This window comes from Halodesulfovibrio sp. MK-HDV (assembly GCF_009914765.1).
GTDB lineage: Bacteria > Desulfobacterota > Desulfovibrionia > Desulfovibrionales > Desulfovibrionaceae > Halodesulfovibrio.
Window position 1 is genome coordinate 57,672 of sequence record NZ_WYDS01000006.1, and the last position, 54,210, is coordinate 111,881.

65 protein-coding genes (2 of these 65 running past the window's edge) are annotated in these 54,210 nt (G+C 44.6%); 41 read left to right on the forward strand and 24 right to left on the reverse strand.

Annotated features, from left to right (window positions below):
* From MKHDV_RS06110 to MKHDV_RS06135, 6 genes are all read right to left on the reverse strand, one after another.
* Positions 1 to 799 carry the 5' portion of an outer membrane homotrimeric porin gene (locus tag MKHDV_RS06110; protein WP_160713334.1) on the reverse strand. It extends 458 nt beyond the left edge of the window, so 799 of the gene's 1,257 nt are visible here — the first part of the coding sequence; its start codon is at positions 797 to 799; the stop codon falls past the left edge of the window.
* An 893-nt stretch (positions 800 to 1,692) separates the two neighbouring features.
* Positions 1,693 to 2,250: a MarR family winged helix-turn-helix transcriptional regulator gene (locus MKHDV_RS06115; RefSeq protein ID WP_160713336.1), complete on the reverse strand. Its 558-nt coding sequence runs from the start codon at positions 2,248 to 2,250 to the stop codon at positions 1,693 to 1,695.
* Between the two features lie 3 nt (positions 2,251 to 2,253).
* Positions 2,254 to 2,745, reverse strand: coding sequence for an isoprenylcysteine carboxylmethyltransferase family protein (locus tag MKHDV_RS06120; protein WP_160713338.1), 492 nt, complete (start codon positions 2,743 to 2,745; stop codon positions 2,254 to 2,256).
* Between the two features lie 780 nt (positions 2,746 to 3,525).
* A complete protein-coding gene (locus MKHDV_RS06125) occupies positions 3,526 to 4,104 on the reverse strand; it encodes a bifunctional 2-polyprenyl-6-hydroxyphenol methylase/3-demethylubiquinol 3-O-methyltransferase UbiG (protein WP_216846866.1) in 579 nt (192 codons plus the stop codon).
* Positions 4,105 to 4,218: 114 nt separating this feature from the next.
* On the reverse strand, positions 4,219 to 4,659 hold the full coding sequence (locus tag MKHDV_RS06130; RefSeq protein ID WP_160713342.1) for a hypothetical protein: 441 nt from the start codon (positions 4,657 to 4,659) through the stop codon (positions 4,219 to 4,221).
* Positions 4,660 to 4,943: 284 nt separating this feature from the next.
* Positions 4,944 to 5,486, reverse strand: coding sequence for a helix-turn-helix domain-containing protein (locus tag MKHDV_RS06135; protein ID WP_160713344.1), 543 nt, complete (start codon positions 5,484 to 5,486; stop codon positions 4,944 to 4,946).
* An 893-nt stretch (positions 5,487 to 6,379) separates the two neighbouring features.
* Here MKHDV_RS06135 and MKHDV_RS06140 point away from each other — a divergent pair.
* From MKHDV_RS06140 to MKHDV_RS06170, 7 genes are all read left to right on the forward strand, one after another.
* Positions 6,380 to 6,607 (forward strand): hypothetical protein, encoded by a 228-nt coding sequence (locus MKHDV_RS06140; protein WP_160713346.1) that lies wholly within the window; start codon positions 6,380 to 6,382, stop codon positions 6,605 to 6,607.
* Between the two features lie 356 nt (positions 6,608 to 6,963).
* Positions 6,964 to 8,196: a hypothetical protein gene (locus tag MKHDV_RS06145; protein WP_216846867.1), complete on the forward strand. Its 1,233-nt coding sequence runs from the start codon at positions 6,964 to 6,966 to the stop codon at positions 8,194 to 8,196.
* A 396-nt stretch (positions 8,197 to 8,592) separates the two neighbouring features.
* On the forward strand, positions 8,593 to 9,483 hold the full coding sequence (locus tag MKHDV_RS06150; protein ID WP_216846868.1) for a DMT family transporter: 891 nt from the start codon (positions 8,593 to 8,595) through the stop codon (positions 9,481 to 9,483).
* A 998-nt stretch (positions 9,484 to 10,481) separates the two neighbouring features.
* Positions 10,482 to 10,949 (forward strand): hypothetical protein, encoded by a 468-nt coding sequence (locus MKHDV_RS06155; RefSeq protein ID WP_160713350.1) that lies wholly within the window; start codon positions 10,482 to 10,484, stop codon positions 10,947 to 10,949.
* Positions 10,950 to 11,508: 559 nt separating this feature from the next.
* Complete coding sequence (locus MKHDV_RS06160; protein WP_160713352.1) at positions 11,509 to 12,891, forward strand: hypothetical protein; 1,383 nt, start codon at positions 11,509 to 11,511, stop codon at positions 12,889 to 12,891.
* Positions 12,892 to 12,894: 3 nt separating this feature from the next.
* Complete coding sequence (locus tag MKHDV_RS06165) at positions 12,895 to 13,542, forward strand: DUF6475 domain-containing protein (protein ID WP_160713354.1); 648 nt, start codon at positions 12,895 to 12,897, stop codon at positions 13,540 to 13,542.
* Positions 13,535 to 14,077, forward strand: coding sequence for a hypothetical protein (locus MKHDV_RS06170; RefSeq protein WP_160713356.1), 543 nt, complete (start codon positions 13,535 to 13,537; stop codon positions 14,075 to 14,077). Before MKHDV_RS06165 ends, MKHDV_RS06170 begins: the two co-directional genes overlap by 8 nt.
* Before the next feature lie 92 nt (positions 14,078 to 14,169).
* On the opposite strand, the gene MKHDV_RS06175 is transcribed toward MKHDV_RS06170, so the two are convergent.
* On the reverse strand, positions 14,170 to 14,367 hold the full coding sequence (locus MKHDV_RS06175) for a hypothetical protein (RefSeq protein ID WP_160713358.1): 198 nt from the start codon (positions 14,365 to 14,367) through the stop codon (positions 14,170 to 14,172).
* Positions 14,368 to 15,241: 874 nt separating this feature from the next.
* Here MKHDV_RS06175 and MKHDV_RS06180 point away from each other — a divergent pair.
* Both MKHDV_RS06180 and MKHDV_RS06185 read left to right on the forward strand, forming a co-directional pair.
* Entirely contained in the window at positions 15,242 to 16,594 is a 1,353-nt protein-coding gene (locus tag MKHDV_RS06180; protein ID WP_160713360.1) for an AAA family ATPase, read from the forward strand.
* Between the two features lie 149 nt (positions 16,595 to 16,743).
* Complete coding sequence (locus MKHDV_RS06185) at positions 16,744 to 17,238, forward strand: hypothetical protein (RefSeq protein ID WP_160713362.1); 495 nt, start codon at positions 16,744 to 16,746, stop codon at positions 17,236 to 17,238.
* A 313-nt stretch (positions 17,239 to 17,551) separates the two neighbouring features.
* Here the strand turns inward: MKHDV_RS06185 and MKHDV_RS06190 are convergent, their stop codons facing one another.
* Both MKHDV_RS06190 and MKHDV_RS06195 read right to left on the reverse strand, forming a co-directional pair.
* On the reverse strand, positions 17,552 to 17,929 hold the full coding sequence (locus tag MKHDV_RS06190) for a PH domain-containing protein (RefSeq protein WP_160713364.1): 378 nt from the start codon (positions 17,927 to 17,929) through the stop codon (positions 17,552 to 17,554).
* Positions 17,930 to 18,104: 175 nt separating this feature from the next.
* Entirely contained in the window at positions 18,105 to 18,344 is a 240-nt protein-coding gene (locus MKHDV_RS06195) for a hypothetical protein (protein ID WP_160713366.1), read from the reverse strand.
* Between the two features lie 545 nt (positions 18,345 to 18,889).
* On the opposite strand from MKHDV_RS06195, the gene MKHDV_RS06200 reads away from it, so the two are divergent.
* Entirely contained in the window at positions 18,890 to 19,300 is a 411-nt protein-coding gene (locus tag MKHDV_RS06200; protein WP_216846869.1) for a hypothetical protein, read from the forward strand.
* A gap of 117 nt (positions 19,301 to 19,417) precedes the next feature.
* Here MKHDV_RS06200 and MKHDV_RS06205 read toward each other — a convergent pair whose 3' ends face one another.
* Positions 19,418 to 19,735 carry a pentapeptide repeat-containing protein gene (locus MKHDV_RS06205; RefSeq protein WP_160713370.1) on the reverse strand — a complete coding sequence of 106 codons (318 nt, stop codon included), beginning with the start codon at positions 19,733 to 19,735 and terminating at the stop codon, positions 19,418 to 19,420.
* 544 nt (positions 19,736 to 20,279) lie between these two features.
* Positions 20,280 to 20,924: a trimeric intracellular cation channel family protein gene (locus MKHDV_RS06210; RefSeq protein ID WP_160713372.1), complete on the reverse strand. Its 645-nt coding sequence runs from the start codon at positions 20,922 to 20,924 to the stop codon at positions 20,280 to 20,282.
* A 732-nt stretch (positions 20,925 to 21,656) separates the two neighbouring features.
* Here MKHDV_RS06210 and MKHDV_RS06215 point away from each other — a divergent pair.
* Entirely contained in the window at positions 21,657 to 21,911 is a 255-nt protein-coding gene (locus tag MKHDV_RS06215) for a hypothetical protein (protein WP_160713374.1), read from the forward strand.
* A 744-nt stretch (positions 21,912 to 22,655) separates the two neighbouring features.
* Positions 22,656 to 23,054: a hypothetical protein gene (locus tag MKHDV_RS06220; protein WP_160713376.1), complete on the forward strand. Its 399-nt coding sequence runs from the start codon at positions 22,656 to 22,658 to the stop codon at positions 23,052 to 23,054.
* A gap of 531 nt (positions 23,055 to 23,585) precedes the next feature.
* On the opposite strand, the gene MKHDV_RS06225 is transcribed toward MKHDV_RS06220, so the two are convergent.
* The 10 genes from MKHDV_RS06225 to MKHDV_RS06275 all read right to left on the reverse strand — a co-directional run bounded on the left by MKHDV_RS06225 (position 23,586) and on the right by MKHDV_RS06275 (position 30,758).
* Positions 23,586 to 24,782, reverse strand: coding sequence for a hypothetical protein (locus MKHDV_RS06225; protein ID WP_160713378.1), 1,197 nt, complete (start codon positions 24,780 to 24,782; stop codon positions 23,586 to 23,588).
* Positions 24,772 to 25,314, reverse strand: a complete 543-nt coding sequence (locus MKHDV_RS06230; protein WP_160713380.1) for a hypothetical protein — start codon at positions 25,312 to 25,314, stop codon at positions 24,772 to 24,774. The genes MKHDV_RS06225 and MKHDV_RS06230 overlap by 11 nt, the downstream gene beginning before the upstream one ends.
* A 211-nt stretch (positions 25,315 to 25,525) precedes the next feature.
* On the reverse strand, positions 25,526 to 26,416 hold the full coding sequence (locus MKHDV_RS06235) for a site-specific integrase (RefSeq protein ID WP_160713382.1): 891 nt from the start codon (positions 26,414 to 26,416) through the stop codon (positions 25,526 to 25,528).
* Positions 26,376 to 26,768 carry a hypothetical protein gene (locus MKHDV_RS06240; protein ID WP_160713384.1) on the reverse strand — a complete coding sequence of 131 codons (393 nt, stop codon included), beginning with the start codon at positions 26,766 to 26,768 and terminating at the stop codon, positions 26,376 to 26,378. Before MKHDV_RS06240 ends, MKHDV_RS06235 begins: the two co-directional genes overlap by 41 nt.
* 27 nt (positions 26,769 to 26,795) lie before the next feature.
* Entirely contained in the window at positions 26,796 to 26,993 is a 198-nt protein-coding gene (locus MKHDV_RS06245; protein ID WP_160713386.1) for a hypothetical protein, read from the reverse strand.
* Positions 26,994 to 26,995: 2 nt separating this feature from the next.
* Complete coding sequence (locus MKHDV_RS06250) at positions 26,996 to 27,226, reverse strand: hypothetical protein (RefSeq protein WP_160713388.1); 231 nt, start codon at positions 27,224 to 27,226, stop codon at positions 26,996 to 26,998.
* 68 nt (positions 27,227 to 27,294) lie between these two features.
* A complete protein-coding gene (locus MKHDV_RS06255) occupies positions 27,295 to 28,071 on the reverse strand; it encodes a hypothetical protein (protein ID WP_160713390.1) in 777 nt (258 codons plus the stop codon).
* Positions 28,072 to 28,102: 31 nt separating this feature from the next.
* Positions 28,103 to 28,498 (reverse strand): hypothetical protein, encoded by a 396-nt coding sequence (locus MKHDV_RS06260; protein ID WP_160713392.1) that lies wholly within the window; start codon positions 28,496 to 28,498, stop codon positions 28,103 to 28,105.
* A 571-nt stretch (positions 28,499 to 29,069) separates the two neighbouring features.
* Complete coding sequence (locus MKHDV_RS06270; protein WP_160713396.1) at positions 29,070 to 30,179, reverse strand: type I restriction endonuclease; 1,110 nt, start codon at positions 30,177 to 30,179, stop codon at positions 29,070 to 29,072.
* 24 nt (positions 30,180 to 30,203) lie between these two features.
* Positions 30,204 to 30,758, reverse strand: a complete 555-nt coding sequence (locus tag MKHDV_RS06275; RefSeq protein WP_160713398.1) for a helix-turn-helix domain-containing protein — start codon at positions 30,756 to 30,758, stop codon at positions 30,204 to 30,206.
* A gap of 28 nt (positions 30,759 to 30,786) precedes the next feature.
* Here MKHDV_RS06275 and MKHDV_RS06280 point away from each other — a divergent pair, with 28 nt between their 5' ends.
* The 5 genes from MKHDV_RS06280 to MKHDV_RS06300 all read left to right on the forward strand — a co-directional run bounded on the left by MKHDV_RS06280 (position 30,787) and on the right by MKHDV_RS06300 (position 33,775).
* The gene (locus tag MKHDV_RS06280; RefSeq protein ID WP_160713400.1) at positions 30,787 to 30,981 is read left to right on the forward strand and encodes a helix-turn-helix transcriptional regulator; all 195 of its coding nucleotides are present in this window, start codon (positions 30,787 to 30,789) and stop codon (positions 30,979 to 30,981) included.
* 104 nt (positions 30,982 to 31,085) lie between these two features.
* Positions 31,086 to 31,535, forward strand: coding sequence for a hypothetical protein (locus tag MKHDV_RS06285; protein ID WP_160713402.1), 450 nt, complete (start codon positions 31,086 to 31,088; stop codon positions 31,533 to 31,535).
* A gap of 140 nt (positions 31,536 to 31,675) precedes the next feature.
* A complete protein-coding gene (locus MKHDV_RS06290; RefSeq protein ID WP_160713404.1) occupies positions 31,676 to 32,671 on the forward strand; it encodes a hypothetical protein in 996 nt (331 codons plus the stop codon).
* A 2-nt stretch (positions 32,672 to 32,673) separates the two neighbouring features.
* Positions 32,674 to 33,282, forward strand: a complete 609-nt coding sequence (locus tag MKHDV_RS06295) for a DUF6475 domain-containing protein (protein WP_160713406.1) — start codon at positions 32,674 to 32,676, stop codon at positions 33,280 to 33,282.
* 1 nt (position 33,283) lies between these two features.
* The gene (locus MKHDV_RS06300) at positions 33,284 to 33,775 is read left to right on the forward strand and encodes a hypothetical protein (protein WP_160713408.1); all 492 of its coding nucleotides are present in this window, start codon (positions 33,284 to 33,286) and stop codon (positions 33,773 to 33,775) included.
* A 1,076-nt stretch (positions 33,776 to 34,851) separates the two neighbouring features.
* Here MKHDV_RS06300 and MKHDV_RS06310 read toward each other — a convergent pair.
* The gene (locus tag MKHDV_RS06310) at positions 34,852 to 35,568 is read right to left on the reverse strand and encodes a hypothetical protein (RefSeq protein WP_160713412.1); all 717 of its coding nucleotides are present in this window, start codon (positions 35,566 to 35,568) and stop codon (positions 34,852 to 34,854) included.
* A gap of 38 nt (positions 35,569 to 35,606) precedes the next feature.
* On the opposite strand from MKHDV_RS06310, the gene MKHDV_RS06315 reads away from it, so the two are divergent.
* The 16 genes from MKHDV_RS06315 to MKHDV_RS06390 all read left to right on the forward strand — a co-directional run bounded on the left by MKHDV_RS06315 (position 35,607) and on the right by MKHDV_RS06390 (position 47,108).
* Complete coding sequence (locus tag MKHDV_RS06315) at positions 35,607 to 36,224, forward strand: tyrosine-type recombinase/integrase (RefSeq protein WP_160713414.1); 618 nt, start codon at positions 35,607 to 35,609, stop codon at positions 36,222 to 36,224.
* Complete coding sequence (locus tag MKHDV_RS06320) at positions 36,217 to 36,414, forward strand: helix-turn-helix domain-containing protein (RefSeq protein ID WP_160713416.1); 198 nt, start codon at positions 36,217 to 36,219, stop codon at positions 36,412 to 36,414. Before MKHDV_RS06315 ends, MKHDV_RS06320 begins: the two co-directional genes overlap by 8 nt.
* A 320-nt stretch (positions 36,415 to 36,734) precedes the next feature.
* On the forward strand, positions 36,735 to 37,346 hold the full coding sequence (locus MKHDV_RS06325; RefSeq protein WP_160713418.1) for a hypothetical protein: 612 nt from the start codon (positions 36,735 to 36,737) through the stop codon (positions 37,344 to 37,346).
* A 1-nt stretch (position 37,347) separates the two neighbouring features.
* Entirely contained in the window at positions 37,348 to 37,554 is a 207-nt protein-coding gene (locus MKHDV_RS06330; protein WP_160713420.1) for a hypothetical protein, read from the forward strand.
* Entirely contained in the window at positions 37,554 to 37,856 is a 303-nt protein-coding gene (locus MKHDV_RS06335; RefSeq protein ID WP_160713422.1) for a phage holin family protein, read from the forward strand. The genes MKHDV_RS06330 and MKHDV_RS06335 overlap by 1 nt, the downstream gene beginning before the upstream one ends.
* Entirely contained in the window at positions 37,856 to 38,248 is a 393-nt protein-coding gene (locus MKHDV_RS06340) for a Mor transcription activator family protein (protein WP_216846870.1), read from the forward strand. The genes MKHDV_RS06335 and MKHDV_RS06340 overlap by 1 nt, the downstream gene beginning before the upstream one ends.
* A gap of 329 nt (positions 38,249 to 38,577) precedes the next feature.
* On the forward strand, positions 38,578 to 39,027 hold the full coding sequence (locus tag MKHDV_RS06345) for a terminase small subunit (protein ID WP_160713426.1): 450 nt from the start codon (positions 38,578 to 38,580) through the stop codon (positions 39,025 to 39,027).
* Complete coding sequence (locus tag MKHDV_RS06350) at positions 39,020 to 40,954, forward strand: phage terminase large subunit family protein (protein ID WP_160713428.1); 1,935 nt, start codon at positions 39,020 to 39,022, stop codon at positions 40,952 to 40,954. Before MKHDV_RS06345 ends, MKHDV_RS06350 begins: the two co-directional genes overlap by 8 nt.
* Positions 40,955 to 40,957: 3 nt before the next feature.
* The gene (locus tag MKHDV_RS06355; RefSeq protein ID WP_160713430.1) at positions 40,958 to 41,464 is read left to right on the forward strand and encodes a hypothetical protein; all 507 of its coding nucleotides are present in this window, start codon (positions 40,958 to 40,960) and stop codon (positions 41,462 to 41,464) included.
* Positions 41,461 to 43,035: a phage portal protein gene (locus tag MKHDV_RS06360; RefSeq protein WP_160713432.1), complete on the forward strand. Its 1,575-nt coding sequence runs from the start codon at positions 41,461 to 41,463 to the stop codon at positions 43,033 to 43,035. Before MKHDV_RS06355 ends, MKHDV_RS06360 begins: the two co-directional genes overlap by 4 nt.
* Positions 43,004 to 44,878 (forward strand): phage major capsid protein, encoded by a 1,875-nt coding sequence (locus MKHDV_RS06365; RefSeq protein WP_160713434.1) that lies wholly within the window; start codon positions 43,004 to 43,006, stop codon positions 44,876 to 44,878. Before MKHDV_RS06360 ends, MKHDV_RS06365 begins: the two co-directional genes overlap by 32 nt.
* Before the next feature lie 8 nt (positions 44,879 to 44,886).
* The gene (locus tag MKHDV_RS06370; protein ID WP_160713436.1) at positions 44,887 to 45,075 is read left to right on the forward strand and encodes a hypothetical protein; all 189 of its coding nucleotides are present in this window, start codon (positions 44,887 to 44,889) and stop codon (positions 45,073 to 45,075) included.
* 4 nt (positions 45,076 to 45,079) lie between these two features.
* The gene (locus MKHDV_RS06375) at positions 45,080 to 45,373 is read left to right on the forward strand and encodes a hypothetical protein (protein WP_160713438.1); all 294 of its coding nucleotides are present in this window, start codon (positions 45,080 to 45,082) and stop codon (positions 45,371 to 45,373) included.
* A complete protein-coding gene (locus tag MKHDV_RS06380) occupies positions 45,363 to 45,896 on the forward strand; it encodes a hypothetical protein (protein ID WP_160713440.1) in 534 nt (177 codons plus the stop codon). Before MKHDV_RS06375 ends, MKHDV_RS06380 begins: the two co-directional genes overlap by 11 nt.
* The gene (locus MKHDV_RS06385) at positions 45,866 to 46,447 is read left to right on the forward strand and encodes a hypothetical protein (protein ID WP_160713442.1); all 582 of its coding nucleotides are present in this window, start codon (positions 45,866 to 45,868) and stop codon (positions 46,445 to 46,447) included. The genes MKHDV_RS06380 and MKHDV_RS06385 overlap by 31 nt, the downstream gene beginning before the upstream one ends.
* Positions 46,428 to 47,108: a phage baseplate assembly protein V gene (locus tag MKHDV_RS06390; RefSeq protein WP_160713444.1), complete on the forward strand. Its 681-nt coding sequence runs from the start codon at positions 46,428 to 46,430 to the stop codon at positions 47,106 to 47,108. Before MKHDV_RS06385 ends, MKHDV_RS06390 begins: the two co-directional genes overlap by 20 nt.
* Before the next feature lie 30 nt (positions 47,109 to 47,138).
* On the opposite strand, the gene MKHDV_RS06395 is transcribed toward MKHDV_RS06390, so the two are convergent.
* Complete coding sequence (locus MKHDV_RS06395; protein WP_160713446.1) at positions 47,139 to 47,309, reverse strand: hypothetical protein; 171 nt, start codon at positions 47,307 to 47,309, stop codon at positions 47,139 to 47,141.
* Between the two features lie 41 nt (positions 47,310 to 47,350).
* On the opposite strand from MKHDV_RS06395, the gene MKHDV_RS06400 reads away from it, so the two are divergent.
* The 3 genes from MKHDV_RS06400 (at position 47,351) to MKHDV_RS06410 (ending at position 50,078) form a co-directional block, all read left to right on the forward strand.
* A complete protein-coding gene (locus MKHDV_RS06400; RefSeq protein WP_160713448.1) occupies positions 47,351 to 47,554 on the forward strand; it encodes a hypothetical protein in 204 nt (67 codons plus the stop codon).
* A gap of 931 nt (positions 47,555 to 48,485) precedes the next feature.
* Entirely contained in the window at positions 48,486 to 48,995 is a 510-nt protein-coding gene (locus tag MKHDV_RS06405) for a hypothetical protein (RefSeq protein WP_160713450.1), read from the forward strand.
* A gap of 219 nt (positions 48,996 to 49,214) precedes the next feature.
* On the forward strand, positions 49,215 to 50,078 hold the full coding sequence (locus MKHDV_RS06410) for a hypothetical protein (protein WP_160713452.1): 864 nt from the start codon (positions 49,215 to 49,217) through the stop codon (positions 50,076 to 50,078).
* Here MKHDV_RS06410 and MKHDV_RS06415 read toward each other — a convergent pair.
* A complete protein-coding gene (locus MKHDV_RS06415) occupies positions 50,075 to 50,410 on the reverse strand; it encodes a hypothetical protein (protein ID WP_160713454.1) in 336 nt (111 codons plus the stop codon). The genes MKHDV_RS06410 and MKHDV_RS06415 overlap by 4 nt on opposite strands.
* A gap of 122 nt (positions 50,411 to 50,532) precedes the next feature.
* Here MKHDV_RS06415 and MKHDV_RS06420 point away from each other — a divergent pair, with 122 nt between their 5' ends.
* The 5 genes in view from MKHDV_RS06420 to MKHDV_RS18680 are tightly spaced (at most 9 nt apart) and all read left to right on the forward strand, a layout consistent with a single transcriptional unit that may run on beyond the window.
* Entirely contained in the window at positions 50,533 to 50,871 is a 339-nt protein-coding gene (locus MKHDV_RS06420; protein WP_160713456.1) for a GPW/gp25 family protein, read from the forward strand.
* A complete protein-coding gene (locus MKHDV_RS06425; protein ID WP_160713458.1) occupies positions 50,868 to 51,764 on the forward strand; it encodes a baseplate J/gp47 family protein in 897 nt (298 codons plus the stop codon). The genes MKHDV_RS06420 and MKHDV_RS06425 overlap by 4 nt, the downstream gene beginning before the upstream one ends.
* Positions 51,764 to 52,318, forward strand: coding sequence for a phage tail protein I (locus MKHDV_RS06430; RefSeq protein ID WP_160713460.1), 555 nt, complete (start codon positions 51,764 to 51,766; stop codon positions 52,316 to 52,318). Before MKHDV_RS06425 ends, MKHDV_RS06430 begins: the two co-directional genes overlap by 1 nt.
* 8 nt (positions 52,319 to 52,326) lie before the next feature.
* Complete coding sequence (locus MKHDV_RS06435; protein ID WP_160713462.1) at positions 52,327 to 53,742, forward strand: phage tail protein; 1,416 nt, start codon at positions 52,327 to 52,329, stop codon at positions 53,740 to 53,742.
* Positions 53,743 to 53,751: 9 nt separating this feature from the next.
* Positions 53,752 to 54,210, forward strand: partial view of a hypothetical protein gene (locus MKHDV_RS18680; RefSeq protein WP_216846871.1) — the 5' portion only. Its footprint extends 15 nt past the window's final position; the window shows 459 of its 474 coding nt (coding positions 1–459); its start codon is at positions 53,752 to 53,754; its stop codon lies beyond the right edge, outside the window.

A 54,210-nucleotide genomic window follows, 5' to 3' on the forward strand; every position in this document is an offset into this window, starting at 1 on the left:
TGCAGTAATTTGTTGTGTAAGCAGCTTTACCAGCTACGAGGAAACCAGCGTCTTTGTCAGCTGCTTTACCGTATACACCGTCGAAGGAAAGAACGAGGTTCTGGATAGGGGTTGCTTCGAGAGCTACACCGTACCACTGAGTGTCGTTGTTGTAAGCTGTGCCGTCTGTACGCTGAGCGTTTTTGCCTGCAGCAGCAAACATAGCGTAAGGGGAAACAGTGATTGTGTCGAAGTTGATGCCAGCTACGAGGCCGTAGATGTCAACAGAAGAATCGGACATGTCGTTACCATCAGCGTCTTTACGGTCGTAAGGACGGCCGTAGAAAGCGGTGAAGTCAACGTTGGAGTAGCTAGTAGAAGCTACGATTGCGCCGAGGTCGTCGTTAAGAACAACGTTGCCAGCTACTGCACCTGGAAGAGCGAAGCCCTGGATACCAGCGCGTACTTTAACAGCGGAGTTAGGAATGAGGAAATCGAGGTAAGCACGACGTGTCTGGATGTTAACGCCGTCAGCGCCAATAGCACCACCAGAACCGCCGCCAACGTTGCCTGCTTTGGTCTGACCCCATTTGTTGTTAATTTCGAAGAATACGGTACCGGAAAGAGATTCAGAAGCAACGATGTCGATCTGAGTACGGAAACGCTGAACAAAGTCGTTTGTTTTACCGTCGTTGTCTTTGTTGAGGTAGTCGTAACCAACCCACATGTTACCAGTAGCTTTGATTTCAGCTGCAGAAGCGTTGAGCGCTGCGCCGAATACCATGCACATTGCGAGTGCAAGAGTAATAATACGTTTCATGATAATTCCTTCTTAAATTCAAAAAAGACTCAAAAACAAAAGCCGTTCAAAATTTTATACCGAGATGCCCAAAAAATACTCACTGTACTAAAACAATCTGGTGGCTATCCAAATTGTGCTCTTTAGAACGTGAGCAATAGGACGTTTAACATTCATACATGTAAAAAATAGATACCTTTCTGATGTTGCATACAGTTGTACACAAAATAGAGGACTATTTTATACAGTGTTTATATAGTGATGTATGTCTCACTGCATGGACAGAATGTTGTCTCGTTGTTGAAGATGTTTTATAAAACAAGAGAAAAATGCACATCGTCTGAATTATGGAATTATCATCTGTTTAAAATCATGCAGGGGCAGCAAGCATAAAGTCGTATGTTTCTACCTAGAATTATGTATAGGCGTTTAGATGCATTTTATGGGCGTATCCGTGTCGTGTGTCGTTAAGCTGCTGAATTATAAAGCGCAGTGAATACCGAAAAACATGTACTTCTCATACGCGTTTCTTTGAGAATTGCGAAATTGTGAAAGATATTAATGTTGAATAACTACGAATTGAGAACGTAATTTGCTAAATATAAAAAAGCCCCTGCATATCGGTTTGATAAGGGGCTTTTTCGTGTTTCTTCGCTCGAATCGTTCTTTGTTCTAACAATCCCCAGTGTTGAGCTGTCAGTTTGTCGTACCGTGCAAGCGGTCTGTTTATCGGTTAACTTCGCCTTTTTCATGGCGAACTTCTTGATTCACAATAGGTAACTTTGCCAAGTTTCTCTATTTTTAACTGATTCAGTTTATTAGGAAGACGTTAGAAAAGGAAAGGCGGTCCAAACCGGACCGCCTTACACTGTTGATACATAAATTTGCGCGGAGTGAAGCGTAAAATAAATTACCTAAGAATTTTCTCTACCTTCAAAACGGGTCTCTTCCATTCTCTCACGAAGCTCCCTAAGCAAAGCAGAGGCTTCGGTTACCTGCCGACTGCAAATGTCAGGAAGACTCTGCTGAATGAACGCCGCTTCATTTTCACGGGTTTGGGCAAGCGCCTTTTGCCCCTTTTCTGTCAACGCCACCAACTTGGAACGCTTATGTCTGGGGTTTTCGACAAACTCCATCAAGCCTTGCTCCTGCAACTCATTGCAAACGGTCTGTACGTACTGTCGTGACACGGCGAGGTCTGTCGCAACATGAGGAACCGTTGCCGGACCGTCCGAAAGCCTGTTGGCTACCCGCACTTGGGGAGTGCGTAAGCCAGCGTGCTCGTGGACACTGTCCATAGCTGCGGACAGGCTTACATGCAGCGCAAACACATCTTGAAAAAGATCATGCAGGTCGTGACCGGTGGCATGTCCATTGGGGCGCGAAGGTGTGTCGGATTGCTCTTTAATCTTCATGTCAACGGAGCTTTCAGGTGCACCACTGGTACGCTTGCGTTGGTCGGATATGGGCATTGGTTACAGCCACCTTCGTACTGTTAAACGGTATTGGCGATAGTCTTCCCCAAAGGCTTTCTCAAGGTATGCCTCTTCTTGTGGAATAACGTGAAGCCCTAGATACAACGCCATAGGCAGGGAAGTCAAAAGTATCCATATACTACCAACTGCAAGTCCAATTCCGATGAGAATAGAGACAAACCCTACATACATTGGATTACGGCTGATTGTATACGCACCACCGGTAACCAGCATGGAGGAAGGCAAGTTCGTTGGGACCTTAACACCAAGGGCGGTAAAAAGATTATGACCCCACATCATAAACATAAAACCCCCAAGGGCGATGCCTCCCCCTAGTATCATCCGCAAAATGGTAGGAATAAAAGGCAGCGTGCTAGTCCAGCAGAATTCCATTACAATTCCGGAAATGAGGCAAATATTGAACATTTTCGGTGGCATAATATTTACATTTGGGGAATCAGGCTGCGGACTGAAGTTGGTGTCGACTCTCATAATGTCCTCCTTTTTTTATTGATATGACTAAAATAAGTATGACAACTAGATTGTCACTATAGCAACTTAGTTGTCATCCAAAAAGCTATTTGTCAACTATTCCCTCTTTCCGCCTTAATTTCCGCTCAGTCTCTTTCTTCAAACCAAACTGAGTGCCCGAGTGGACTGAATGGACCGCTTTTTTATTCTATGGTGGCGGTAGGTGAACCGGCAAATGGTATAGCGACAATCTTTGATGGAAGATTGAAATTATGGGGATTTTAGCAACTCAAGGGCTTCTCGCGGTGTAGATAGATACGACTTATGAACTGACGGAAGACAACGGGCTGTGTTGGGGTGGCTGACGAGCTTGAATTGCCTGCCTGGGTGATGGGGATGTCGAGAGCATTGCCGACGAGAGGGCGGATGCTCAGGTGACTCCCGACCAGCTGGAGCGGGGATTGTTGGTGAGCAAGTCGTATGATGAGCATGCAGAGGTTTTTTAAGGGTGTTCCTGTGTGGTCTTTCTTAACTTGCTGGTTTATAAAGCAAGACAGACACCAAAAAACATGTATCCCCACATACCTCTTTCTTTGATATTTGCGAAATTGGGAAAGATGTTAATGTTGAGTACCACAGGTTATTATTCAAAATTACGGTCTAATCTTCATGATTATGAACGGATAAGAAAAGTTGCTTCAACATAAAAAAGCCCCTGCAAGGAAATGCAGGGGCTTTTTTATGTTTTTAGTACCGGAGATCACATAGAAAAATAGTACGTTAGTTCGATGTGGAAAATAATTACGGAGCTATGGCAAGCCCAATAACCCATTCTTGCGAAGCACCTTCTGGTGTGATGCTTTGTTGTAACGTGATGGTTCGTCGTGCCGTGAATCCGGCGAGGGTTAAGTCTTTATTCAAAGCTTCACAGGTTCTATTTGTAAAGCTTCTGCCTACCGCGTCTATGGAATCCTGTTTCCCATATTTAAAGGAACAGTAGAGCGATCCGCCCGGCTTGAGGGAGTTTCTGAACGAAGTCAGCACGTCGTGTAGTTCTTCGTGCGGAACATGTAGCAGAGAGGCGTTTGCCCAGATGCCATCATAAATAGGCTTGGGCTCGAACTCTTGAAAGCGAAGGCATTTGATGTCCAGTCCGGTAAGGTCTTCTGCCAGTTTTCCCAGTTCAACAGAGGCATCAAACGCATCAACCTTGTACCCGTTCTTGAGGAAGTGAAGAGCATCACGGCCGGAGCCGCAGCCTGCATCCAGAATAAATCCGTTTTCTGGAAGTACACGCAAAAACTTTTCGTACTGTTCAGTCATACTGATGGGCAAGGTCTTTTTTGAATACTCGAACGCATGGTCATTATAGTACTGCATGGCAACACTCACTTGACGTATGTTACAAAAAAAAATCCTACTCTTATTATCTGAGTACCTTATACGAAAAGTTAAGTATATTGCTTTTTTAGGTTCTAATCAAGCAGCTAAAGGCTACGTCTGCGGCATGAGTTTTCCGTCAGTATTAATGACGATAAAGCTGTTGCACGTGGACGCACCTTTGGCGTCAATAGAGGCGTTACTGTTGCGGGTGGCGCATTTGGCGCAGGCGACTGTGTGCTCTATGCGGCTCTGAATTTTTGTGGGGCTGAATTGCACCTCAGCATTACATTCAGAGCACGCAAAGTTGTGCGCCATGGCATTGTTCACGTCTTCCACGGGTTCGTTGCGGATGAGAATGTGTATGTTCTCGTCTTCTGTGGACTTGCGTCGAAACCTGTTCCCCACCTGATTGGCGAGGTTGTCTATGTTTTCATTGCTGTTGGCTGCGTTGCAATGCGGACAGGTAACGCTGTGTACAGCATAGTTTTCAATATTCTTAACGGTGAATGAAACGGTAGAGTCACAGTTGGAGCAGGGAAATGTCGTCAGCATATGTATTATCTCCGTGTGGTGATTACGTTCACTTGGGATTGCCTGAACAATAGGGCTTAGTTTGATAGTACGTAAATAGGGTGGGAGTTGTACAGATGAAAGTGGGCTGATGCTGCTTTGAATTCTTTTTCGGTAGAAAAGTAAGGATTTTGTTGTGCTGGCACATCAAAATGCTGTAAGTAAGGACATGCGCTGCATAACAGGGGATGGTTGTGCGTGTGGGTTGGTGTAAATAGGTAGAGATAGGTGTAGAGCACTCCGTTACCGGAGCACTCAATGGATTTTTACTCTATACTTAGGGGGGTGTTGTTTGCTTCTTTCGCAGCTCTTTTCAGTACGATAGAAGCGTTGATTTCTATGGCTGTACATATGCCGTACAGCTGCTCAGGGGTCGCAGCAGTTTGACCGGAAAAGACAGCGTTGATCTCGTTGGCTGAGAGGTTGGCTGTGGTTGCGATGTCTGTAGCGGACATGTCGCTGTCCTGTGCGAATTCTTGCAAGATATCGCCAACAGTGCGGTTGTACGCAGACACGCAGGCCGAGTTACAGGGGGTTCCAAGAAGCTCTTCAAAAGGTACTTCCAGTGCCTTTGCATATCGGAGCATATCTCCAAAAGTAGTTTTTTCACCGCCGAATTCTTTGCTTATCCAGCGGGAGACGGTATCGCGTCCAACGCCGAACAAGTTGCCTATTTGCTGCATCGTCTTGCCTTGCGCTCGTAGAGCCAAAATCTTTGCCATAATAACAGCCCATGCCTGAGCATTTTCAGGGTCATGTTTGGCGACGGTTTTGGAGGCTGTGCGCGTTTTGTCTTGTTGTCTTGGCATAGGGCTTGACTTTTTTTGTTGTGTTGACGCATCATTAATGCATGAACGATGTAGTTGATCGGTTATCCGAAGGACTTAGAGTAATAAACGTCAGAAAAAAATTGATACCACACTGCAAAGAGCAGTGTCAAAATGGCTTATGAAAATATATAAATGTATATGCTCAGTTAAGAATCAAAATAATAAAAAAAAGCACAGCAATAAATTATTAAATAGATAAAATGTTGAATAAAAAAGCATATCTTCACTATATCAAAATTGTGAATAAGTGTTATATATCAGTGAAAATATTTTATTAAATAAAATGTTGTAGTTCTAATGCATCGACAGTGCATAAAAAGAACTCATAGCAGCCGTATCAGCATTCGTTCTGTTTATGTGTTGCATTTGGAATGAGTATTTTCTTAATGAAAAAATATATGTAAGAGGTGAATCCTGCATCTTTTTTGGAAACAACTCAGGATGTTGATACAAATATCTATGTAAGATGCGGATAGTGACGTGCTATAAGCACAGGCAGTACACTTTATAACATAGGAGATTTGGGATGTTGTTATGTCCTGTCTGCGGAGCAAAAACACATGTTCCGCGCTCAAACGTGTCAGACGACAATTGTATCGTGCGTCAACGTGTTTGCAAGCAATGTGGACACAAGGAAATATCGGTTGAGGTATATTTATCTTCAATGCGAAAAGGGCTTAATTTTCTGGTGCAGAAAAAAGAAGAATCTTTACAACAGTGAGATAATTTTACGTTTATGCGGATACATATGTATGCACATAGCGCTCCCTACTGTGTTGTGATATTTGTATGTCCATAAAATAATAGTGCTGCTCGTATTAATAACAATGCCATTAATATCGGCTAGTCTATAACATAGTAAAGGGATTATAATGAGTGCTCAGGAAACGATTAATGTCATTGCTGCGGGGTTGGGATTAGGTATCAAAGCATATGAAAGTGCACGTCGTATTGAAGCGGCGGGTTATACTGTCCCTAATTTACTTGAGTTTGAAAACCGTATTGTAAAATTGCACAGATTGCCCCGTAAGACGGCATCGCCATCTGGCAGTGGAGGTTCACCAGCTCAATTGCCGACGGATTATGCAGGCCATGCATAAATAATGTGAAAAGGAGCTGTCTTAGACAGCTCTTTTTTTTGTCCAAAGTTTAAGCGCATCTTTACCATGATTACGAATATAGTATTCGGCAGTTATTAAATAATTTGTAGTTTCCGTGTGTTTATATTCAATGTGCGCGTCTATATGTACTTTTTGCTTGACTTGCCGCAGGTATTTCTGTTGGTGAGTGTGTACTATTTTTTGTTGGGGGATGAAAGATAGTAGCACTATGCATAGTTATTTTGCGAAATATAGTCGTTGCCATGCAGTGCGCTCAGGGGGATGCTTTTACGTCGTTATAGAATGATAACAAAAGGTGTTCAATAGTGTTTTTTACTTTGCCTACTGTATCGAGAATGACTCCACTGCATATGTTGCTGCTACTCATTGTGGTTCCATGTGCATATGCAAGTAACACTCTACAGAGTAATTGTAACATTGCTACAGGGTTTGTTTCTTCTTTACAAAAACAACACGCAGGAGACACCGTACGTCTCAAGCGATTGCGCAACAAGGTCGCAAGTCTCGGTATACAACGTTTTTCGGGAACTGTGCATTCTGTTAGAGATTTCAGCATTAAGCTGCCGCTTGGTAATACATTGATTCCGTTTGCCAACAAGGCTCTCGGGCTGCGATTCGACGGGCTTTGCGCCACAAATACAACAGCCGGAGCATCGTTCTACGATGTAGATTACGGCGCTGCCATTGTGGCAGTCATTCCGGATTCAAAGGATGCCGTTCAATGGGAACGTTTTCTTACCTCTACCGTGCGTTCGCCAGACGATATTCTTTTTCGTGAACCGGATGGAGCCATCTATTATGATTACAAAAGTAACGCGCTCGTTGCAGTATACCATCAGTATACTGCAATCTCCGGCCTTCATATAGTCGGCAGGTCCGTTATTTCCGGCGTTTCATGTGCCGCTGAAACAAACGAGTCTGCAAAGGATATCTCCACCGTTAGTAATGGAGAAATTCCACTGAATGTGGATTGTTGCAACAAAGATGTGCAGCCGTGCAGTGTGGCACTCACAGATGCAGCAGTCGTAGGTTCCGGCTTATCCGCTGAAGCAGATATGCCGCGTGAGTCTGCGACCATGATAGCAACAGCCGGAATTGCATCTGCAAACGCCCATAGCAGATGCTCGCATAGGCAGCCTCGAACTGGTGGTATTAAAGAAATTGTTCGCCTCTATTCTCAGTTGCGAACCTTGAATCCGCAGAATCGTAACGGGGCAGACACCTATTCCAAGGCATACAGCATCAACAATTTTGGTGTGAAGAATGCCTACATTGTCTGGAATAACAAAAAAGAGGGTGGTGTGCTGCTAGGTGACGGAACTGTAATTGTTCCGCCAAAATATTGCAGCCTTTATGTCGACACCTTCGGATACGTAGTAACAGACGATGACGGGGTAGGAATATTGGATTTTTCTGGAAATACCGTATTGCCCTGCAAGTACACGCTCTTTTCACTTAGTGATGACGGGCTGCTCAAGGTTGGCAAGCAAAAGGCTCCAGAAAGAAAAATGCACTACGGACTCTATGATCTCCAAAAACGCATATGGGTTGAACCAATCAAGATGTAATACATCATATTTATTGTACGTACAAAATATCAGTACAGTCCAATCTTGCTATTGTAAGCAGGCAGCGTGGTGCCAAGCTTAATGTCGCCAAATAGTAATTGGTAAAGACTATGCGCTGTGAGCAAAACAACCCCAAAAAGCGATTGTTACAATAGATTTAAAAAAACTCACACGACAAGCCATTCGGCTGATTGTTGTTTTTGGTTTATATTACAAAAAAACATGAGCAAAAAGCCCCATGAACAAAAAAGCCCCGGAACATCTTGTTCATGGGGCTTTTCAATTTTTAGCAACGTATGACCAAAATGATAAAATGGTTGACCGCACCAGTATTTCATAGTCCAACAGCGCGACTTTAATGTTATGCTATAGAGAAATTTTTGTGGGAGAGAGCCGTTGATTGAAAGAGTTTTACAGCGAGTTGCGCCAAATCTGACAGATAATCAAAAAGGCGTGTGCTTAGCACTTATTTCTACGGCAGTGATTTTGTGTGTTGCCATCGTGGTACGCCTTGTCAGTGATCGTATCCATGTGTTTCAGATTGTATTTTTCAGGCAACTTGTCCTTATTACGTTATTGCTTCCCGCAATATGTCGCAATGCAAAGACATTCCGGCATTCCAAAAATCTACTTCCGCATGCTTTTCGTGTTGTCGGAGCATTTAGTGGGCTTTGCTTAGGGTTCCTTACAGTAAGCAACCTCCCTTTAGCAGAAGCAACGGCACTAAGCTTTACCAACATATTGTTTGTGGCTGTGCTTTCAACTGTAGTGCTGGGTGAGTACGTCGGCTGGAGCAGGCGGTTGACTATCGCCATAGGATTCACCGGTGTTGTACTAGTTGTACAGCCTTCATTTGATAATCTGACGCTGACCTACACGCTGACAGGACTTGCCGGTGCCTTTGGTGCCTCAATTGCTGCCATATCTATCAAATGGATTTCACGTACAGAGCCAGTATTGTCACTGATGGTGTATCAAGCGGTGTTTGTTGGTCTGCTCGCCTTTATACCAACCTTGTTTGTGTGGCAGTGCCCCACAATGGAAGAACTGCTTTTGCTGCTCCTAATTGGTGGGTTAGCATCTCTAGGACAATGGATCTCTATGACAGCTCTTAGTCTTGGTGAAGCTAATATTATTATCAACGTGCAGTACATAAAAATTGTGTACTCAATGGTGTTGGGCTATCTGATCTTTGCTGAAACACCCAACAACTTAGCCATACTTGGTGCAGCGGTTATTCTTTGCAGCGGCATAATTCCCGTGGTTCGCAACAGAATGAAAAAGTAGCGCACTCAGCAGGCTCCTGCCGTTGATTAACGAGAGATACTTAAAGAATATTTTTTCATAAAAAAAGCTCCAGAACATATTGTTCTTGGGGCTTTTTTTATGTGCAATTGTTTTGCCTCCGGCGGGTAAGGGGACTTCCCCTTACATCCCCGCAAGGGGGGCGCCCCCTTGACCGCGAGGTTGTACTCCCCAATTTTCGAGGTTGAATTCCCTGTTCGCGCGGTTGTACTCCCTGTTTATTGTTATGGGGGGGGGAGCTAGTGGGTTTATGCAGGAGCAGGGATGTGTTTTGAATCGTAGAGGTGAAATAGGTCTGAGGGGGGAGCCTTAGAAGTCTATGGCGATCATAGACTCTTCAACCAAGAGAGTGGTTCTCTTTGGGCGTGTGAGATGGGTTCTTTTTGGGATTGGGAGGGATTTACTTTTTTGAGTTGGAGAATGTTTTTTTGGGCGTGGATGGGTGTTTTTTCGTGAAAATAGTGTTTTTTAGCCGGAAGCATTGAAAAAGCCCTCATGCGAGGGCAGTTTTTCAATGTAACTAAGGCTTGATAGGTAGCTCTTCTATCTCGATTTGGTTAGGATCGAATTTTTGCGAGCCTTGAGGCAAATATGCATAAATTTTGTATGGTCTAGCAGGGCTGTCGGGCGATATGACTGTACCGTTACAGTAAAAGCAGTAATTCGTACCATTAACTACTTGGGTTGACACAGATAGCGGCTGGTATTGAACACCAATGCCTAGTACTTGTTGAAGTTTGGAGCATTCACCGTCTGTGCATGGCCTAAATTGTGTCCATTTGCCTGACATAGAAATCCTCCTGTTCTTGAATGTATAGTTTTGGGTTAGCGTTTGATGAGGCGCTGTATTATATATAGACTAATCTTGTAGTTAGTGAATGATAACTTGCTATGAAGATGCGTTCTAATTTTCTACTCTATTGAAGTCACTTACTGTTGAATGTCTTTTTTATGCATCTTGTATGATATAGGAGCGTTACATGTATTGGATATTTGTTGTCATTGCAGTTATTGCATTAGCTTTTAATAGCTGGTGGCGTAGAAGTATTGCACGTAACTATAGAGAATTAATTGCAGAGATCGTAGCAAAGCGGCCTGAAGTAGTGAAAGATGTGCATGTTGCGGCACGTAAGCGTAAAAAATACGCGAACAACCGTGACTGGGATTCAGAACTGACTGTGTTGTGGGCTACTGATGAAGGTTTTCCCATGGATTTTGAATACACCCGTAAGCGCGCGGATGCGGAAAACATAAAATTTACGTTGAAGTCAGTTGTGCAGGATACAGGCGGGAACGTGTATTTGCAGGGAGCGGACAGGGGCAGTAAAGAAGAGCGACTCATCGATATTACAACGCTGGCATCGCATCTGAAATTGCCTATGTATAAGGTCATTCCACTGGATGAGTTGCTGGAAACCGTCTGCGGATTGCGCCTGCATTACAAATAGCCGAAAGTGATGGCAGGGGAATCGCACAACTCGTTTACTTAGTAACGCTTAATCAGCGTTGGTTGCTTTTCTCAGTTTTGTATTTCAGGCACAGAATGTGTGCCGGTGGTATTATGGATACAAAAAAACCGCTTCTACTTAGGTAGAGGCGGTTTTTTTTATGAAAGATATGGGAAATGAGCACTGCTTCCGAGTTTAGAGCAGGTGTCAGCAGTGGTTATTCAAAAAATATACAGGTCTGGCGTTGTGGAGCCATTACTGAAAATAAGCGGAAGAACTTAATACAAATAGAAAGGTTACAAAAAGAGTGAAGGACAGGACACAGTTACTGATCAGTAATAAAAATCTATTTAGCATGTTCACCTCGCGAGTGACCTTAATGATTCATGCGTAAAAGTTCAATATCAGATTGATAAGAAAAATAGATTTTTCTGTACGGTTGCTGTGTTGGGGGTGTTAAAAAAGCAAATGCACCTTCGCGGCGGTCATAAGGGGGTGATGCGATGGTACTAGCATGGCGTGGCATATCTTACTGAAAGGCTTTCGTTAGGGTATCTTGTTGATTGGAAGACCTTTTCTTCTGCAATTCAACAAGATTGGGCTATGTATGGGAAAAAGACGGTATCGAAAGATTTCTGTGTGTATTTGGAACGATGCTAAATTTTTGGCGTTGTCGCATGATGCTAAGCTCGTGGTGTTTTTTATGCTTACGCATCAGGATTTGACGCAGCTTGGGGCCTTGCGGGCAACTATTCCGGGGCTTGCGTGTGAACTGGGGATGAAACTGGAAACCTTTGGCAAAGCTTTTGAGGAAGTGTTGCACCAAGGGATTGTGGAGTATGACGAAAAGCTGTTGTTCTGGTTTCCTAACTTTTTGAAGCATAACCTTCCTGAAAGCCCGAATGTGGTGAAAAGCTGGCATTACGGATACCGCCAGTTGCCGGAAACACCACTACGTTCGGAGATCCTCTTGGGCGTAAGGGAACTGGTAGCAACACTTACACAAGGCTTTCGGGAAGCTTTCACATGTACTTTTGCGGAAGAACTTGCGGAAACTTGTCCTAATCAGAGAGCAGAGAACAGGGAACAGGAGAAAGAAAAGAGAGTCGGTGACTCTCCGGCTCCCTCGTCACAACCCGCTTCACCCAATGCTTCCCCTGATACTTATTCACCTCCCAAACAGAATGTTCAGTCACTGAGCTCCTTTGCTGTGAAACCTAAAAACTTGTCTAACCCTTTTACTCCAATGAAAATTCACCCAACGTCACTAACGGAGCTACCCAATGAAACCTCCCCCCAAAACTTCCATGAATCCTCCCTAACTCCCGATAACCATAATCGCAGTCGAGAGGGCGTCCCTCTCGCGGGGATGCAAGGGGAAGCCCCCTTGCCCGCCGGAGGCAATAAATCTGCCGCAGGCAAAATAAGTGCCGTAGGCAATAAGCCAACCACAGACGATAAAAACATCGCAGGCGATATAAACACGATAGACAACAAAACAACCTCAGACATAAAAAATACCGAAGAAAATCCCTCTGCTTCAGGTGCTAAAACCTCACCCCCAAATGTGCTGGAACCCCGCATTCCATGCCCATATGAAAGGATTCGGGAAGCTTACAATGTGACGTGTACGAGGCTGCCAAAATGCAGAGAAATTACACCGTTAAGAAAGGCTCGGCTAAAATCTGTATGGAACTCTGGTTTAGACCGAAAAAATCTGGCATGGTGGGAACGTTATTTTGCCTTAGTGCATGAAAGCGCTTTTTTGGCAGGTGAAAATGATCGAGGGTGGACGGCAAACTTTGACTGGATTGTGAAGCCTGCCAATATGATAAAAATAGAAGAAGGTAACTATCTGCCTAAGCAGGGGAAGCCGCAGAAGGGGGCTGGTGTTAGTGCAACGAACCGCGCTGTGTATGAATCTATGATGCAGCGGGGATAGGGGATGGACTGGAATAATATTGCGGAACGTGACGTGTTCCTCCAACGTTTTTTGGGTCTGTGCGAGTTGTTCGGCGTTGCTGCTGACGAGTTTAAAACAGAATTGTATTTTCGGGCGCTGAATCGTTTTTCAGCGCAGGAAGTGGCACGGGGGATTGATAGAGCCATCACGCAGTGCCGTTTTTTTCCAAAGCCTGTGGAGCTGCTGGAGCTTATTCAGGGATGCCCTGAAGACATAGCCGAGGTGGAAGCGGGTAAGGTTATTGAAGCGGTAAAGCGTGTGGGGTCATGGAAATCTGTAGTCTTTGACGATGCTGTTACGGCTGCTGCTATTGAACAGGGGTTCGGCGGCTGGGTGAAGCTTTGCAGCGAAATGACTGCCAGAGATGAAAAGTGGTTCCGTAAAGACTTTTGCAAACTGTATGTCAGCTTTGCACGGCAGAATGTTCAGTTTAAGGGCGCGTTGGCAGGGCAGGCTGCCATTGCTAACGACGCGCACTGCAACGAGCATGAAGAGCCGGTGGCACTGGTGGGCAATGTGCGTAAAGCGCAGACGATGCTCGAAGCCGGAGTCATAAAGCAGGGAACCCCGATTGCCATGCTGACAGGCCGTGTCGGCAAAAAACTCGCAGTGGAGGCACTGGATGGGTAGTATCTATATTCCGCAACATTTTAGCATTGATGAGCTGCTGCCGCCGCCTGCTTTGCTACCTGCGTCCTTTGAGACTGTGTACCATAAGGATAAGGCCGCGCTGTTTCGTTTGTTCGATTACCGTATACTGGTAACACTGGACAGACTGCGTGAGCGTTATGGGGCGTGTTCGATTAACAATTGGCATAAATTTTCTGAAGTGGAATGGGTAGACGGCGTTCCTTCTATGTTTCGTTTTTCTGGCTGGCGACCTGTTGATTGTTGTGAAGGCGCGGCGTTGTCTGAACATAAGCTGTTTCGCGCTATGGATTGCAAATTCAGCCATACTACACCGGATGAGGTGTGGGATGAAATGCTTGTGGATGCTAATGCGCCGCAGTTTGAGTACATGCAGCGCATTGAAGCCTTTGGCGGTATGTCGTGGTTTCATTTTGATATGGGACAACACGCCCGTTACGGAAAGGCGATTTACGTAATCAGTAACCGCGGCGATCGTGCCGGTCTGCCAAGGCAGATTGAAAGGGTCGGCGGATAAAATCTCGGAACGCAGAACATGGCTGGTTCTGTCGATGAGGTAACGAATAAAAAGCCCCTGAAACGTTGTGTTTCAGGGGCTTTGCTGTGGTTTTATATGTGGGTATCTTTTTCTACTTCTGCCGGTTTACTCATTTTACGTTTGATAGTGATGTGAATTACTGTCGCAAGAATACCGATGGCAATGCCCGGGAATATGGCATCAGTAAATTGATTCAGACTGAAAAGGTGCTGAAAGATCAGTGTTCCAATGCCGATGTATACAACTAAAAGTAAAAATATAAGTCTCATGTGTGCTTCCTTAGGTAGCATGGTGCTATGGGGGGGACGAGGTGTGAGGATCGTCTCCTGTTTAAAATTTTTGCAAAGGCTTAGGCGCTAATCTCCATGCTAGTAGTCTATCTGCCGTGTTAGTCACACTATATTCTCAGTTAGGATGGTAAAGCGGAGAGTCGCTTCCGGTTGTGTGAATGTTTTTGTGCAGCTTAAGCCCAGTTTCGTGCTTGGTGGAAGGACGAGCAGAAGCTCTCGCGAAAATGTCTCTTCATCTATTGTTACGTGCACGTTTAGAGTTATTTCGAACTTTTTTTCATGATCCGGATTAATCAGATAGGCGATTCTGCCTGTGTTGTGCGCTCCGCAACAGCCATCGTATCTAAGAAAACATTGATGTTTGCTTTGATGATCTTGGGGTGATTGATTGTTGCATTTGTTTTTGCGGTCGTCACAGAGTACGCGATCAGCTTCTGTGAATCGCACTTTGCTTCCAAAGTCCTGAGATATTACATCAAAAATTTCTTGTGGAGTAAGGTGCTGCATATAGTTCCCTGCATTTGCCGCCAAAGGTTATGAGAGGATGTTCGAACCATGATTCTACAACAAGCTTTGGGTTGGTGGAATTGTTTTGTGGAAAAAATGTGGTGCTGCCGTGTGGGGTGACTGCAAAAAATAAAACCCTTGTTTGAGCTGGGGCAGGTTGTCGCTTGTGCGGGATTTGGAGAAATTTCGTATAAAAGTCAGGCTGTGGACGAAATGAAGCCGTGAGTGATGGTGACGTAGTTGACGTCGAGCCGACTAGACAAAATAGCCAAGTGGACTATATTAGTCATAACAAATTAGTTTATTAGCGCGGGCTGCGCTGTATATATTTTTCACGGAGAAGATGATGATCAAAACTCTTGAGCTTAACAACGTGGGGCCTTCCGAACATCTAGAAATAGAGTTCGGGGACAGACTCACCGTGTTTACGGGTGATAACGGCTTGGGAAAGAGTTTTGTTCTTGATGTTGCATGGTGGATGCTCACAAAGGAGTGGGCTGGCGAGATGGCAATGCCGGAATCGCTGATTACTGCTTCCTACAATAATAGTGACCAGCCGGAGCCGGTTATTCGCGGCCAATTTGATTCCATTAATAAAATGGATGTGGTGCAGCATTATGTTTTTCAGCCTCTGGGACAGGTGTGGAGCTGTAATTCGAATGAAGACGAACGGATTATAGAAGGCAACTCCCCGAGCGATTCTATTGTGCTGTATATGAAGTATGACGGAACCGTGGCTATGTATGATCCGGTTAAAGCGCAGGCAGATGAGTTTGCACGGGCGCTTGTACAGGAACGTGCGCGGCATTATGAAAACGTGAGCATTTCTTTTACGCAAAAGACTACCCGTATATATTCTCAAGCAGAACTTTGGAACGGTGTGCAGAAGCGCCGCAGGCAGGAGTTCAACGGTCTGATTGCAGACTGGGGCGACTGGCAGCGTGAAGACAGCTTTGCCTATGAGTGCTTGAAGAAGGGCGTACGTCATTTATCCCCGAAGGGTGAGCCGTTTTCCATTGGCAGTTTGCGCAGGGTTAAAGCAGACGACAGCCGCAAGTTTCCTACAATCAAGTCTGAGTTCGGCAAAGAAACCCCACTCATCTATGCATCAGCAGGTATCCGCAAAATTTTATCTCTTCTTTATGCTATGACATGGGTATGGAATGAGCACATTGAGCTGTGCGAAAAGTACAACATGAAGGCAGCCTCAAAAATTGTTCTCATGATCGATGAGGTGGAAGCGCATCTGCATCCGCAATGGCAGCGAAGTATTTTGAAATCTCTCGAATCCGTCATGGGCAGCCTGCTCACAGGGTACGATGTTTCTACGCAGCTTATTTGTACTACACATTCTCCGTTGGTTCTGGCGTCCCTTGATCCTATTTTTGATGAAGAGGAAGACGCGCTCTATACTTTTGATATGAACAAAGAAAAGTGTGAAATAGAGTTGAAAAAAGAGGAATGGGTACGACGCGGATCTTCTGCAGCGTGGCTTACAAGCCCTGTTTTTGGATTAGAGACAGACTCTTCAGAACAGCGTGAAGAAGCGATTAAAGAGGCTAGGCTGGCAGTGCGTAACCGCGTTAGCGAAGCAGAGGCCCAAGTTGTTCATCAAAAACTGGTTGCCGCGTTGCATCAGGCCGACCCGTTCTGGTCATTCTGGCGTACCCGTGCAGAGAAACGGGGCTGGAATTTATGATCCCAGTGACCCGCGCTCCGGAGCCAGGAAGTTTCAATAAAAAAGTCAGAAAGCCGGGGAGAATGTTTTTAAGGCGTCACCATGTCAAACAGGGTGATCCTCCACCTGCAAATTTCCCATGGAGAAGGTTCTGGAGTCGAGCCATACCCATGCTCCATAGAAGCTACCACGATATTTGTGCGTACCTTGGCGTCTATCTCGATCCAGATACCGACGGTTCAGGAAACCGCGAAGGCAGCGTAGAGCACTTTATTCCGAAAGCGCAGAATGCATGGCAGGCATACGAGTGGCGGAACTATCTTCTTGCGGACAGGCGCGTAAATTCCAGCCGTGGACAGGAGACGTTGACGTGTCCGTATGATTTGGATTTCTATCCCTTTGAGCTGATGCTGGATACCGGCATGATCGCGGTTTCTGAAGAACTGACAATGGAGCAGGAAGACAAGGCTTACGAGATTTTGGATGCCTTGAGTCTGGATAAAGAAATGTACGACATAGAACGCGCAGAGTATTACGCTCGCTATAAAGATCGCACCCGTGATGATGCCCTTACAAACGCTCAGATTGCCCGCTACGCTCCATTTATCTGGTATGAGATACGACGGCAGGGTTTTGTTGTTAATGAGAAGAAGAGGCGCAAGTAACGCGACCAGTGCGGCCTGTTCGAATAAGCAACCAGTTCGAATAAGCGACTGGACGAAGATAAAAGAAAAACTCTCATCAGTTGATGGGAGTTTTTTTTTGTGATCGCATCACCTGATTAGGTGACGGCAAGCGAGGGCGCGTGGTAGCTGCTCTGGTTACGTGTGGAGTTGCTTGAGCGCTATTGGGTTTTATATAAATTCGGTTAATGCAAAATGTAACTAGCCATCGAAAACATACGAAAAAAGCCCTGCTAATTTGTCTGCATCCTGTGAGAAGGGCAGGCAAATTAGCAGGGCTTTTTCTTTCTCTTTTCTAGCTCAGGATTTTTGTTGCAAGGAGTTTCTGGATCCCCACAACGTCGCTGCCTTTTTTGAGCTCTTTTTTGATTGGCGCATGGCGACCGGAAACCCACAAGGTGAGTTCTGAGTCCATGTCGAAATGGCCTGCGGTTTCAACGGAGAAAGTGCTGATCGATTTGTATGGAATGGTCAGGTAATCAACTTTTTTACCGGTCATACCTTGCTTGTCGATCAAAAGAAGGCGTCCTGAAGTAAATATATACATGTCCCGGATTACTTTGAAAGCGCGTTCAATCTCTTCGCCTTCAACCATAATCGGCTCTAAATCTTTATATAGTTTTTTAGCATCAACTTCGGATGCATTGCCTAATAAGGCATCAAAAATTCCCATAGTATTCTCCTAATAATCTGCGGAATAAGCAGCGAGAACCTATAGTCAAAATTGTTTTAAAAGAAAACCTATAAAATTATTTAAAAAAGCCCTTACAAGTTACTGTAAGAGCTTTTTACATTCGTATGTGGAAAGTAAAAAAGTCCTCTACAATTAAGCAGAGGACTTTTTATTGTTACGCTTTGTCTGCTGCGGCAATATTTAATGAAATATTTGGGCAAGCATATTCTGATACAAGCTCTGCTACTGCAAAGTTGGTTTCGGACATGTTTGCAATAACTTTTAAGCTGGAACCGGATTCGTTTGCAACAGTGAGGAGCTGTTCAAGCTCTTCTGGAATGATGTCGCAGGTGGAAACAGTTAATGATGAGCCTTTGGAAAGTAGAAGTATTAACTTATTAATTGGGTATTCCACTGTAGTCTCTCTGTTTTTTTAAGCACATGATGATGCATGTAGTCTTATAGGAAATTTGTATAATTTGTAGCAAACAATATTGCTATGCTTGAAACTTTTTTTAGCGTGTGAGTACACTCGGTATCTATTAAAAAACTCTATCGTTTTTTCTGTGCCCGTCAAGCATACGAATAAATATCTGGAACAGAGCTTTATTGCTCCTCTCGTTTTTGTCTAGCGTATGAATAAGTTGTGAAAAAACATCTGTGGGTTGTATCGTCTCCACTAAATTTTACAAAGAGAGTAGGCGGAGTTTGCTATACTTTACAGGCAGAACTGTCAGGGTAAGGATAGGAAGATGCATACAATACGAAAAAGGAATCTTTTGCTATAAGCCAAAAGACGATGTTTCTACTTTGAATAACTGACTAATTATTCGGTGTTGTTATGCTTTTTTATACATGATAGTTGATTCACCCCTTAGCGAAGACTGTCTTCATCAACTAATTACAAAGGATATTGCAATGTATGATTATGCTCCCAGTCATAGTGACTGGATTGAGAGAATGGATTCTTTTATGCGTTCAGGCAGAACGTTGGAAGGAACATTCGAGGAACATTCAATCAGCATTTGCCCTGATGAAAAGAAAGTATCCTACGGTGTGAAAGTTGATGGCTGGCTCGTGAGTTCTAGTCGGGAAGCTGCAACTGTTTTGTCTTTCATAATTGAAGCTTATGAAGAAACGATTATTGAAGAAGAGATTGAAGCTGAAAGAGAAGATGCGATAGAATTGGCTAAAGACTGGGCAAAAAGTGAAGCCTTGAAGGCAGACAAAAAGCCTGAAGATGTTGCCAAGGCTATTTTGGAAGCTGCTGTAAATGCGGAGTCTGAAGCATATGAAGTCGACCCCGAAGAGATAACAGCTCTTGTAGCTGAGAGAATAGAAGAGATTCTTGATGCTTGCGAAAGCGAATAGACAATAGAATGTAATTAAGAAGCCCCCTAGTACGGTAGGGGGCTTTTTTTATTAGGTACGCCTAGTTGTGCGGTAACATGTGTTACCGTACTTCTTTGTTCTACTTACTACCTGTTATTACATAATTGGTTTCCAAACATTAGCTTTTGCTAATTGGAGCATACATATTTTAGCATTGCTCAGAGTGGTCCAATATACATAACTTCCAGCTAAATTTGCGCCTTCAAGGTTTGCGTTAGTTAAATTAACGTCCTGAAGATCGCAGTTAGCAAGAGTAGCGTGTTGTAAGTTGCAACTATGTAAATTGTATCCACTCAAGTTCTTTTCAGATAAATCGGCAGAAGATAGATCTGGTTCTACTTCCGGGTACTCGTTTCTCCAGTTGTTCCAAGCTCTTGATCCATTTGACAGCAGTTCAAAATGGGATTGTCTCATTTTTATGACCTCATATTTTAGTAGAAACACTAACTCAGATGTTACAAGCACTGTTTGCATGTAAAATAAGTGCAAATTCAATGTGTAAGTGTCTAATCGGATGCAGTAGAAAAAATGTTATAGTCAAAATCAATTTTTTTACTATACGCAGTGCTAAACTTATAATGCATGTCAAAAAACTAACATCATTAAATCTTTTACTGTGAATTTATAACCAACATTATTTATTCACGAATTTAGTGCTGTAGGGTGAGAGTGAGAAGCTAAAAAAAGTTAGTAAATACACCTAAACTTTTTTTTACATTTTTCTGTTTAGAGTGATTGCTCTTTTTTAAGCTTTTTATGTGCAAAGCAATGCAAAAATGGAAAGCGTTTAGAGCCTAAAACGCAAGAAAGCCTAGGCGGCTGGGCTTTTGCTATGCCTTGTGCATTGTGCGTTGTGCTGTGTTAGATTTTTGACAGCGGCTAAAATAAAAAGCTCATAACCTTTTAAAAGTTATGAGCTTGTTTTTTTGAAGTAATGTGAGAAACGTAAAGCTATGGTCTAGCTTGGTTCGTCTTCTGCTGTTTTAGTCATAAAGCAATCTGGAACAGAGAGTTTCCAGTGAATCGCAGCAGAGCGAATCCCAAAAATGGTGACTATACAGATAGATCCCAATGTAGCTCTGTGTTCAGGGAAAATGTGAGTGACAATAGAATAGAGTATGCAGCCTGAGAGTACAGGCGTTGCATAGAGTTCTCGTGTCATAATGAGTGTTGTACGCCCCGCAACCACGTCACGGGTTACACCGCCCCCGACAGCTGTAATAACACCCAGTAAGATAGGGCCAACAGGCATCGCAAAGTCTAGTGCAGAAACTTTATCCATTGCCTGTATCGCAAAAAGAGATACACCAAGTCCATCGATGTACAACATAAGTGAATAGATGAATCTTCGCTTGAAAAAGGGAGTCGCTGCAAACGTGATTAGGCTTGAAACAAGACCAACCCAAATGTAGTTCAGGTCGTTTGCCCAAAAGACGGGTACATCAAGAATTAAATCTCTGATGGTGCCGCCGCCAATGGCTGTGATAACTCCGAGTACGCATGCGCCGAATAAAGCGATGCGTTGTCTGGAAGATTCAAGCACAGCAGTTATTGCAAAGGCCGCAGTTCCTATCATCCCAAGTGTGTAACTTACTATATCCATCCGTTTTTCCTTCCGCAATGTGCCAGCACATGCAAATTGTGGCATGAACAGTTGGGTACCTTTGGTTGTATGAGGTAAAGCTGTTCATCATTATGTTGTCATCGGTAAATCTTACGGTGTTCCAGTGCCTGCGTTGCAGCAGGGCACCCGTTACCAACAGTTTCATTGCAGTGCGAATACGGCGCACTTCATGGTGTTGGTTTATATTGCCCACAGATTCTTCAATGTTTTATTTTACAGGGTCACTTGTAGGTTGTTCTTTTTATTCACGTTGAACTCATCATGAATTTGTTGGAAAGGACTGCGTCCGTTAACAAAACAAGTTGCGATGGTGCAAGTGTTTTTGTGCTGAGAATGAAATTTTCTGTTCTAGGATGGGGATAATTGCCACAAAAAGTATTGTCTATATCATAAGTTACGAGTGAGTTGATTGCTGAGGACAGAGGAATAGTTTTGATTGGATCGATAGGTAGTTCCCTATCGATTTGGTAGACAGCGAGGTGAGAGTTTTATCGGAAAATGCGTTGTTGGTGAGGCTATGGAGGTTGTGCCCGTTGCGGCGGTGTGAAGTTCTTTTTTATCAGCTACAAAGGGAGGATAATTCCTCTCCGATAGCAGGTAAATTGCGAATGTTTTTAATCTCTTATAATCGCAATCATGATTATCATCTTGTTTTCTCTCTATTTTTTGAGACGATAATAGTGTGGAATAACTTTTTACCAGGAGGCAGGTATGCCTACCATTAAAAATAATTCCCTTATTGTTCCAAGAAAAATGCAGTATCGCGAGAAGTATGACCCAAAAGTGCAGGAGACTTTTTTCTACCATATCCTGCCCGGCACCTATCCTATCCAGATGGCGTGGACTACCGCTTATGTTCATGCTGATATCATGGTTGAAGACGGAACTACCCACACAGGAACCGTTACCCACCTAGCTGTGCCTCTCTATGAGGTTATCTACTCATCAGTTCATCGAGAAGCATAGTTCAGACACTACGTTTGACGTGATCGTACGCAGCACTTGATCTTATATATTCAGTCCTAATATTCTGTCGATTCTTAGAGCGGCAACCGAGCATGAAAGAGGTACCAGAATGATTGTTTTCAATTACATTCCGGCACCTCTTTTTGTAACTCTGCCTGTATTCAATGATGGGAAGAATTCGGCGATAACTACCCAGAGTTAATATTCATCCTCCAATCCATGGAAAAGGCCGTAGAAGACTTCGCCGCCACTTCGACGGAATGGAAGAACGGGTTAGAGAATAGAATAAAATTTGAAAGCAAATAAGAGGCCCTCTGTCAAATTGATAGGGGCTTTATTTTATTATGCCATTAAGTTGCCAGAACTTCTTATAGGGAAAATTTGCATTTTGGTTTGTAAGCTTCCTTTAAAAAGACACACGCCCAAATAGAGTTTACTGCAACCTTCGTCTGAATCAAAAACGCAGAGCAAAGAAAGGGCTTCTAAAGCGGATAAAATAACTTCCCTGGTGGAAGTTACAATGAGGAGCGCCCACAAAGCCTTCTCGACGGGCTTACCGCGTCAGAATTTCTATCTATTAACGTAGAAAATTCTAATTTTGAACTGTCAGCTTGATGGAAGAGTTTACAACAACTGCTTTCCTATTGATTTCGATAGTATTACGGCATTTGTTTTTCTATTATATCTCTCAATAAGTGATCTTAATATATCAAATTAATTAACATTTATTACAGGAGAAAAGTAATGCCTACCCAAATTCATACAGAAGACATTTTATCACATATCGTTATTGAAGAAAATGCAGAGAAAACTTTAGACCAGACTCTATCAAATGTTGAAGGATGTATGACGATTCTTAATGCAGGAATCGGTAGTATTAAACTGTGTTATGAAGTGCATGGTAATAGTGTTACTGTTTCTGCGAAAGCGTGTACGTCTGTGAAAGACTTCTCACTTGGCAGTGCTACATTATCAATTGGTGCATGTGAGACATTGTCAGGTAAGGTGAAAGTTCTTTTTGCTTGGGCAAAAGGGGAAGTAAAGGTTTGCTTTACGAAAGATTTTTATTTGACCTATGAGGCAAAACTTAGTGCCTCTGGCGCAGGAAGTGTCTCAACTTCCGGTAAAATTCATCTGATTTAGAGTTGGCGCTGAATTTTAGTCTTGTTTGAAATGGGGCTTCAGTGAGAGCTGAAGCCCTTTATTGTTCCAGAGCTACTCATTCTAATATGATTTAGAATGAGAGCTTTCCTTCATTTTCCCGAATCCTCTAATTTCAGCAAGTTCGGTACATCTTGATTCATGTTTAAATTGTTCAGATATCTTTCTGGCGTAGATTGTCATGTCAATTTAAACACTTGATTCAATCCGAATTATTTCAAGAACTTCATGGTTGTTCGAAAATAAAGTTTATTTTTGGAGTGGTCGTTTTTAAAAAATAAAAAGGGTGTTAACCGACTGGTTAACACCCTTTTCTTATTCACTATATGGCGGAGAGGGAGGGATTCGAACCCTCGTTAGGCTTTGAGACCTAAGCACGATTTCGAGTCAATCCAAGCAATTTGCTATTCATACAAAATCTAGGAATAGCGAGGGCTGTAGCGGAATAACAGATTGTCTAAAGTAGTCTGTTTTAAACTCTACCGAGTCAAAATCGAGTCGCAAGCAACTTCTCTAATTTTTAAAATCAGTTTCGTATTTATGCATTTTGCAAATGTCTTCTAACTCATAGGAAGGAGCACATGTTGCATTGTATTTGGCAAGCAATAAAGCTGCGAAGGCTTTGTCTTGAACTCTGTTAGTAAGATATTGCATTAGATTATAGTATTGAGTTGGGTATGAAATGGCATAAAGCTTTTCATCATGATCCGGATTACCGACTTTTTGGGCAATGTTTACGGGAGTATCAAGTGGGGTAAGTAAAATGTAATTACGAATAGATGGTCCTCGCACTTCAACTGCTTTTAGTTTCCCATTTGCCGTCTTAACTTCCTTCATTGCATAGAATTTACTGGTCTTATTGATATTGTCGGTTAATGAGATTGAATAAAAAGTGATGGACTCATCGGTTTTAGTGGGAAAGTTCCATATTATTTCAGCTGGCTTATTTTCTTGCTTAGGAATGGTCTTGGTTAAATGATATAGCTGAGCGATTCTTTCTTCCTCTTCAGACTTAAAGCAAGCTGGAGTATCTGGGTGACGGTTCAAGTAGTTACTGTTGATGTTTGGAGCACTAGTCGTTGTTGTTAATATATGAGGATTAAGTTGCTTTAAATCAGTTACTTCTCCAGCCTTAATAAGATTGGAAAGATCATCGTTGCATATACATCCCGTCGTACTCATGCCATGATCTGACCATTTAAGAGTGTAAATATCTTCAGAGTAATGAGAAACAGAAGCTACAGCTCCTGTGTTTATGACACGTTTTTTTTTGTAACGTCTATGGTTGATGAGGTCTTTTCTAGAGTTGAATAACACATGTTTTCTTATGAAAACGTAGTGTTGCATTGATCCCAGTTTTGAGGAGAACTTATTTCTAGAGATTACTTCAGGCTGAAGGTAAATTGTAATTCCGTCTTGAGTTAGAACTTTATGATAGATCGATTTATCTGGAGAAATCTCTGGCGGAAGTATTTCGGCTTTGTTTGGATCATAGTCAAAAAGTAAGAACATATATGGGATGAATGTATAGTAAGTTCGGTTTTTTTCTTTGTCCCATATGACTCCAGTAGCATTTTCGTATGTATAATGAGCGCTTTGCAATAATCCGTCGTGATGGTTTTGCGCCTGTGATGCGATGGTGCTTGCGATGCAGAAAGTCATCACTACAAGTTGTAGGCAACATTTTGTTATATTATTGTTAATTCGCATTGGATGTATCCTCAAATACGCTACGAAGTTTTTCTTTCATACATTCTTTTGCAGCACTTATAGTCGCCGAATATCCATTTTTTACGTCAATAATCGCAATCGCGTACTCTGAGCTATGAGGAGTAGTTTTTAAATTGTATAATATTTGAGCATTATTAACTAATAAGTCTGATGTAGGTGCAGTTTCTTGGCAATAGCTTGTTAAAATATAAAGGGAGTCGATGAAGTTATCATGAGCTATTTTAAAGGCTGAAAGCACTTGGCCCGGAGGTTGACCCTGAAAGTTGGTTCCTTCGATGGGAAGTGCGACAGCAAGTAGCTTGCTATAGGCGTCATCTACATTTTCCATTCTTGTTGAGATCGTGTTTGCTTCAAATTGTGCATAATGCTCCAATGTTGTTTTAGCACGCTGATGGTCGTCATAACTATCTTGAATGAAATAGAAACCTAGAAGCATTACAATGAGCGGTATAGTAACGTTAGTGAGAGCAGATAAAAGAACAGTGCTGAAGGACAGGCGAATCGGTTTCATTTCTCACTCCTATTATTTTATTTTATATAATTATTTTAATGATAACGATTTTTGAATCGAATGATAATTATTATGGAAGAGAGACTTTTAAGTAAAAAACGGGAAGTTAGATTGCACTGTTCGTATTCAACAGATGCTACCTATTTGAATTGTAATAAAAAGGGCTTCATCCTGTTGGATAAAGCCCTTAAGTATTATGATGAGCAACAAACTACGTTCCTTTTTCTTCCAACTCCTCCAGCGTGAGCAGGTGCGGAACGTCCCGATCTACGGCGAGGTCATGCAAGTATCGCTCTGTAGTAGAGTGGTTCATATGCCCCAAGAATGCTTGAATTTGATAAGAGGTTGCTTGTCTACTATCTTTAAGCCGTGTTGCTACGTGGTGGCGTATTCCGTGAGCAGTGAATTTGGACACCTTTGCCTTGTGGCAGTTCCTAGAAAATAGACCAACTAGAAAGCTTCCGGAGCGCGGTTGCGGGTTCCCGTATCGTGTTGGAAAAACCAGATCAGCGGTGCGGCGTTGGTTTCTTCTTTCAAGCATTTCTCTAAACGCTGGCGAAATAGAGAGCGTTCGCGGCTCATGATTCCCTCTTTTTCGCTTTCGCGTGTAGAGCGTAATGGTGTTCAGCTCAAAATCTATGTCATCCCATTTTAGATTCGTAATCTCGCCTATCCGTGCGCCAGTGTAGTAGAGCGCATCTATCCAGTCTCGTTCTTCATCAGTCGCAACCTCTCGAACCTTTAGAATGTCTCCCAGTGTTGGGACATGTCGAATAAATTTTTCCTCTGGAAAAGGCTCGGCAGCCCTCCAAGGATTTTTTTGGATATGGTTTCGACGTATCGCCCAGTTCCAGAGGATTGAAAGTTCTTTGCAATGCCTGTTAGCAGTCTTGCCACTGGCGGCTTGTTTCAGGTGTACAAGGTAGTTTTCAATTGTTGAATCTGGAAGCTCCTCAATAATAAAATCGCCTCCTAGAAACTCCAGAAGGCGATTAATTACGGTGCGCTTGTATGCGAAAGTCTGAGCTTGCCGTCGTTCCTGCATGAAGTCGAGATAACCGTTAGCCACAAAGCCGAAGCTCGTGCCTGTCGGGGTTTTCATAGTACGTTTTCTTGTTTCCGTCTGTTCCCACTGACGAGCCACTTTTTTGGTTAGAAACCCTCGTTTTGTTTTGACCACGGCTCCGTCCAGATACAGAACGGCCTTGTAACGTCGCCCCTTCTTGGTTTGGTAGGCTGTTACGGACATCGAATCCTCCATTTTCATATAGATAGGCAATCACATCGGCAGGGATGAACCGTGCGCCTTTGGCGTTTCTTCCGGTACCCACGTAAAAGTGAGGCCATTGTTTCCATACACCAGCCAGACTACCTTTGCTCATTTTAACAAGCTCGGCCATTTCATCAAGATTAGCAATAGGGGGAAGTTGTTGTGTGGTAATTGAGTGGTGCATGGTGACTCCAAAATTCAAGAGCTATGGTTAGTGGTCAAAGTCGCAGGTAAATTTTTCGCCGCATTCAGGGCAGTAAACTTCTTGGTCTTTTAAAAAGAGAATTGAGAAGTCGTTTGGTCTGTCTTCCCAAAAATCGCATTCGGTAAGCAGATCCACTTCTTCGTTGCAGTGTGGACAATTAACATTGAGTTCAAGCGTCCAATCTGCTGTTAGCTTTTCTGCCATGCTTAACAACCCCTCGGCATACAGCGGGTGCACCATACGCCGTGGTTGTTGCTGGTGTGTACTTCGCCTTCGCAGATTAGGTGACCGCAGCAGTCGCAGTGGGCAATTACCGGAATACCTGCAACTGTATCTACTTCGAGATAGTAGGGTGAGTTGTGCAGATTGCCTCGAAATTGTTCGGCAAGGCCGGAGAGTTCGAGCTGACCTGTTTGATTCAAAATTGTTGCTACCATTTTCTTTGCTCCTTTGGTTATGCCGGATGCATTCCCGTTGCATCCGGCGCAGTGTATGGAGGGGGAAGCTAGGCGATAACTTTTACTTCTTCCGGCAGGTTTTCGCGGAGCCAGTCAGCAATGGATTGCATAGCGGTGATCTTCCATGCGCCGCCGTCGGCTTCGATAAGAGCGCATTTTGCGCCGTTCTCGCCGCCTTTAAAACGGAGCGTCATTTTTCGACCGGGCTGAGCAACCTCTGTGAATGTGGAGAACGGATAAAGAATTACAGGGTTTGGCACTTCGGTTAATTCTTTAGTAACTACACCAGCGCGAGTTGTGACGTTCTGCTTCATACCGTCGTCCTGCTGCTGTACTTCTGCAGAAGTAGAGATATTGCCGCAGACTTGAATTACGTCGGTCAGGTGGTCGCCTTCCGTCTCTACAAAGCAGGACTGCATGTATGGCAGGAATTGCTCTGGAGAGTGGTACTCAGGGCGTGTAGCACTGGAGAACATATGCACTGGAACAATAGCTTCGGCTTGCATGAACGTAGGGCGTTGCTTGTGCGGGCCGTATGGAACGGAGCGGATAAGTACGGTGTCGTGGCTTACGACATGCACCATGAGTTCGTCGTAATCGAGCTTGTCGGGATTGCTTTCGAGATAGTCTTTCAAGCCTGTGAGAGTGTGGATGTGCAAGCTTTCGGCTTCCGGTTTGTAAAGCTTGTTCCAGTTGCCTTTGATGTATGGGCGGCCTTCGTGCTCGTGCACAACGAAAGCATTTTCGTTTTTCAGCTCTTCGCGCGCCAGTTCCTTGCCAGTGTTAATGAGGAGTTCCGCAGTTTCAAATGTATTGCTTTCCATGGTTATTTCTCGAAGTAGTTAGAGGGTGAGGTTAGTTTGCGTTCGCAGCCGATCTGAACGGAGTTACGTTCTCAGCTATGGGCGCGGTCTTTTCGCCAGAGGATGTGCTTTTCTGGTCAATTGGCAGCTCGTTCTGATTTGGATTCATGTATTCAGAAGCAGTGGCTATTCCGTCGCTGTCGGTGCCAATGTTTACGTGTGCAGATACCGCAGCCTGAGAAGCTAGTTTCTTTTCAACAGCAATGCTTACTGGTGAACTTGCGCGGTCTTGTGCTGGTTTAAATTCGATTTTCATAACCACAGAACGCTTTGCTGTGGCGTTTGTGTTCGGATCAAGGACGTTTGCCCATACTTCTTCAAGGGCGTTGTTCACCATCTCAACAGCGGCTCCGCCTTTAAGACTTTCGAGGGTTACTTCGTAACTCATAATTCCTTACCTCGTTAAAATTTCGCCATAACTGAGCAGGGCAGCAAAGCTAAGTGCCAAAATGCCAGCTATGAACAGGCGGTTAATAAAAGCCGTCGTAGGCCATTCTTTTGATCTGCTTGCGTACATGCAGCCCTCTCGTTTTTTAGTGGTGCAGCCTTACAGCCGTTATTTTGCAAGGCTGCACCGCAGCTAGTCAGCATTCTTACCAGTATCACCAATAGCCATATCCATTGCACCGCTATGCGTATGCCGCAGACATGCACCCAAGAAGTGACGGACTAACAACGGTGCTATACTCGCGTTGCGTTTGGTCTTTTTTCTTTCGGTGTGAAGAAAGGTTAGCGCACGGTAACTTTCCATGTCAACAAAAAAGTAAACGCGCGGTAACTTTTTTGATAAAAATAATGCCACAGTGAAAGTGGCAGATTGAGAAAGAACAAAAAAAGCCCCCCCGCCGGAGCGGGGGGGGCAAGGAGAAGGAGATTGATCTAGATTCCACTTCAACCTTAGGGGTCTTTGTCGTATGACTATAATCCTACGACAAAATTCTTATAGGAAAATTGAAATGTTATGCGTCATAAGCGAGTGCCCGCTCTTTTAATTGATCAGCAAACTGGAAAATTTCGTTAAGCTGCTCAATTGGGTGGCGAGTTTCATTTTTGTCGTCATCTAATAAGCCAAGGTATTTTTGTGTAGTATTAAAGTGTAATCTGCAAAGTGGCTTGCGATTGTTATCATCAAGTAAAATGCCGCAGTAGGACTTTCGATCGCGCATGATAACGCGTTCTGGCGCGATTACTTGAGATAAAATTGCTTTAACAGTGAGGTAGCCTTCGATTTCTTCCTCAGTGGTTATAATTTCGGAATCAGAGTCTGCTGGCTCAACGTCATCTGCAGGGGCAGAGGTGGCTTCTTCTGGCTGAGTTGGTTGTTCAGCAGGCTGGTTGATAACAGGTTTTGCACCACCAAACATTGCTGACTGCAAACGTTCTTGAATTACATCATTAATATGACCTTCGAGAGCGGCGGTTACGCGTTCTTTGAAGTCTTCAACAACATTAGCGCGCATAGAGCCAGAGTACACTTTAGAAGCAAAATGTTTAATAAATGCGTCTGTAGGTTCAGCTAATTCTTGCTTGAAAAGCTTTTTGATTTCACGAGTATATTTGAGGTTTTGTGCTGCACAAAGTGCAGTGTCTACGTCAAACTTGTCGTTAGTAAGTTTTTTGAGATCTTCGAGCAGGGACTCATCAAAGTGGTTGAAGTCGATGTCCATGAAAGGTTTTTCGTCCATGACATTTGGCTTATCGAGATCAGAGAAGAATTTGTAGCGGACTCCATCAGTTAAGATGCCAACTCTTGCAGATGAAATATTGTGAAAATAGCGGTGGAGCTGAGCAGCTTTGCCTTCGTCTAATGGATCACCAATGTTTTTGCATTCAATAAGCATAATTGGATTATCATCTTTGACGATAGCGTAGTCTACTTTTTCACCTTTTTTTGTACCAATGTCGGCAGTAAACTCTGGCACAACCACGCGTGGATCAAAGGCATCGTATCCTAGCGTCTGCAAAAATGGCATAACAAGCGCACTCTTAGCGGCTTCTTCAGTATTAATATGGCCACTCATGCTTTCCACTCGATCTGTGAAGCGTTGGATGTGATCTGCAAAATCCATTGATGTGTCCCCCCTTGGGGTTTTCTATTTAGTTTCAGTTTGGATAAGCTTGTCAGCTTTTTTGAATAAAATTGATGCGCCCACTTCCACAGCACTGCAAATATTATGAAGAGCAGCTCCAGTAATTGGAGTTTGAGCAGTGAATATATTGCTAATTTGAGATTCAGTTAATCCGGTTTTCTTCGCAAGATTTGAAACAGATAGGTCTGCGTCTTCTGATGCTTGTTTAAGAACCGTCGCTAACGCTTTGTCAAAGCAAGTGATCTCAAGTGGTGGTATGCTGTGAGGAACCCCCATTAACTCAGCGTAGGGAATGTGAAGTGCTTTGGCGTAGCGTAGCATATCACCAAAGGTAGTGCGTTCGCCCCCACGATCTTCACTAAGCCAGCGACTCACAGCAACTTTCGTTACTCCAAGTTTTTTGGCAATCGAAAGCTGAGTGCTACCAGCGGCATACTCTTGACGGATTTTATCCATAATAACTGCCCATGCTTGGGCATTTTCTGGGTCGTATTTAACCATACGTTCTTTACTAAGTGGCTTTGAGTAACCGTGTGTTAACTTTTTTGATTGCTTCATGGTGTAACCTCGTGGTATCTTTCTCGGCATGACAAACGTTATTGAACAATTACGGCAGGAAAAGGGGCTTACTTTTGCCGCTCTTGGCAGGGAGTGTGGACTCACTAAGACCGCAGTTCTTCGGCATTGTAAGGGTGAGCGTAATATCGGAGCCGAAGCAGCCTTACGTTATCACGTAAAGCTCGGCATCCCTTTGCAGAATTTACGCCCTGACTTGTATTAGGGACAAAGAATTGGATTGATACCGCACTATAACATTTGGTGTCAAAAGGTGCACAGATAATGTGTGCGTGTATATTCACTGATTAGATCGAAAAGGTGGAGTCTATGGTTATGCTTGAGCCGTGGGAACTTATGAGTGCGTCAAAAGATGTGCTTGGTATTTCTGCGCTAGAACGAATTTTGAAGGTTGGTCACAACCAAATATATCGGCAAGTGCGAAACCCAGAGTTTTCGGAAGACTGTGTGCGTTCGCCTATCCAGAGAATCCGGACGTTGACCTATGAACTGGATCAACGAGGAGAGCGTGAGCTTGCAGAAGGCATTCTCAACTACATGGCAGAAGGTGCAGACATGCACGTAACGCCGAACAGTTGTAAGCAGCCGGATAAGGACAGCATCGAGGGCGAGTGTTTAGACGATTACCCGCCGCTTATGGAACTGCACGAAGCAATTCGAAATGGTGCGGATCTGCGAGAGCTTGAACGGCTTGCAGAACATGCGAAGTCAGAAATTGAAGAGACTGTTACCGCCGTGAGGATGGAGCGGGAAGGGTAAAAGAAAAGCACCCAGTGCTGTCACACTGAGTGCTTCTGTACAAAAACTCAACTTGGGGGTTAAGTCCGTGCATTATGCCGCAAAGCAGCACTGTGCGCAAGAAATTAACTCGCAACGCAACAAATTTAGTGAGTAAATTCATGACTAAACGGCGTTACCGTAAAATATCTGTGTGCATTTGGAATGATGCAAAGTTTATGGCCCTGTCTAACGATGCAAAGCTGATTGTTTTCTTCATGCTTACGCATCCGGATCTGACTCAGCTTGGAGCGTTACGGGCAAATGTTCCCGGTCTGGCGTGTGAGCTTGGTATGGAGTTGGAAGCCTTCACGAAAGGCTTTGAGGAAGTCTTAACGCAAGGGATTGTTAAGCACGACGGGAAGCTGCTCTTTTGGTTCCCCAACTTCTTACGGTACAACCTGCCGGAGAGTCCCAACGTGGTTAAGAGCTGGCATTATGGATACATGGAGCTGCCAGAAAGTGAGCTTCGCACAGACATACTTGTTGGCGTTAAGTCGTTGGTAGACGGACTCTCGCAAGGCTTTCGGGAAGCCTTCCTTAAAACCTTTGCGGAAGAGCTAACGCAAGCTTCCCTTAATCAGAGAACAGAGAGCAGAGAACAGAGAGAAGATAATACATACGTCAAAAGCCCTGACGAATCGGAATCCGATTCTGGTGTGCATATCGAATCCGAACCAGAACCGATTTCTGAATCTGAAGCCGTGAAGGGTAAAACCAAGGCGCAGGAAGAAGCCGAATTTTTCGACGACGTAGCTGCAATGTACAACCGTGTGCTCGTGGATGAACAGCCGGAAGGCAGAGCATTACCGAAGCTGATTAAGCTTGATGGTAAGCGTAAGGGCATGATCCGAGCACGTATGAAGGCGGATTCTCAATTCCGCACACTCGAGGGCTGGGAAAAGTATTTCCGTCTCGTAGCATCCTGCCCGTATCTCATGGGCGAAGTGAACGAATGGACTGCACAGTTCAACTGGCTGCTGAACGTGGGCAACATGCTCAAAGTCCAAGAGGGCAATTACCTGCCGAAACAGGGCAAGGGTAATGCTAAAAAGGCAGGCTCCGTGAGTAGAAATAATCAGGACGTGTATAAAGCTTTGATGAGCAAGGGAGCGTAGGCATGGATTGGGAAAACATCGACGAACGAGACATGTTTTTACAGCGATTTCTTGGGCTTTGTCAGTTTTTCGGGATCGAGGCTGACGAACTCCGTCCGAAAATTTATTTCCGTGCATTGAGTCCGTATCCTGTGCAGGACGTGGTGAAGGGGATAGATAAGGCCATTTCAAAATGCCGCTTCTTTCCGCGACCTGTGGAGCTTCTGGAGTTCATTGAGGGCAAGGTCGAAGATAGAGCCGAAGTAGAGGCGGGAAAGGTCTATCAGGCGATTGTCGAAGTCAGTGGCTCTAAAGCGGTTGTTTTCGATGATCCTGTAACAGCGGCGGTTGTGGCGCGTGGTTTTGGTGGCTGGGCGCGGCTGTGTTCTACGCTGAGAGAGTCCGAATTGACGTGGTTCACTAAAGACTTTTGCCGACGCTATGTCAGCTTCACGCACCAGAACGTAGAGCACTTGGGTGCATTGCCTGGGCGAAATGGGACAGAGCAAATTGCTCTTGTGGGCGATACTGCCAAGGCGCAAGCCGCGCTTGTTGCAGGGAATGCAAGGCAGGGAGCTAAGATCACGATGTTAACAGGCGGCATGGCTAAAAGCATGGCGATAGGAGCTTAGAATGGGAAGTACTTACGTGCCAAAGCGGTTTGCAATTGAGGAACTAATCCCACCGCCGGAGCTGCTGACGGTTCCGATTCGGGATGTGTTCCGCAGGGACAAGAATAAGCTCTTTCGCCTGTTCGACTACCGTGTGCTTGTAACGCTGGATCGGCTGCGAGAGCGATACGGAGTATGCAGCGTGAACAACTGGAACCTGTTCAACGAGTCGGAATGGTATGAGGCTCCGTACGTGTTTCGCTACTCCGGTTGGCGGCCTTTGGATTGCCCAGAGGGTGCAGAGTTATCCGAGCACAAGTTTTTCCGCGCTATGGATTGCAAATTCAAACACACAACCCCGCCTGAGATCTGGGCAGAGCTTCGCAAAAATAAAAATGCGCCGGAGTTTGAATACATCCAGCGCATTGAAGCTTTCGAAGGTATGAGTTGGTTCCATTTCGATATGGGACAGCATGGTAGGAATGGGGAGTGGGTGAGGGTGTTGGGTAAATAAGAATGATTGGGAGGAGTTAAACGGGGTGATATGGTGAGAGTATAAGGCGAGTGAGAGCGTAAATGAGAAGAAAGCAAGTAAGAATACCAAAGAAAGTCCCTCCAAGGGCTTCAACATAACACATGGTTAGAGTCCAAATTTCTTTACGAGAGTTGTCTTTCTGTACTTTTATTTCATCGTGAAGCAAAGGGTAGAGTCTGAATAGATTCTTTATAAGTAAAGAGTAAGAAGACTTAGAAATGGTTACTTCTTTATTAGGAAATGTACGGCTCTCAATTTGAGAGTTGCCGGTTTCGAGCAAGGTGTATTTTATGTTAAGTTCAGTTTCGATCGTTTCACAAATGTTAGATGATACGTTGCTTATAAGATTCTCATCTCGTGTTGGAGATATTGTCCGCAACAATTGTTGAAAGCTGTATAATATATTCAACGAATCTACATTAGAATTGAGGGTGTTATGTCTTTTACTAATAACATAGGGACGTCTAGTTTTTTCTATAAAAGTTGGGTCATAGCGATCTAATGCCCAAAAAGATTCTCTATACTCTTTAGAATGGTGTTGAGAAAGAAACTTTCTGATGAGTTCCTCAAGTTCAATGAGTGTGTAAAAACGAAAATGTAAGAGGAAAGGGACTTCTCTTGGTGAGTTTGGATGAAAAAGAAAGTCAAAGATTGAGCGGAGAATCAATAGTGCCAAAGCAGATAGTAAAAGTAGTACCAGTGAAATACTGTGAAATTTAAAAATATATGAAAACCAAAATGTGAAAATGCTGTTGTCAGGTAAATAGTAAAATGGAGAAGCAATTAGGCTTCCACCGGTTGAGTGTAAATCAGAAATGATGGTTATGGCAGATAGGCTTATTAAAGATATAAATATGATATTACGACGCACTTTTTTTTATTGAATTCGTTGGGTCTATCACTTCCGCTGCTGTAGGCGCTGTCATGTCACTGCCCTTATATTAGGAATTAAATGTCCGGTTGTAGACCATTAACACAAGAAGAAGCACAACAGTGCTCCAACGCCTTTCAGGGGCGGTATCGCATCTGAGAGAAGGCTACTAAGCTTTTTTATGTTAAGAGGGAATTGGCAAGGGGACATTTAATGTTGAAAGTACAACAATTTGCTTTGCCCCAGAGTAATAAAGAAATATATTCCACGCATTAGGGAGAGATACAGATATCGCAATGCTAATAACTATGCTTGTTATGCAGAAGCTAACAATGAACCTTAAACGAGAATATCTAGTAAATTTCCGATGGTATTCAAGCAGCTTTTTTTCACAGGCAAGCTTTCGTTTAATTTCAGTATATCGTTTAAGTTGAACTTCTAAAGAAGATAAATTGGAATTTATTTCATCAAGTTCGTCTTTGCTAGGTTCTTCTTTAGCTAAGTTTAGTTGGTCATCAACTCGCAAATTTTCTGAATCAAAATTTTGTTTTTCGAGGGCATATTCTTGTTCAAGTCTTTCGATTTCATCAATTTTTGGGAATTCTTTTTTGATTGCATTGGCAGATTCTTCTTCCAATTCACAGACAGAAATAAAATATGACCCAAAAAAATGTATTGTTAGAAACGCTAAAATGAAAAAGAGAAATCCTAATACGAGACTTGGAACAATGCACAATAATGTTTTTATAAGCTCGCTGTCTAAAAGACTAAGCAATGGCTGTTGGAGGATAGTGGAGCTAGTGTGTATAACGATAATCGTAAAAGACACAAAAACCACATTCCTCGAGATGATTGAGAGTTGTGGGTTTGTTTCAAAAATTGGAAGTAATTTATCGATCATATGTGTCACTTTAGCTTATAGGTTAATTGTGTGTCGTTATGTCCGGCTGTAGACCACTAACACAAGAAGAAACACTACAGTGTTCCAGTGCTTTTCAAGGTCGTTACCACATTCGTGATAAGTGCCTTTTTGTGCTTGGCGTACTGGCAGGTTTCCGTATTAAAGAAATGCTGTCGCTTCGTGTGAAAGACGTTGTTGTAAATAAGCGTATTCGTAATACAATTCAAGTGAAACGCCGTTTTATGAAAGGCAAGCATGAGTCGCGTAGTGTGTATCTGGCTCCGGCGGCTCGTAGTGCGATTCTTGAGCAGGTTAAGGCGATGGTGTGGGCGAGTCCTGAAACGTATCTGTTTAAAGCACAGGGTGATACCAATAAGCCTATTAGTTACGAGCGGGCGCGGATGGTTCTTATAGAGGCAATGCAGCGGGTGGGCGTTGTCGAAAATGTGGGAACGCATACACTGCGTAAGACATTCGCCAATATGATGTATGACGAATTTATTGCTATGCGGCAGCGCGGTGAACACATAGATCCGTTTATGGAACTGAGCCAAGCGTTAGGTCATAAAGATCCTAAGAGCACCACACACTACATTACGTTTAGAGATCACTACCGCAAGAATGCTATTGCAGAGCTTGGAGGCATGTTTGATTAATTACTTGAGCACAAAGGAAGTTGCAGAGCGGCTTTCTGTATCGTCTAAATGGGTACGCGCTGCCATTGCTTCGGGTGAGCTGCCAGCGGCAAACATGAGCAAGGGCGAACGAGCTGTGTACCGCGTGAATGAAGGTGATTTGATTGCATTCATGAATGAACGAGCCGTTACTGGTATAGAAGGGGGGTAAGCATGTTATGTCCTTCATGTGGCGGCAAGACGCATGTGCCGCGTTCGAATATCTCCGATGAAAAGTACATTGTCCGGCATCGGATCTGTAAGCGGTGCGGACATAGTGAGATTTCCGTAGAAATTTACTTATCTTCTATGCAAAACGGATTGGAGCTTCTTACTCAAGAAAAATTATCTGATATTTTGTAGTTAAATTTACTAGTTGTCTGTGTATACATGTGTATGCACAGGCTTTTTTTATGCATAACTACTATTATGGCATGTACTTACTTTGGTACATGCCTTTTTTATTATCTTAACTAGTTTGGAGAATGTTCTATGAACGAAGTTAAAGGATTATTGCAGTCAAAAACAGTATGGGGTTGTGTTGTTTCAATCCTATGTATTGTTTTTATGCAAGTTGGAATTGAAGTTGATGAAAGCTCAAAAGCCGAACTTATAAATCAACTTGCAACGCTTGGAGGTGTAGTTGCGTCATTTTTTGCAATTTATGGACGATTAAAAGCAGATACAAAAGTTCAGGTGAAGAAAGTTAGTCCAAAACAAAAGGCTAACTTGATGATTGTGTCCATGCTGTTAACGCCTCTTATGGTTTCTGCATGTGCGTTCAAGAATCTAACACCAGACCAACAGGCACTTGCAGCAGGGGAAGAGCTACGGTTGCAGTACGCGTCCCTGCATGGCGAGTATCTGCAATTGTACAACGATAAAACGACTAGCCCGCAATTGAAGCAACGTATGTCTACGATGGTCGCGCCCGTTCTGAATAGAACCAAGGGCGCAGTCGTTCTGTATCGAGATGCCGCATACATTTACGCCGCGTACAAAGAGAAACCGGATAATTATGATCGCCTGAGAGAAGGTGCGCAGGACGCATTGAAAGACGCTGCACGGCTGATGCTTCAACTCACCAGTAAGGAGGACAAATAGCATGGCTATGAACACACAGGACACAATCAATTTGATCTCCGCAGGGCTTGGACTTGGCATGAAAGCCTATGAGTCCGCAGTGCGCCTTTCTGCTGCTGGATATGAAGTGCCGGGGCTTGATGAGTTCCAGCGACGTACTTTGCAGCTCCGCAACCTTCCGGATCTTCCTGAAGGCAATTCCCCTTTACCCGCAGAGGCGCGTGTCTGATGCCTGAAAAGGATCTGCTTGCGCAAGCATGGGGGCTTTTGCCCCCTATCGTCATCTCGGTACTAGGCGGCCTTGTTCGGGCGGTGCGAACCAACTGCACTTTTAGAGCCGCGCTGGTGGCTATGTTGGTGGCTGCCTTTACTGGCGTTGTGGTTTCGCTGTTTTTGCAAGATGTGGCGTTTCTTACTCCGGATCAGAAGGCAGCGGCTACCGGATTGGCAGGATACAACGGCGGCAAGCTTCTGGATATTTTATCCAAGAGAACATGTGAATTCGCCGAGAATATCAAACTCAGAAAGTGATGGGGGTAGGTATGCAGCAACAAGCAACTTTACCAGCAACAGCACAGGCCATTGCGGACGTTATCGGTATAGAGAAGACAATGGAGCTGGTGCGGGGCAAGCAGCAGGACAAGTGCCGGAATATATACGTGCCAGCGCCTAGCCGTATGAGGGCTTCTCATTGGCTCATACAGACCATCGGGGAAGATGCAGCGCGTGAGCTGGCGGCAGAGTATGCGGGCGAACCGTTGAGCATTCCTAAATGTTCGGGACTGATTAAGCAGCAGCGTAATAGGCAGATTATCCAGATGAGGTGTGAAGGGCTGACGCATTTAGAAATAGCTCGTGCAATGGGTATGTCTGTGTCGTCTGTGAAGACGGTCTATTATCGTTGGTTGAAGGCGCAGAATTAAGAGCCAAGAAGCGTGCAGAAGCCGAGAAAGGTAGAAACCTACAACTTTCCCTAAAACAAAAAGGTTTGAATCAATGAGGGACAATTACGGACGTTCTTTCCCTTTATAGGTTCTTCCCGAGGGGGGTGCTCTGTGGGTGAATGGCTATCGCGAGTTTCGCATTGTGCGTGGAGTTTTGAAACGGCTTTCTGTTGTTTACGTGTGAACCCTGTGGATAACCGGATTAAGGTCTTGAAATGGCAGCGGATAAGAAAAAGAAAAAACAGAAAATTGAGAGCACTCTCATACGGCAGTTTGTGGACATGAACACGCTTGCGCAGGTGTTTTCTATGAGCCTTCCTACTCTTCGTGCTCGTATTCGTGAAGGGATGCCTTTTGTCGAGGAAGGGGGACTAGGCAAGTCGTGGCAGTTTGACCTTGCCGAGTGCATCCAGTGGAACACCCAGCGCGAAGTTAACCGAAGTGCAACTGTGCTTGATGACGGCATGACGAAGGGAGATCTTGAAATGGAATCTCTGCGGCTCAAAGTTCAACGTGATCGGCTTGAGGTTGCTAAGTTGCTCGGTGAAGTGGCCCCGCTGGAAGAAGTAGAGCGGGCATTATCCACTACGTTCGTGGAAGTTCGGCAAGCAATGCTGTCCATTCCTGACCGTGTGGGCGGGCGAGTACTGGCCTGTGATGATGTGGTTTCAGTTAAAGAGCTGCTTGAATCTGAAATAGATTCTGCGCTCTCCGGATTGTGTGAGCAAGAGCTGCTGGAGGATGCTGTGGATGAGTAGCGCAGTGCAGGAAAATCCGCTTTCAAACTGGCAAGGCGTGCTGTCGGTTTTTAAAAAATCTATGAGGATGCTCAAGCCGCCAGTGCGGATGAATATTTCAGAGTGGGCCGATAATTTTAGAATCATTGGTGCGGCCAATGCAACACCCGGACAATGGAAAACGGATAACGCTCCGTATCAACGTGAACCGATGGATTGTATGAGTGACCGCAGGACTCGGCGTGTTTCGCTTATGTGGTCTGCACAGGTTGGCAAAACTGAAATTGCCAACAACGTGGTGGGCTACCATATCGGACAGAATCCTATGTCCGTCATGTTCATGCAGCCTACGCAGTCAGACTTGAAAACGTGGCAGGAAACAAAGCTTACTCCGCTGCTGACAGATACCAAACAAATTTCGGAAGTGGTTGCAAAACCGCGTAGCAGAGACGGCGTAAACAACCAGCTCATGAAGTCGTACCCGGGTGGCTTTCTCATGTTCTCGTGGTCGGGATCTGCGAACACTATGCGCGGGCGATCTGCTCCAATTATCGTATGTGATGAAGTGGACGGCTACAGCGTGACGGAAGAAGGCGATCCGGTGCAGCTTCTTCACCAGCGCTCCGCAACCTTTGGCGATCTGAGTAAGTTGCTTGAGATCAGCACTCCTACAATCAAAGGTTTCTCCCGAATCGAAAAGGCGTTTGAAGCTGGGGATCAGAGATATTTTTACGTGCCGTGTCCGCATTGCGGCGAGTTGCAGCGGTTCCAATGGGGGCAGGTTAAGTGGGAGAAGGGCGAAGATGGAACGCATCTACCGCATACCGCCTTGTATTTCTGTGAACACTGCGGCGTTGGGATTGAGGACAAGTACAAATACGGGATGCTGCAAAAAGGTGTGTGGATTGGCTCCAAGCCATTCATGGGGCATGCCTCTTTTCATTTGAACGAGATGTACAGCCCGTGGAGAACGTGGGCGCAGATTGCACAGTCATGCATAGATAAGAAAGCGGCGGGCGATTCGCAGTCATTCGTAAACGTCTCTCTTGCTGAAACGTGGGAAGAGGACGGCGAGACAATTAACGAATCTACTTTGATGAGCCGCAAGGAAGAATACGCGGCAGAATGTCCGCAAGGCGTAGTTGTTCTTACCGTGGGCGTAGATGTTCAGCCAGATCGTCTTGAGCTTGAGCTGGTCGGCTGGGGGATGCATGAAGAAAGTTGGTCCATTGCTTATGCAGTTCTTCCGGGCGACCCTGACGACTTCGGAGAGCATAGCGTATGGAATGCGTTGGATGACTTATGCGATTGTAAGTTTATGCATGAATCCGGTGTAGAGCTTTCTATTCTCGCAACGTGCATAGACTCTGGCGGTAACAACACGCAATCGGTCTATAAGTATTGCGCCAAGCGTAAAAGCTCTCGCCGTTATGCCATCAAAGGACAGGGCGGCGTTGGGGTGCCGATTGTTTCTGCTGCTAAGAAAAAGAAATCCGGCAAGCGCGGGCGGCCTGTTGATCTATACATGGTGGGCGTAGATCAGTGTAAAACGCTGCTGTATCGCCGCTTGGAGAAAGAGGTGGGCACAAAGGGCAGTTGCCATTTCCCCGACCATTATCCGGATACATATTTCGAACAACTTACCGCAGAAAAGTGCATTACCCGCTACATTAAGGGATTCCCAAAACGTGAATGGGTGAAGATCCGTCCGCGTAACGAAGCCCTTGATTGTCGTAACTATGCCTATGCTGCGTTGAATATTATGAACCCTTCCCTTATCCGCTATCAGAAACGAATCGAAAAGCGCGCCGCAGAGCTGAAATCAGTTGAAGAGTTTCAAACCACACTGGAATCGGAAAACGAAACCGAGATACAACAGCGTAAAGTTAAAACAACAACTAAGCGCAAACGCCGAACCCGTAAAAGGAGCGGCTTTGTATCAGGATAAAAATTGTTGCGTTGCATACCTAAAAAACTCGTTGCGAATACTCCAGCGGAATGCCTGATTACACCGGACGGATTCCCGCCGTCAGCAGGGTACAGCCTTGTGCTTGCCCTGCGTGGTGTGGGCGCGGCTACTGTTCTCAGTCAGCCGGAAGGTGATGCACATAAGATTTCGTTACCTGCGGATCTGCAAGCTGGTCGGTATTACTGGCAGCTTTTTGCAGAACGTGAGGAAACAAAAGTACTCCTCGAAAGTGGCGCGTTGAATGTAAGTCCGAACCTCCTGAATGAAGGGGCAGGCTTTGACGGTAGAACCGATGCTGAAAAAGGATTGGATGCCGTTAAAGCTTGCCTCGCAGGAAAGGCAAGCAAAGACCAGTTAAGTTACACCATCAAAGGTCGTAGCCTCACCCGTTACAGCGTCGATGAGCTTTTGAAGCTACGAGCGTTTTATGTAACGCTTGTTCGCAAAGAGCGCGGTATTAAACCGAAACCTGTGCGGGTGTGGTTATGAGTCTATTTGATTTCTTTCGAGGTAACAACGGCACTGCACAGGTATCCGCAAGCTCCGGCGCATCGATGCCTAAGTTCTCCCGCATTGGTGGCGGGGGAAATCTTGGGCGTGGTTTTGGCACCGCTACAGGTGCACTTGCTGCGGCAGATGCGGACAGACTAACTACCGGATGGACGACTACGCCAGTAAGTCCATATTTTCTTGTTGAACACTGCTGGCAACCTGTCTGCGCTCGTGGACGTGAAGCAGCTCGCAACAAACCCCATGCTAAAAAGTTCCTTCGTCTGTGTACCACCAATGTCATTGGTCATAAGGGAATGCAGATTTCTCCGGCTGTTTCTTACAACGGCAAAGCGGATACTCTTGCGCGTGAGGCTCTTAAATCAGCGTTTGCAGATTGGGGTAAAGATCCGGAAGTAACAGGGCTGTACTCATGGCATGAGCTGGAAAAGCTAGTCATGCGTACCGTTGCTACAGATGGGGAAATATTCATTCGTAAGCTACGCGGTAAAGGCTTCGGCAAGTACCGCTATCAGCTACAGGCTATTGATCCGACCCGCGTACCCGTGAATCTCAAGAAAGAACTTTCCAACGGCAACCGTATCTTTGCTGGTATTGAATACACCCCGTACGGGCGACCAGTTGCCTATTATGTAGTCAACGAAGATCCGCACTACATGCACGGAGTGACCAGCTATCAGGAAGCAACCCGCGTTTCCGCAGAAGACATGATTCATTTGTTTGCTGCGGAGATGATCGGACAGAAACGCGGCTTCTCTTGGCTGGCTGGTTCACTGCCTCAAATGCACCATTTGGACAAATACACGGAAGCGTCGATTGTTAACGCTCGTGTCGGTGCGTCTAAACAAGGCTTTTTCGAGCTTGATCCTGACAAAGTAGATCTTCCCGATGAGGACGACGACGCGGAAGACATTCCAATGGATGCAGAGCCGGGCACGTTCGATGTGCTTCCGGTGGGCTACAAGTTTGCAGAGTGGAGTCCACAGTTTCCGCAGGGCGAGTATCAGCAGTTCATTACAACAAACCTACATATTATCGCCGCTGATTTGGGCGTTTCGTACGCTTCACTTTCCGGCGATTTGTCACAGGTTAACTTCTCTTCAATTCGTGCGGGAGTTCTTCCGGAACAAGATTTCTGGATGGATGTGCAGGAATGGCTCAAGGATCGCTTTTACTCTGTTGTGTATCGGGACTGGGTAGAACAGGCAGTACTGCATAAAACCATTCGTATTGGCACTACGCCGCTTAAGATTGAGCGCATCGATCAGTATGAACAGGCCAAATACAACGGCAGACGTTGGAAGTATGTGGACCCGATTAAGGAAGTGAACGCGGAACGCTTGCAGCATAAAGGAATGCTCAAAAGTATTTCGCAGACTATCCGCGAACGTGGAGATGAGCCGGAAGAAGTGTTCAAAGAGATAGCAGAAGACATAGAGCGCGTTGCCAAGGAAATTGGCGTGTCCTCAGAGGCGGCAGCCGTCTTGCTCGGATTTGTTGTGAACAAAGGAAAACCAAATGACAACACAAGTCAAACCAACAAAAGCTGACCTGCTTTCGCAACAGGCGCGGGCGGATCTTCCGATAACGGGAACGCGTGTTCTTAGTGAGGAAGATCGGACAGTAGAGCTTTCGTTCTCCTCGGATGCTCCAATTGAACAATGGTGGCGAACGCTGCTTGTGCTCGAGCATACACCGGAAGCGTGTAACCTAACTCGTCTGCTTTCTGGTGGGCCGCTGCTGTTCAACCATAATCGAGACAAGCACATAGGCGTTGTGGTTGCAGCGCATGTTGATGCAGACGGCAAAGCGCGTGCTACGGTTAAGTTTGGACGTTCCGTGCTGGCAGAAGAAAAATTTCAAGACGTTAAGGACGGCATTCTTTGCAATGTCTCCCTTGGCTTTAATACAGACGAAATCAAATTGGTGGAAGAACGCGAGGACGGTGTGGACGTGTACCGCGCGACTAAATGGACACCGTACGAAATTTCCCTGGTAACTATTCCGGCAGATACAAATGTAGGCGTTGGGCGATCTGCTCCCGAGCCGATAACAACAAATCAACCAACTGGAGAAAGAGCTATGCCTGACCCTAACAACCCTAAAGAGCCAACCGGAGAAGGTGCAACCCGTCAGCAGGGAGCACCACCAGCACCTACAACTCCTCAATTTAGCACCGCCGATATTCAAAAAGCGGAACGTGAGCGCATTGCAGCTCTTACCCGTTTGGGTAGCCGTTTTGATTGTCCGGAAGATGCAGAAACATTTATTCTTGAAGGTCGTTCTATCGATGCCTTTAACGCGCATTTAGTGGAGCGGCAGGGCAAGAAAGAAGATACTCCAACAGAGGAAGAGATCCATAAGCCTGTTGGTATGTCTGAGCGTGACTTGCAACAGTACTCTTTCCTGAATGTCATTCGTGCGTTGGCGTTTCCAGAAAACAAACGCTATCAGGAAGCAGCAGCGTTTGAGCGAGAAGCTTCTCGAGCTGCTGCGGATCTGTCTGGTAAAGAGCCGGATGGTATTCTTGTTCCTGTGGATGTGCTTACCCATTCCGGTAGCCGTGCAATGACCACAGCGGGCACCAGTGCAAACATTATTGCGGATAACCTTATGCCGGGTTCGTTCATCGAAACACTTAAGAAAAAGTGTTTCATTATGAATGTAGGCACTAAGCTTACTGGTCTTGTGGGTAACGTGACTATTCCTAAACAGCTAGGTGACGGTGCAGCTCACATCGTGGATGAAGAAGAAGTTCCGGACGAATCCGTTGCGGGCTTCGGGCAGATCAAGCTTAACCCTCGTACGCTGGCAGCTCGAGCAGAACTTTCCCGCCGTTTCATTATTCAGTCTTCCATCGATGTTGAAGCCTTTGTACGCCAGATGCTTGCAACAGCACAGGCACAGAAGCTTAACCAGCTTGCATTGTATGCAGATGGTGCGGACGATCTGCCTAAAGGCGTAAAGTACTTTACGGGTGTGAATGCTGTGTCCTTTGCCTTAGCAGGTAAGCCGACCTTTGAAGAACTGGTTGCGCTTGAAACAGAGATTGCAGCAGATGATGCCGACATTGAGGGCATGGCTTATGTGCTGAATGCCCGTATGCGCGGACATTGCAAATCTACTCAGAAAATGCCGAATACTCCTTCTATGATCTGGGAAGCGGGTAATACAGTGAACGGCTACAACACTATTACAACTAACCACGTTGCTAACGGTGATGTGTTCTTTGGTAACTGGGCCGACATGTTGATTGGCTTATGGGGCGGTCTGGATATTATTGCGGATCCGTTTACTAAATCCACTAGCGGCGTAACCCGTATTACCGCGTTTCAGGATTTTGATTTTGCCGTTCGTCGTGCGGAATCCTTCTGCGTCGGAACAAAGGCATAGGTGTACGTATGGCTAAACATAAAAAAGTAATGGTGAATATCAAGATCGTTGCTGAAGAGTCCGCAGGGATTCTTGTAGATGGTGACTTTGTGGGTAATGGCGAGCTGCTGACTTTGGATGAACAGACCGCACATAACTTGATTAACCGAGGACGTGCAAAGCTGTATTCTGAATCCAAAAATACTAAGAAGAAGTAAGGCCATGCAGGAAGACTTTTCAGACTTCCTTGATTTAGATGAATTTGCCGTAGAGGTGTCCCGTGAAGACGGGACTACCTTTGCGGCAATTTTTGATAATGAGGGGGAAGTTGTAACTATAGGCGGTGCGGTTGTTGAAAGCTCTAAACCATATTTGATGTGCCGTGTGGAGGATGTAGAAACACTGGAGTGGGAAAAGAGCGTTGTTTCTATTGAAAAGGCTGGAGAGTTTTTAGTTATATCTATCAAGCCCGACGGTACAGGTTTGGCATCGGTAGAGCTTGGCTATGCAGATTAATCTCACAATCGAAAAGGGCAGAGCGGACGATTTTAACGAGCTTGTTGCAGACCTGATTGCCTCGCCCAAAGTGGTGCAGAAAAGCATTATTTCTGCCCGTAGAAAGACCGCAAAATGGCTACGTACGCAAGTTGTGCGTGCTTTGAGTAAAGAAACCCAGATACCCGCAAGCGTACTGCGTAACAGGGTGGTGCTCTCGCGGATCTCGATCAAAGGAGAGGTCTTTATAGGGCTGAATTCTGTATCCGTTTCTCGTTTGCAGCCAAGGCAGACTAAATCGGGCGTTAAGGCAAAAGGTGGGCTGCATGTGCAAGGAGCATTTGTTGTGGACTCTATGGAATCGCATCCGGTGTTTAAACGTGTTACAGATCGCGCGTATCCGATTGAGTACCAACGTAGAGACCTAGAAAAAGAAGCACAGCGCATTATTGCAGGCGATATTCTGCCAAAACTTTCCGACAAATTATATGACCTTTTGGAGCACGAACTAAAATGGCGAATCCTGTACAAGCAAAAGAAATAACAATTGAAGGCTTGCAAGAAGCCATAGAGGAAGCCTTACGCAAAGCCTTTCCGAAAGCAAACGTGTGTGGATACGAAGCCCTTACGCAAAGGAAAGGCGCAGGAAGAAAGAAGCTTTCCCTACCTGCTTTGGTGTTGTCGCTCGGTTCCTTTGAATATGATGTGCCGACAGCTACGGAGCAGCTAGCCGTAACCCTTCGGTGGGAATTGCGTGTGGTGTGTTCCAAAAAGGGAGGCAAAGCAGAAGTTGAAGTACGTGAATTTGCAGCCCATGCCGCAAGTTTTCTTAACGGCAATCGGTTTGGACTCAAAGTTAAGGGAGCACAATTCGTTGCGGCGGGGGAAGATCAATTTTCGCCGGAGCTGGTCGGGCTGGAACCGTGGTTAGTGGAGTTTGAACAGTCTGTGTGTCTTGGTACTTCATGTTTTGACGACGACTTTCTTACGCCGGATGAAGTGTATGTTTCTATGGCTCCAGAAATAGGACTTGAAAATATTGAAAAATATGACTGCGTAACAGAGGATGTAATAGATGAGCTTCCCGCTAGCTGAGCTCCAACGCCAGTTCAATAACCTTGTACGGATAGGCACGGTTCATTCTGTTGATTACCAGCAGAACACCGCGCGCGTGGAGTTTGGAACAGTAGTTACGGACTATTTGCCGTGGCTTACCACCAGAGCCGCAGGGAACCGCACGTATGACTCCTTGGAAGTGGGCGAACAGGTATTCGTCATTACTCCCCCCGGTCAAGCCTTGGGTGTGATTGTCGGTGTGCTGAATCAAACCGCGTTCCCTGCTCCAGATCACAGTCCCGAAATACAAAAAACCGTCTATAAAGACGGCTCTGAAGTTTCGTACGATAGGGAAGCCCATGTGCTGACTGCGGATATTAAGGGCGATGTGAAGGTTTTTGCGACTGGCAATATTCAAGCAGAAGCAAAAAAGGATATTTCGGGCAAGGCGACTAAGGCAGTTTCTTTGGAGGCCGGAACTGCTGCAACCATTACTGCGCCAAAGATTACCCTAAACGGCATCATTACTTTGAATGGTCCTCTCTCTCAAGGTGGCGGCAGTAATGGTGGCAATGTGTCCTTTAATGGCTCGCTGCATACTACAGGCGATATTACAACCAGTAGCGACGTTGTGGCACGTGTGTCTTTGAATGAACATACGCATGGTTGTCGGAATGGGGGCACGGAGGGGCCTAATTAAAAAGAGAGGACAGATGTCCTCTCTTTCTTTTTAATCGTCGTTTTTGAGAATTGTGTCGAAACGTTCAAACTCGTTAGTCTTAACTTTATCAGCAGTTTGAATGATACGATGTGTACGCTGTGATTTAGTTGTTGGCTGAGGACGAGGTGGTTTTTGTTGTGGTTGTTGTTTTGGTTGCGGATTTTCTTTTTTTTCAGTCATGCTAATTGTCCTTAATTATGAAGTAGATGGAGAAACCAATTATGGTTGGACCGAACGTTATCAGTATTATTAAGCTAGAGAGCGAGATTTTTATTATTGGAAGCAGTAGAAAAGCGATGGAAAATAAACCTGTTACGGCTGATGTAAGTAGTAACTGTGACATTTTTCTCAACTTTAAACCGTTACAGTTGGCTAAGGTTGAGCGTTGGTTAATGCTGGTTTCAAGTTGTGTTAAGAGTTTTTGATACAGCTCAAATGAGTCGTTCTCAAAAGCGTCATCATATGCATTAACCATTTCTGTTTCAAAGTTTTTGTAGGGAACCTCTAGTGTGTTCCTACCTCTAAGTGTGTCTACGGCGAATAGGAAAACACATACTGCACAATAAAGGGAAAGAATAAGGAGTAAATAATATGGGGTAGAAATTGAATCAATTTTCATTGGTGTGAAAGTCGTCAATAATTTAAAATCATCTTTTATAATTGATAAGTAAAAAGAGGTTTGTGCTGTGAAAATGATTGAGGCAACCCATAGGTATGTCTTTATTAGATTATGCTGATGATCAAGCATGTCCGTTTCATAAAGCAAGTATTCTGAATTGCCTAACTCTACGAGGAATTTTAAGTCATCTCGGTACTGCCTACGAGTTCGTTTATGATCGTTAGTGCTATCCATTAATAGAGTTTCCTTTAGTCAAGGAAAGCCATATTGAGAGTTTCTCGTCAAGCCTTAAATGTTAAAAGCCCTATAAGAGCGGTATGTTCAGCCTGTTTTTATCAGTAAGTGGTGTTGATAAGGTAACCGGGGATCGACTCTCCGGTTTAGCGCATTTAGGCAGTCTATTGCCGATATTCTATCAATTAGAATTGGTACTCGTGTTTTAAATCGTGAGTACGGTTCACGTTGCCCTCCTTATTTATGCGCTAGGTAGTCTCAACATGCCTCGAACTTTATACAGGTTAAGTGTTGAGATGTGCTTTTCTTAACATCACGTTTTAAATGACAAAAAAAAAGAATGGGCGTAAGCGATTTCGGTTGACTAATATAATCGTTTTCTAATTTTTTTATAGTTTGACTATAGAGTAAAGCCTCTAGCGCGTGCGTAGTTGTTTTACGTTACGTGGTGTTTCACTATTTTTAGCGAAACTAGTGGGTGTTTGCTTTGTATGGGGGGTGTTATGACTAAACGCATTGTCTTGTTGTTTGTTTTAATTTGCATTTGCGCTGCTGGTTGTGTGAAAAAAGTAATGATGAATCCAATTAAGGATAACGCAATTTCCTTCCAATCTGTTCCATTTGAAATTCAGGTTTCAGATAAAATTTACTACATCGGGGGAGGAGATGAGATTGGAAAAACTGGGGTTGATAATGTCACCTGGGGCGGAGGCGTTATTCACAAGTGGCGGACTTATGACAGTACTGCTTATTTGTATGTAAACCACCTGCATAAGGATTCAAAAAGGATATGGCTAACGACTGCAAACGGCGAAGGTCGAGAGCTTCTTATGATTGATGGTGTTAAATTCTGGCATAAGAAAGAGAAAGTAGTACTGCAAAATGGTAATTCATACTGGGAAGAGCTTTGGCTTTACCATAAAGGGGCAGATCGAATTTATGTTCAGATTACTTCTAAATATGAACATGTTGGTTTTGATCTTGTGAAGTTTAAATCCTTAACTGATTCATAAAGCTACCGTATCACTATACAGAAAAGAGGTTGGATTAAGTTTCCGCCTCTTTTTTATTTTTCTTTCATATAGCGCGTAACATGTTCAATGCGTTCGTACTCAATTCGATATATGTGTAAGGGGTGCAGGTAAGAATGTGGGATGTACTAATTAACTGTCTTGTAAAAGAAATGGCAAAAACGTATCGAGCCTGTTGATACAAAATAAGGAGCATTGAAAGTGCAACAGGATATTCTTTTGGACTTCATTCATAAACGATGTAGCATTGTTAAGTTTTTTAGTAATCGCGGTGTGACTATTAAAAATGACTCTGGCTATACAAGAATGTTGTCAATTAATGCAAGGGTTGGTTGTTGCATGGAGCCAGCGCATATAGACATAGCAGTAGTTCTATATCATAGCTTGTTAGATATGTATCTTACCAGCTTGTATGGAGGTGAAAATACGGGTTTTTATACTAAGTATAAGAATGTACTGCCTTCTGCTTCTAGTGTTCAGTGTATTGTTCGAGAATGTTTTAAAGTTTTATCACTTTTCCGTAATTCATTAGTTCATTCCACGAACTCTCTTGATAAGGATTGCCGAGGGTATGGGAAAAGTATTAAAGGTAATACTTTTTTGGCTATTACTTCAACAAGCCATGCTCTTTCTCATTTGTTTACGATAATGGAGCTTTATTTTGAGCGTGCTAGATATTCTGCTAAATATTTAGAAGGTGCCTTGGCATATTGTTATCAAGAACTTTGCCGCAGTACTGTTGTAAGAGATAGGAGATGGGGAAAGCTCAAAGTTTTAAACAAGACATGTTTTAAATTTGAGCGAAATATACGTGAGAGTTTTTTATACAGCCAGTTTGAGGTAAAGAGTAATTTTCTATTTTTTGAAGATAATTGCCGCATTAATCTTAAATATGATGTTGTCGATTCTATTCGTAGGACGGATTATTGCTTTGTGTATAATGGGCAGACTTATAGAGTCCCTGAAGAAGCTTTGGCTGAAAGGAAAATAGCGTTAGATGGTTTAGCAGAGTGGACGACGAATGAAGTTATTGGCGAAGATAGTATTGCCTTTGAGAAATCTTAATCTAAATCTAAGTCTGATTTGATGACAAGTTGTAGTTGTTCGGTGACATGGGGTGCCATATTGATGTCATCAAATGACAGAAAGTCATTAATAGCCTTAAGAACAGATGGTGTACCAACCAGATCACATCGTAGTTTCCAATAGCCAAGCTTGTGATGGTTTTCAGGAGTGACGCGGTTTGCAAGGTTCTGGCATGCTTCTAGAAAACCAAAATAAGCCTCTTTCTTTTCAGCATAAATCCTTTCTCTTTTTTCTTTTCGCTTGTCGAAGAAATCTTTAATTATTGCCCCAAGAAGAATGCCGGCTAAGAGAAATGCTGTTCTTTCGTACATAGAACCTCCTTGTATGTTAATAAGTTAAAGTCATAATTAAGGCCTTTAGTCAAGCCTTCTCCATCCCCTTAAAGTTTCAAACCACACTGGAACCACCCACCTTGCCCTGATAATTTGGGCGCATGAATGGTATTAATAAGAAAACCGGAGAACGACTCTCCGGTATAGCGCATTTACGGCAGTCTATTGCCGATATTTTATCAACCAGAATTGGTACTCGTGTTTTGAATCGTGAGTACGGTTCTCGGTTGCCCTCCCTTATTGATGCGCCAGTTAATGCCGAAACATCCCTTGAATTTTATGCAGCTACAGCGGAAGCATTAATCCGTTGGGAACCGCGTTTTGAGCTTACGAGCGTTCGCATTGCGTCTGCTCTTGAGGGCGTTGTCGTGCTTGATTTGGTGGGTGTGTACCTGCCGAACGGCAGGCAGATCACGCTTGAGGGGGTAGAGATCAAATGAGTGCATTCAACGCTATCGATCTTTCTACTCTTGCGCCGCCTAAAATTATTGAAGAGCTGAGCGTTGAGCAGATCTTACTAGAGATGATTGCTTACCATGCGGAGCTTGATTCTGAATTTACGGCTCCGCTGCCTTCCGATCCTGCCTATAAAATCTTTGAAGCAAATGCATATCGTGAGTTTTTGCTGCGTCAGCGTATTAATGAGGCGGTTAAGGCCGTGCTTGTTGCATATGCTGAAGATGAAGATTTAGACCATCTCGCCGCTGGTGTTCCGCTTAAACGTAAAATGGTGGATGCTGGCGATCCTACAGCATACCCGCCTGTACCGCCTACATATGAATCCAATAACGATTTTAGAAAGCGCGTTGTGCTTGCTCCTGAAGGATTCAGCACAGCGGGGCCGGATGGCGCGTACATCTTTCATGCAATGTCTGTAGTGGGCGTAAAGGATGCCTATCCAGCTTCTCCGGCTCCGGTTGAAGTGCATTTGTATATCCTTTCTAAAGTTGGAAACGGCGTACCGAATCAGGCGTTGCTTGATGAGGTGAATACTGTTTTTAGCGGTGATGTTCGTCCATTCACAGACCATTTGCAGATTAAACCAGCGGCAGTGAAAGAGTACCAAATAGAAGCAACTTTGCACTTTATGCCGGGGCCGTCTGTTAAATCAGTTCTCGATGAAGCACGGAAGAATCTGGAAGCTTACGTTGCTAAAAGCCATGCACTCGGTATGTGCATTGCTCGTTCTGGCATTGATGCTGCCTTGCATATTGCGGGTGTGTACCGTGTGGAAATTACACAGCCAGCCGAAGATATTGTAAATGGAAAGAATGAGGCCGCATACTGTGATCCAGAGAATATTGATCTGCATAGTAAAGTGAAGGCGGTTTAATGTCGTCATTACTTCCAGCCAATGCCACCAAGTATGAACGCGCTCTCGAAAAGACGTGTGCACGTTCGTTCTCCCTGCCTGTTCTCATAGATAGAATTCGCAATCCCTATAATTGTCCTCTGCCGACGCTTCCTTGGTTGGCTTACGAGCGTTCTGTTGATGAGTGGAACGAGGCGTGGAGCGACGAACAAAAGCGGCAAGTAACAGCTCGTTCTATCAGTGTGCACAAAAAGAAAGGTACATGTGGAGCTGTAGAAGAGGCTCTAGGCGCACTGGGAATTGGTGTCCGTGCAATTGAATGGTGGGCAACTGAGCCGAAAGGCGTACCAGCAACATACGATTTAGAAGTGCAGCTCCCAGCCGGATACAAAGCAGACGAGGCAACCTATCAAGAGGTTGAACGTGTTGTGAACTCGGCAAAAAACTGCCGCTCTCACCTTGGCAAAATTTCTCTTACTCCAGCAGCGTTGACACAGCAGCCGATTGTATCCGGTGCTGTGTTCTGCGGTGAAGTTGTGACCATTTATGAGCTTGGTCGAATTAAAGCGAACTAGGAAACGGAATGCCTGATTTTTACACCGTAGTGACAGACATAGGACTCCAAGCATTAGGACTTGCTTCCACACAGGGACAGAGCTTTTCTCTGACTCATGCGGTTGTTGGTGACGGAAATGGTCTTGCTGTTGTTCCCAATAAGGGAATGACAAAGCTTGTACGCGAAGTATGGCGGGGCAGGGTTGCAGGGATCAAAGTTGATCCTAAAGAACCCAACACCTACATTTTTGAGTTTGCCATTCCTGCCGATACAGGCGGCTTTACTATTCAAGAAGTCGGCTTGATGGATGAGAGTGGAAAGCTGTTTTGTATTGGCAACTTTCCAGAGACGGAAAAGCCCGTTGCCGTTGATGGCTCCGTGCGTGATCTGGTTGTTCGTCTGCCTTTGCATTTTGAAAATGCGGACGTTGTAAATTTGGTTATCAATGCGGCAATTGTTCTAGCAACAAAGCAGGACGTAGTAGATCACAACGAAGATCCACAGGCGCACCGACTGGCAACAATAGCACAAACAGGTTTTGTTCGTCTCGCAACAGTTGAAGAGCATAAAACTAAAACTGCACAGAATCTTGCTTGTACTCCACTTGGTGTGTGGGAGTTGATCAAGTCTTTAAGAAGTAGCGCGTACACATCGACAAACACGCTTCTATTAGCAACACCTAAAGCTGTGAACGAGGTGTATAAGCGGTTTGTTGCGCATACGGAAGCAGACGACCCGCACGGTCTAGTGGAGAAAATTAAAGCTCTGTTGAGTAGTTCAGATTCCAATTCCAGCACAACAACTTTTGCCTCACCGAAGGCCGTTAAAAGCGTTAATGACAAGCTGAATGCACACAAAGGCACAAACGATCCACACGGTGTTGTTGCAAAGGTTAGGGCGTTGTTGAGTAGTTCCATTACCAGCACAAGCACAACGACCTTTGCAACCCCGAAGGCTGTGAAGACGGTTCGCGACTTGATTGTTGGGCATACTGGAGATGCTGAAGCACACTCTTCCGGTATCCACGGCGGATGTATCTGGTTTGATGGTACTGTGAACTCTGCTGGTAGGCCGATTGATGCTAAAACAGGTCAACAAGATTTAAATTACGGTGTGTGTGATGGGCGAACGTACACAGCACCAGATGGTCGAAGTGTCACAACAATTAACGCGCGAGATAGATTTCTTGTTGTTGCTGGCGGGAAATATTCGGTTGGTAGTAAGGGGGGCGCAGAAAAAGTGGCACTGACAGAAGGTACCGGCTTTATCCACGATCACACAATCACATATGAAATGGGTAACGACCTATCCGGTTCCACATATCACAACTTTAACAGCCGTAACACTGGCGATAATGATGATGGGACGAATCTTTCTGGCGGTGGGCAATCCCATGAAAACCGCCCTCCATACGTTGGCTTATTTCTCATTAAACGTCTCTAGGAGTTACAAATGCGCGTGACAGTTATTGCACCTGATAAATTAGTATCGGTTAATGGTGAGACTCTTAAGCTTCCAGATTTCTATTTTGACGAATCCCTTCACGCTATCCAGTTCGACGGATTGCAAGGGCATATTGAATTTGAAGCCTCGGACGGTGGCGTAAATACCGCACCTGTATCAGACTTTGAAGTACAGCCGTATGTTGAGGCATGGAATGCTGAAAGAGCACGGCTTGACGCTATTATGCCACCAGAGCCTACAGAAACCGAAAAAGCCCAACAACGCATTGCCGAAATTCAACATCAACTCACCACCAATGACCTTGTGTCTGTACGTCCACTACGCGCAAAAGTAGCAGGTACAGCAACCGAATTTGACGAAAACCGTCTTGCAGAACTTGAAACACAAGCACAAGCCCTGCGTGCAGAACTCGTAACGCTCACCACAAAACTACAAGAACTTTCAGAC

What these genes read in the sequence shown, in the direction of transcription:
- MKHDV_RS06115 (WP_160713336.1), bottom strand. Translation starts at nt 2,250, where the DNA reads ATGCCCATATCCGACCAACGCAAGCGTACCAGTGGTGCACCTGAAAGC.
- MKHDV_RS06120 (WP_160713338.1), bottom strand. Translation starts at nt 2,745, where the DNA reads ATGAGAGTCGACACCAACTTCAGTCCGCAGCCTGATTCCCCAAATGTA.
- MKHDV_RS06125 (WP_216846866.1), bottom strand. Translation starts at nt 4,104, where the DNA reads ATGCAGTACTATAATGACCATGCGTTCGAGTATTCAAAAAAGACCTTG.
- MKHDV_RS06130 (WP_160713342.1), bottom strand. Translation starts at nt 4,659, where the DNA reads ATGCTGACGACATTTCCCTGCTCCAACTGTGACTCTACCGTTTCATTC.
- MKHDV_RS06135 (WP_160713344.1), bottom strand. Translation starts at nt 5,486, where the DNA reads ATGCCAAGACAACAAGACAAAACGCGCACAGCCTCCAAAACCGTCGCC.
- MKHDV_RS06140 (WP_160713346.1), top strand. Translation starts at nt 6,380, where the DNA reads ATGAGTGCTCAGGAAACGATTAATGTCATTGCTGCGGGGTTGGGATTA.
- MKHDV_RS06145 (WP_216846867.1), top strand. Translation starts at nt 6,964, where the DNA reads ATGACTCCACTGCATATGTTGCTGCTACTCATTGTGGTTCCATGTGCA.
- MKHDV_RS06155 (WP_160713350.1), top strand. Translation starts at nt 10,482, where the DNA reads ATGTATTGGATATTTGTTGTCATTGCAGTTATTGCATTAGCTTTTAAT.
- MKHDV_RS06165 (WP_160713354.1), top strand. Translation starts at nt 12,895, where the DNA reads ATGGACTGGAATAATATTGCGGAACGTGACGTGTTCCTCCAACGTTTT.
- MKHDV_RS06170 (WP_160713356.1), top strand. Translation starts at nt 13,535, where the DNA reads ATGGGTAGTATCTATATTCCGCAACATTTTAGCATTGATGAGCTGCTG.
- MKHDV_RS06175 (WP_160713358.1), bottom strand. Translation starts at nt 14,367, where the DNA reads ATGAGACTTATATTTTTACTTTTAGTTGTATACATCGGCATTGGAACA.
- MKHDV_RS06180 (WP_160713360.1), top strand. Translation starts at nt 15,242, where the DNA reads ATGATCAAAACTCTTGAGCTTAACAACGTGGGGCCTTCCGAACATCTA.
- MKHDV_RS06185 (WP_160713362.1), top strand. Translation starts at nt 16,744, where the DNA reads ATGCTCCATAGAAGCTACCACGATATTTGTGCGTACCTTGGCGTCTAT.
- MKHDV_RS06190 (WP_160713364.1), bottom strand. Translation starts at nt 17,929, where the DNA reads ATGGGAATTTTTGATGCCTTATTAGGCAATGCATCCGAAGTTGATGCT.
- MKHDV_RS06200 (WP_216846869.1), top strand. Translation starts at nt 18,890, where the DNA reads ATGGATTCTTTTATGCGTTCAGGCAGAACGTTGGAAGGAACATTCGAG.
- MKHDV_RS06205 (WP_160713370.1), bottom strand. Translation starts at nt 19,735, where the DNA reads ATGAGACAATCCCATTTTGAACTGCTGTCAAATGGATCAAGAGCTTGG.
- MKHDV_RS06210 (WP_160713372.1), bottom strand. Translation starts at nt 20,924, where the DNA reads ATGGATATAGTAAGTTACACACTTGGGATGATAGGAACTGCGGCCTTT.
- MKHDV_RS06215 (WP_160713374.1), top strand. Translation starts at nt 21,657, where the DNA reads ATGCCTACCATTAAAAATAATTCCCTTATTGTTCCAAGAAAAATGCAG.
- MKHDV_RS06220 (WP_160713376.1), top strand. Translation starts at nt 22,656, where the DNA reads ATGCCTACCCAAATTCATACAGAAGACATTTTATCACATATCGTTATT.
- MKHDV_RS06225 (WP_160713378.1), bottom strand. Translation starts at nt 24,782, where the DNA reads ATGCGAATTAACAATAATATAACAAAATGTTGCCTACAACTTGTAGTG.
- MKHDV_RS06230 (WP_160713380.1), bottom strand. Translation starts at nt 25,314, where the DNA reads ATGAAACCGATTCGCCTGTCCTTCAGCACTGTTCTTTTATCTGCTCTC.
- MKHDV_RS06235 (WP_160713382.1), bottom strand. Translation starts at nt 26,416, where the DNA reads ATGAAAACCCCGACAGGCACGAGCTTCGGCTTTGTGGCTAACGGTTAT.
- MKHDV_RS06240 (WP_160713384.1), bottom strand. Translation starts at nt 26,768, where the DNA reads ATGCACCACTCAATTACCACACAACAACTTCCCCCTATTGCTAATCTT.
- MKHDV_RS06245 (WP_160713386.1), bottom strand. Translation starts at nt 26,993, where the DNA reads ATGGCAGAAAAGCTAACAGCAGATTGGACGCTTGAACTCAATGTTAAT.
- MKHDV_RS06250 (WP_160713388.1), bottom strand. Translation starts at nt 27,226, where the DNA reads ATGGTAGCAACAATTTTGAATCAAACAGGTCAGCTCGAACTCTCCGGC.
- MKHDV_RS06255 (WP_160713390.1), bottom strand. Translation starts at nt 28,071, where the DNA reads ATGGAAAGCAATACATTTGAAACTGCGGAACTCCTCATTAACACTGGC.
- MKHDV_RS06260 (WP_160713392.1), bottom strand. Translation starts at nt 28,498, where the DNA reads ATGAGTTACGAAGTAACCCTCGAAAGTCTTAAAGGCGGAGCCGCTGTT.
- MKHDV_RS06270 (WP_160713396.1), bottom strand. Translation starts at nt 30,179, where the DNA reads ATGGATTTTGCAGATCACATCCAACGCTTCACAGATCGAGTGGAAAGC.
- MKHDV_RS06275 (WP_160713398.1), bottom strand. Translation starts at nt 30,758, where the DNA reads ATGAAGCAATCAAAAAAGTTAACACACGGTTACTCAAAGCCACTTAGT.
- MKHDV_RS06280 (WP_160713400.1), top strand. Translation starts at nt 30,787, where the DNA reads ATGACAAACGTTATTGAACAATTACGGCAGGAAAAGGGGCTTACTTTT.
- MKHDV_RS06285 (WP_160713402.1), top strand. Translation starts at nt 31,086, where the DNA reads ATGGTTATGCTTGAGCCGTGGGAACTTATGAGTGCGTCAAAAGATGTG.
- MKHDV_RS06290 (WP_160713404.1), top strand. Translation starts at nt 31,676, where the DNA reads ATGACTAAACGGCGTTACCGTAAAATATCTGTGTGCATTTGGAATGAT.
- MKHDV_RS06295 (WP_160713406.1), top strand. Translation starts at nt 32,674, where the DNA reads ATGGATTGGGAAAACATCGACGAACGAGACATGTTTTTACAGCGATTT.
- MKHDV_RS06300 (WP_160713408.1), top strand. Translation starts at nt 33,284, where the DNA reads ATGGGAAGTACTTACGTGCCAAAGCGGTTTGCAATTGAGGAACTAATC.
- MKHDV_RS06310 (WP_160713412.1), bottom strand. Translation starts at nt 35,568, where the DNA reads ATGATCGATAAATTACTTCCAATTTTTGAAACAAACCCACAACTCTCA.
- MKHDV_RS06315 (WP_160713414.1), top strand. Translation starts at nt 35,607, where the DNA reads ATGTCCGGCTGTAGACCACTAACACAAGAAGAAACACTACAGTGTTCC.
- MKHDV_RS06325 (WP_160713418.1), top strand. Translation starts at nt 36,735, where the DNA reads ATGAACGAAGTTAAAGGATTATTGCAGTCAAAAACAGTATGGGGTTGT.
- MKHDV_RS06330 (WP_160713420.1), top strand. Translation starts at nt 37,348, where the DNA reads ATGGCTATGAACACACAGGACACAATCAATTTGATCTCCGCAGGGCTT.
- MKHDV_RS06335 (WP_160713422.1), top strand. Translation starts at nt 37,554, where the DNA reads ATGCCTGAAAAGGATCTGCTTGCGCAAGCATGGGGGCTTTTGCCCCCT.
- MKHDV_RS06340 (WP_216846870.1), top strand. Translation starts at nt 37,856, where the DNA reads ATGGGGGTAGGTATGCAGCAACAAGCAACTTTACCAGCAACAGCACAG.
- MKHDV_RS06345 (WP_160713426.1), top strand. Translation starts at nt 38,578, where the DNA reads ATGAGCCTTCCTACTCTTCGTGCTCGTATTCGTGAAGGGATGCCTTTT.
- MKHDV_RS06350 (WP_160713428.1), top strand. Translation starts at nt 39,020, where the DNA reads ATGAGTAGCGCAGTGCAGGAAAATCCGCTTTCAAACTGGCAAGGCGTG.
- MKHDV_RS06360 (WP_160713432.1), top strand. Translation starts at nt 41,461, where the DNA reads ATGAGTCTATTTGATTTCTTTCGAGGTAACAACGGCACTGCACAGGTA.
- MKHDV_RS06365 (WP_160713434.1), top strand. Translation starts at nt 43,004, where the DNA reads ATGACAACACAAGTCAAACCAACAAAAGCTGACCTGCTTTCGCAACAG.
- MKHDV_RS06370 (WP_160713436.1), top strand. Translation starts at nt 44,887, where the DNA reads ATGGCTAAACATAAAAAAGTAATGGTGAATATCAAGATCGTTGCTGAA.
- MKHDV_RS06375 (WP_160713438.1), top strand. Translation starts at nt 45,080, where the DNA reads ATGCAGGAAGACTTTTCAGACTTCCTTGATTTAGATGAATTTGCCGTA.
- MKHDV_RS06380 (WP_160713440.1), top strand. Translation starts at nt 45,363, where the DNA reads ATGCAGATTAATCTCACAATCGAAAAGGGCAGAGCGGACGATTTTAAC.
- MKHDV_RS06385 (WP_160713442.1), top strand. Translation starts at nt 45,866, where the DNA reads ATGGCGAATCCTGTACAAGCAAAAGAAATAACAATTGAAGGCTTGCAA.
- MKHDV_RS06390 (WP_160713444.1), top strand. Translation starts at nt 46,428, where the DNA reads ATGAGCTTCCCGCTAGCTGAGCTCCAACGCCAGTTCAATAACCTTGTA.
- MKHDV_RS06395 (WP_160713446.1), bottom strand. Translation starts at nt 47,309, where the DNA reads ATGACTGAAAAAAAAGAAAATCCGCAACCAAAACAACAACCACAACAA.
- MKHDV_RS06400 (WP_160713448.1), top strand. Translation starts at nt 47,351, where the DNA reads ATGGTTGGACCGAACGTTATCAGTATTATTAAGCTAGAGAGCGAGATT.
- MKHDV_RS06405 (WP_160713450.1), top strand. Translation starts at nt 48,486, where the DNA reads ATGACTAAACGCATTGTCTTGTTGTTTGTTTTAATTTGCATTTGCGCT.
- MKHDV_RS06415 (WP_160713454.1), bottom strand. Translation starts at nt 50,410, where the DNA reads ATGTACGAAAGAACAGCATTTCTCTTAGCCGGCATTCTTCTTGGGGCA.
- MKHDV_RS06420 (WP_160713456.1), top strand. Translation starts at nt 50,533, where the DNA reads ATGAATGGTATTAATAAGAAAACCGGAGAACGACTCTCCGGTATAGCG.
- MKHDV_RS06425 (WP_160713458.1), top strand. Translation starts at nt 50,868, where the DNA reads ATGAGTGCATTCAACGCTATCGATCTTTCTACTCTTGCGCCGCCTAAA.
- MKHDV_RS06430 (WP_160713460.1), top strand. Translation starts at nt 51,764, where the DNA reads ATGTCGTCATTACTTCCAGCCAATGCCACCAAGTATGAACGCGCTCTC.
- MKHDV_RS06435 (WP_160713462.1), top strand. Translation starts at nt 52,327, where the DNA reads ATGCCTGATTTTTACACCGTAGTGACAGACATAGGACTCCAAGCATTA.